Raw genomic sequence first — 50,338 nt, 5'->3', positions numbered from 1 at the left:
GTGAAGGCATCTTCTCCGACCAGTTCACCCGCTGTCAGCGTGTAGGTCAAGGCTGGATCGGTCTGGCCGTACACCTTGCTCTGGTCTGCGTCAACATTGAGGGTCAATCCCTTTTTAGCCACTGTCAGAGTTCGCTCTACATTTTCTGCTGGGAATCGGGTATCATCACCATCCTGAGATGCGGTGATTGTAGTCGAACCGGGTTTCAAAATAGTCGCCTGATTACCTGTGATGCTCACTACAGTCGGATCAGCGGCAGTATAGGTTACTGATAAGCCTTGATCAGTTTCTGCATTACCTAAAGTAAAGCTGGCATCACCGTATGTCTTTTGTTCTATTTCACCAAACGTGATCGTTTGCTCAACCTTGTTGATTGTAGTAAATGACCAACTGTAGGTATTAGCTGTAAATCCAGCAAATGAATTATCCAATGAATCCAGTACAAAACCTGCAGGGACCGCCATAACCACCCGAGTGTTTACAGGAAGGTTTTCTGTGATGGTCAAGGAAACGGTGAGTTTATCTTCGGATAGTGTTAAGGCTGATTTATCAGTCGGGTCACTCAGATCAAATTCCAAAAATGGAGTGATTGTACAGCCATCCTCAGCGACTTTACCCAAACTAAAAACTCCAGTATTTCCCAAAACCACTTCCTCGTCAAAGGTCATAGAAAGAGTGGGTTGTAAGGCTACATCGGTGGCATTGTTTTCAGGATTCAATGCTGATATTATAGGGCCTGTCTCATCAGTTATTGTGATTGTAAATTCCTGCTCTGTAAACCCAGCTTCATTCTCTGCTCTGAGTACTACAGAATGGTCTCCAAGATCTGACTTAGCAGCTGTTCCTTTCAACATTGCACCCGTTTGAATACGGTACACTTCATTTGTGCCCATCTTCGCATAAACCAAGGCTCCACTTGAGGTAAAGGAAATACTCCAAACATTATCAGTTGGCAGTAGAGAAACCACATGAGAAGAGCTAAAATCTGAAGTATATTTTCTTACTCCTCCACCTGCAAAAGAAATATAAAAATTAGTGTTTTTATCTAGTTTTACTGATGTTGTAGCACTAGGCAAGCCTGATAGAACCGTGCTGACCGTAGTTCCATCATATTTCAAGAGTGTAGTTGATAAAGTTGATATATATAGGTTCTCATCTTCGTCAAAAGTCAATCCAAACGGCCTGTTAGAAGAAAGTCCATTTGTGGAATTCAACAACACCTCAACGGTCTTATTGGCTTCATTTATTTTCAAAACCTCTATACCAGCATAGTTTGACGCGTAAATAAAACCATCTTTATCAGTCAAAGACATTATCCCACCTGAACGGGAAAGAAAAGTTTCTTCAGGTGCAGAAGGATCATTTACAGGAACACGGGTAATGGATTGGGTTGAATTTCCATACCTCGGTATATAAATATATCCATTGGCAATATGTAAGGAATAAACACTTCCTGAATGCATCCCGGACTTCCAGGAAGTCGTTGTGCCATCAGGTTGGATTTTAAATATTTCTGCTCCATCAGAGCGAATTGCATAAATGTTACCTTCATCATCACTAGCCACTCCTGATAATGCTATCCCAGCTGGTACATTTCCAAATAGTGTAGCGTCACTTTGTCCGTCTAAACTGAAAGTTAGCCAAGCAGGTAAGGTAGGAGCCGTAAGGGTAGTTTCCAGGTCATTTTCAATAGAAGCTTCAATGCTGTATTGATAAGACTGCCCATATGGGGTAGTTAGGATAGGAGTGCTCGTGATACTTGGAGGGCCAGAAACAGTCAGTGTCCTTTCTACTGGCTGAGCAGCAAAATTCAGATCATCCCCTTCTTGTGTAGCAGTAATCAAGGTGCTTCCAGCCTTGAGAATAGTTGCTTGATTTCCAGTAATACTTACCACAGTTGGATCTGCAGCAGTATAAGTTACCGTTAATCCCTGATCTGTTTCTGCCTCGCCCAAGGTGAAGGCGGGATCAGCTGTTGTCTTGTTGCCAATCTCTGGGAAGGTAATGGCCTGCTCATTCTTATTAAGAGTAGTAAATGACCAAGTGTAGGTATTAGCGGTAAATCCAGCAAATGAATTATCCAATGAATCCAAGACAAAACCTGCAGGGACCGCCATAACCACCCGCGTATTTACAGTAAGGTTCTCTGTGATGGTCAAGGAGACGGTGAGTTTATCTTCGGATAATGTAAAGGCTGATTTATCAGTCGGGTCACTCAGATCAAATTCCAAAAATGGAGTGATAGTACAGCCATCCTCAGCGACTTTACCCAAACTGAAAACTCCAGTATTTCCCAAAACCACTTCCTCATCAAAGGTCATAGAAAGAGTGGGTTGTAAGGCTACATCAGTGGCATTGCTTTCAGGATTCAATGCTGAAATTATAGGACCTGTCTCATCAGTTACTGTGATGGTAAATTCCTGCTCTGTAAATCCGTTAGAATTACTCGCCCTTAATACTACGGGATGTTCTCCTGTATCTGATTTAGCAGGAGTCCCAGTTAATATGGCACCAGTTTGAAGACGATACACTTCATTTGTGCCCATCTTCGAATAAACCAAGGCTCCGCTTGAGGTAAAGGAAAGACTCCAAACATTATCCGTTTCTAGTAGGGAAACCACCTGAAAAGAGCTAAAATCTGAAGTATATTTTCTCACCCCCCCACCACTCATAGAAAGGAAAAAATTACTTTTCTTATCCACTCTGATGGAAGAAACGTCATTCGGCAAGCCCGATAGGACTGTGCTGAGGGTAGTTCCATCATATTTTAAAATGCTTCTATCACCCCAAGTAGCAATATAAAGATTTCCCAGTTCATCAAAAGTTAATCCAAAAGGACCCCAATTAGGAATCCCATTTGTGGAATTTAAAAGTACTTCAACTGCTTTAGTTGATTCATTGATCTTCAATATCTCATTTCCTTCAATGTTTGCTGCATATATAAATCCGTCTTTGTCCGTCAATGATAATGCACCATCTTCGCGAGAAAGGAATACTTCTTCCGCTGCCGAGGGATCATTTAATGGAACTCGAGTAATGGAATGAGTTGAGTTATAATACCTCGGTATATAAACATATCCATTGGCAATATGTAAGGCATAAACACTTCCTGAATGCATCCCGGATTTCCAGGAAGTCGTCGTGCCATCAGGTTGGATTTTAAATATTTCTGTCGCGTTTGAACGAATAGCGTAAATATTTCCCTCATCATCCCCTGCCACTCCAGTCAATGACACTCCAGCCGGAACATTTCCAAATAGAGTGGCGCCACTTTGTCCGTCTAAACTGAAAGTCAGCCAAAAAGGTAAGGTTGGTGCCGTAAGGGTAGTTTCCAGGTCATTCTCAATAGAAGCTTCAATGCTGTATTGATAGGATTGACCGTAAGGAATAGTCGTTAAAGGTGTAGAGGTAATAGATGGAGGGTTTTGAGGTAAAAGTGTAGTAAAACTTACCTGATCTCCATAGCTCGTACCTTCATCATTGATCGCATAAGCACGGACAAAGTATTCGGTGTTGGCGCTCAGCCCTGTGATCTCCTGAGAGAATTCCCCAGTTCCATTACCAATTTGAACCTTAGTATCGGCTGTAGTTGGTGTTCCTGTCGTATTGTAAACAATCCCTCGCTCGGTAACATTTGCACCACCATCATCAGTAACGTTTCCGCCTAATGTTGCTGCTGTTGCGGTAATACCTGAGGCAGTTGTGGTGGTCACAGTGGGTACTTCAGGTAAATTAATGGTAATACTAAACGTCTGGTTGTTCAGCTCTCCTCCATTGGGATCACTTACCTTAAATACAAAGCTATCTGCGCTCTGATTCGCACTAGTATTCTTATAACTGAATCGTTCACCATCAATTTCTTCTGCAGTGAAAGTGGAATTTTCAACAAGTTCTACCTCTCCATCATCAACTAGGAAATTTTGATTAGAATCTATGAACAAAACTCCGTATGACACTGCTGAAGTAATAGTAAATGTAATATCAGATGCTACAAATGTTTCGTCATAAGAAATATTTAGGTCACCTGAACCGATAAATTGAGTTGTTCCTTGATTTAAGGTTAATCCATTGTTCGCATTTATTGTAAGAGGTATGGTGGGAGCATTCGTCTCAAAACTCACCTGATCTCCATAGCTCGTGCCTTCACTATTTGTGGCATAAGCCCGATAATAATATGTTGTAGAAGCCACCAGTCCTGATGTAGCTACCGTAAATTCGCCAGTACTTGCACTAGGAGCTGCAACCGGCGTTCCAGTACCTTCCGCAAACCCATTAGTGGTACTATATTCGATTCCGCGTGCAGTTATCTCAGCTCCACCATCATCAGTTACATTTCCGCTTAAAGTTGCTGTGGTAGCTGTGATTTCAGAGGCGACTGAGGTGGCTATGGTCGGGGTGGTGGAAGAAGCGCCACTTTCTATAACGACCTCAAAAACAAGGTCAAGATTTCCCCCGAATGGCGAGCCTAAATAGAATAGACCACCAATTGTATAGCCATTGTCATTTGTGAAAACCAAATTTGCACCAGTAGGAATATCAAACGTATAGGTTTGTCCACTCAATACATTTACATTTTCTGAAGAGAAGTCAACAACAGCATAGTTAGTCGGGTTTCCTCCATTTTCAGTAAGTGTCTGTCCGGTAACAGTTCCGAGTAAGTTACCAGGGCTTGTAGAAGAACCAGAATAGATATTTATAGTCTCATTTGTATTCGTAGAGCCAGCAGTAACAAGTAAGCCGATCGATTTTAAAGTACCTGACTCACAAGCTACGAAGGATTGCCCTAAGTGACCATCAAAGACTTCATCACTACTATCATCAAACGGGTTTGAAACAGTACATTCTGTTCCTCCTGAAGCTGCACCCGTCGTAAAACTCACCTCATTTCCATAAGCTGAGCCTGCACTGTTGGTAGCATAAGCTCTTACATAATAGGTTGTTCCGGCAGTAAGCCCGGTAATGGCTTCCTCAAAAGATCCTGTTCCGCTACCATCCTGTAATTTTATATCTGATGTCGTTGGGTTGGAGCTGGTGGCATAAACAAAGCCACGTTCATCGACGATGGCACCGCCATCGCTGGTAACTTCACTGCTAAGAGTGGCTCCAGTAGCTGTTATAGAACTAACCAAAGAAGTGCCCACTGTAGGGAGCGTATTGGCTGGCAGCTCCCAGGGTATACTAAGAGTAGTGGCATAACCGGGATCGGAGATAAATTCTTCACTGCCAGTTCCATCCAGATTACCCCTATATATGCTCCCGTTAGTCTGATCATACCAGTAAACTTTCGAACCACTTACATCTACGCTGATACCTATTGGATCCGTTGCACTGATAACATCTTCTCGTCCGGTACCATCCAGTTTGATCCGTTCAATTTTCGAACTTTCATTATTTGGCCAGTACAAATGATTATTTTTTTGATCAATGTAAAGGGTAGTAGCAAAACCGGGATTGGAGATGAATTCTTCACTGCCAGATCCATCCAAGTTACCCCTATATATGCTCCCGTTAGTCTGATCATACCAATAAACTTTCGAACCACTTACATCTACGCTGATACCTATTGGGTCCGATGCACTGATGACATCTTCTCGTCCGGTTCCATCCAGTTTGATCCGCTCAATTTTTGAACCTTCGTAATTGGGCCAATACAAGTATTCATTTACATGATCCACAAAAATGGTGGTAGCATAACCTGGGTTTGACACAAACTCTTCAATACTAGTTCCGTCAAGATTAGATCTATAAATTTTTGAATCAGTTTGATCAAACCAATAGGCTTTTTCATTGATCTGATCAATGTCAATTGCAATAATCGACCCAGAGCTTGCAATAGTTACAATATCTTGACGGCTTGAGCCGGTCAGAGAAATCCCTTCTATTTTGTCGATGTTTTCGTTTGGCCAGTACAGTGACTGGAGAGGGGCAAGCGCTGGTGCACCCGTCGTAAAACTTACCTGATCTCCATAATTTGTTCCCGCGTTGTTGGTAGCATAAGCTCTTACATAATAAGTTGTACCAGCAGTAAGGCCTGTGATGTTTTCCGTAAAAGCACCTGTTCCTGTACCGTCATCCGGCACTTTCGTGTTTGCTGTTGTTGGATTAGTAGTAGTCGCATAAACAAAACCACGCTCTGTGACTGTAGCTCCGCCATCAGCTGCGACCTCACTGGTTAAAGTGGCACCAGTCGCGGTTATGGAAGATGCGACTGTAGTGTTAACAGTAGGTTGAGCAACTGATTGAAACGCACCATCCCTGCCAAATAAAACACCACTACTTGTCCCATTTAGAGCTGTTGCATTGGTTTGGCTGTCGGAAACTGTAGTTCCACTGCTTTCATTAAGTTTCCAGTAGCCTATGAGACCTGCTTCATTTCCTGCGATTTCTTTACTACGATTATTTTGTATCTCTGATTGGGTACGAGCAGAACTCCATAGTCGGATATCGTCAATTTTCCCTGCAAAATCATTTACCGCACTATGATTTTGAAACCCAAACACAAGGTCTGTTACCCCAAGGCTCGTGTAATTCGGAACTGTGCTATGCGCCCCCTGATCAGGTAAATTTGTTCCCCTTGCAGTTCCATCGACGTAAAAATCCCATAACCCGCTATCAAACACAACTGCGATATGATACCACTCACCTATATTTACTGAAATAGCTTCACTGGTGGTTAGGCATCCAAAATCACAGGAAAGATCAACTGTCAGTTTTCCATCCATTAAAACTAGGCCTCCTGCCTCTAATCCACCAGAAAAATCCACCAGGTTTACAATACCAGATGTCGTACTAAAGTTTGCCCAAAATTCCAGACTAAAACTGCTCCTGTTTGATAATTCCAATGCAGCCCCATTTAAGGTGACCTTGCTTCCTGTCGGAAATTCATATGACGTATTTCCCTGAGCCATCAACGCAGACGAACCAAAAATTAGCATCAGAATTATTCCAATTGTAATCCTGAGTTGATTGACTTCACCATGCAAAACATGCTGAAAACGTATAAAGTGTTTCATAAAAACTGTCTGATAATTTAAAGGAAGACTGAGTTTGATTTAGGCGTGATTTAATCGCCGAGAATTCTATGGAAGCGATGATGTCTGAGGCAGCTGTGCTTTTTACATTTTTTCGGGGGGCTTTCAGCCAAAAGCACCAGAAGCACTAAAACCACTTCGTGTCACTGAATTGGAAGTTTCTTGTAGTACAGCCCTTCCGTCTTTATTCCATATTCGACAGCTTAGCAAGAATAGCAGGGTTAACATCCATAAGATTCCCAAGAACAAACTTTGTAGTGTAATAAACTTCAAGATGTAATGAGAGCCCATTTCCGCCTCTGTTTTTAGTAAAATCAAAAACCGTTTTGAAATGAATATATAGTTTGTGTACAGCATTTTTTCAGAAATAATTGCATTGAGAAACCTAAAAAGTCAGATTAGTAATCCGACTGGTTTTAGAAGCATTAACGCCGTAAATCCAAGCGCAAAAAAAAACAATTTGTCTGCAATATGATGCAATAAGCTACGTTTTGGGGGCTTTTTGGACAAAGCCAAACCCAACTGCTAATTTCAGTATTCTAAAAACTTTAAATTACGTATGTAAAAAATCAGCAAATTTGAAGAAATGCCAAATAAAATTGCTCTACCTAGTTCTAATCAGATCTTTACCAATCCTACCCATTCTAAATCCACCACAGAGTCAACAAAAGCAGAGGGACTCAAGCCTGTTTCTTTCTTGAAAGCCAGGTAAAAAGTATTTCTAGATCTGAAGCCTACTTCCTCTGCCAAAGACTCTACTGTAAGCCTTTTGAGGTAACCATTTTCAATCATATCTATCGCATGCCGGATTCGATATTGATTTATTAAACGGTTAATCCCAATCCCACACTCGTCCTTGAGCAACTTTGGAAACTCTCGTGGATTACAACCTATCTTTTTACAAATGGCAGTAATTGAAACATCCTTATTCAGGTATTCCCCCTCCTCCTCGAAATACAATTTCAATTTTAAAAAAATAGAATTTTCGGACTTTTGGTCAGACATAATATAAATAGTACTAAGGCGCTTTTTTTTTTAAAAATCAGCTTTATTGACTGCTTTTAGTTCACAGTATTTCAAAAGTGAAACTATATTTAAAAGCCATAAAAACAAACCCAAACTTCAATATAATTGATACGAAAGGCGAAAAAGATCAGATCTAATTGCTCTGAACCGATGTTTTTCCTACTTGTTGCTATGAGACTTTTCCAATAAAAAAAGCGTTCTCATTAACCATTAATTCCCACCATTCCATTCAGTATAACACTTAATAGCCAGATATAGAAAATGGACCCTCGTGCATGCTTGCTGTTTTATTACGCTAAAAGTTCAGACAAAAAAGAAGCATAAATCTAAAAAATTTGACTTTTTGACCTTTCAGCAAGGAAGCAGGAAGCGGAATAAACCAACAGAGGGAAGAGCGTTGGCTTTATGCCAACTTCTCTTGCCTAATGTGGCCGGAGCAGGCTAACTTGGGGGAAGAAGGAATGGGTAAAAAATCCATCAAAATGAATCTTAAACCCAGGGTCTTTCGCCCCTCAAACTCCCTTGAAGTCCAATTTTCAGACAATCTTCAGGGATTGAATCAGCCCGTCATTAAATTCATATTGATAGTTCAACACGATAGGACTGCCGGGAAACTGCCCTTTGACTTCAGCTTTCAGTGTTTGGTCGCTTTCCGAATATTCCAGCGGGATCATGCTTATCTTATACTCTTGATTTGCCTTTTCAATCCATTCCCTGATCTGCCTTCTTCCTGAATAGTTTTTTCCCTCATCAAAAACAATTGCTGTTTCAGTAAAACAGCTGGCATAAGAAGTACTGTCAAAGTGCTTTTGCGCTTCGATTAATTGGGCAACTACCTGCGGGATTTCATTTTTCATTTTTTCAATTGTTTAGATTTAACTAAGATTATTTTTTGTGAATTAGTAAGAGCTAGATTGTGGGGATCGTCCCCCCGTCAATGATGTATTCAGTTCCTGTGAGGTATTTTGCCCTTGGAGAGACCAAAAACCCAACAAATTCTGCTATATCCTCCGGCTGGGCCGGACGTCCGATCGGTATGCCTCCCAAGGCATCCATCACGCTTTGGGTGGCTTCTTCCAGGGAAGACCCAGAACTTTCTGAGATCCTCTCCATCATTCTGGATGAAGAGCCTGTCATGATCCATCCCGGAGAGACTGTCAACACTCTGATCCCCTTTGGGGAGACTTCTTGGGACAGACCTTTACTGTAATTGATAAGTCCTGCTTTGGCAGCAGCATAAGGCAAGGTAGAGTCATATAGCGGCAACCTTCCCTGAATCGATGCGACATGGATAATCACTCCACTTTGCCTATCTAGCATTTGGTTTAAAAAAGCCCTGTCTAATCGCACTGGTGCGAGCAGATTCATGTGTATCGTTTGCTCCCAATCCTCATCGGTCAATACAGCGAAACCGCCTGCCCTGGTTTCTGACCCTCCCAGAGAATTAATGAGAATGTCCAACCTACCAAATTTTGATAAAACTTCCTTTGCCACTTTTTCTGCCCCTTCAGGATGTGACAGATCTGCTGAAATAAAATATTGCCCACTTACCTTTGGTTCAGGCTTATTCCGGGCAGTGACAATGACAGTTGCGCCAGCCTGGGACAGCCGCTTGGCAATCGCTTTTCCAGCTCCCTTGGTACCACCTGTAACCAACGCTATTTTACCTGCCAATTCATTGTTGAAATCAAATTGCTCTTCCATGTTTTTTCTTTTGGACAAATTTCAGTCCTATGGGCGGCAAGCACAAGTACCGGAATTACGATTCGGATAGGGATAAATTTATCCCCTATAGCACCTATCGTCACATAGGCTTATTTTTGTAGCATGTATGAGAGAAAAATTTTACCGAACCTGGATTGTGGGCTTGACCTTATCGCCGAGGTGCTCTATGGCAAATGGAAAATACGCCTGTTGTGGTTTATCAATGAAGGACACAAGCGTCCTAGCCAGTTGCAACGGAAAATCCCGGATGCCAGCAGACGGGTATTAAACATCCAGCTTAAAGAATTGGAAGAGCAGGAACTGATTTCAAAAGAAATTTTCCCAGTGGTGCCTCCAAAAGTGGAATACAGTCTAACGGAATTTGGAAAAACGCTAATCCCCGTAATATCGGTTCTGGGTCAATGGGGAGACGATCATGAAGAAAGACTAAAAAGAGTCATCATGAAAAGATATGAATCCGAGCCGGAGAATGGAAACTAATCTCCCCATGGGATTCTAACAAGCTCGTATTATACAAATGTGAAAATTACTTCAAAACACTTCCTACCTTCTTCATCTACAGATCGTCCCAACTATCATAAGTAGAAGTATTTTCAGGTGTTTAAAATCCTTTTTTCTTATTCGAGCAGCTTAAAAACCTTTTGAAGCGCACTGATTTATGACAAATCATAAGCTCAAAAAGAGAATAGTTCCTAGTTAGTTAGAAAGTCTATAAAAAATTTAATAGAAGAGCCCTAAAAATCCCCTTCATCTGCAAAGGAATAGTATCCTTCGGCTGTCATGATCAAATGATCCAACACTGGAATATCCAGAATTTCACCTGCTTTTTTGATTCGCTGGGTCAAGCGCTTATCCTGTTCTGATGGCAGCAGATTCCCACTCGGATGGCAATGCGCTAAAATCACAGAACTGGAATTAGCTTTAATAGCAGCTGCATAGACCAATTTCACATCCACTACAGTTCCTGCGGTGCCTCCTGAGCTGATGTTCACAATGCCCAGCACCAGGTTTGCTCTAGACAGGAGCATTACCTTAAAGTCCTCAACAAACTCTATCCCGTCCTGATCCCAGGCTTTGGCAAACACTTCATATACTTGTCTGGAACTACTCACCTTAGGACGAAGTGAGTTTTTTACAATTGCACTGTAGCTCAGCTTAATCTCAGCTACTTCAAACAAATCAATTTTTCTTTCTGCAGTCTCCATAATCTTCTTTGGTTTTTGTGAAACAATGAATTATGAAGCATCATCAGGCCGTGGGCGACAAAGACCGAAAGGCAAAGGAATAAAAAGCGCAGCGCAGCAAGCGGCTTTATGCTGGAAGCTTTCGGTCGCCCAGAGCCCAGAGGACTAACTTGGTGAGGAATTCTAGAGGCATAAAAAACTTCTTAACGACTCCAAGCTTATAGCGATCAATGCCAATTGGAAACTGAATAAATGAAAGGACGTGGGCAGAATAGGGACGAAAAGATTGAGCGGAAGAGTTGATTTAGCTTATGAAATTGAATGCAAATACATTTTTAAACTTTTATATAAAAATTGCTTTATGTACCACTGGACGATCATATTCCGGATCTTTGAAAGTCATACACAAGTTGCTCAAAAGTGCAGTAAGGGGCAGGTTCACCGATACCAAATGTGGGGATATTGCTGTTTTCGTACCATTATGCTACGAGGATTATACCACATCCAGCGGTAAAAAACTCGAATTCACCCCGAATTATCCTCGTATTTAGGGGGTATTTGGTAAGTGACTGATAAGCATTTGGGTAAGTTTACCCAGCAAGATCAACTAACTTTGCATACTCACTGGTAGCCAAATCAATTATTGAATTGACTTTGCACTCCAAGCTGGGAAGAAGTTTTTCAGGCACTTTAAATCCGGCATGATAGCGTGAATTAGTATAACACTTGTCCAGGAGGTTAAGTAGTTTTTCCTCCTCTGGAGAAAAAATTGACCCTAATTCGGGGTTATACTTGGATGCAAAGCGAAGCAATATCCTAATTTCATGTGTTCATAATTTGATTTTCATTTGCCACATGGAATGCCCAAAACAGCCATCCCTCTGTGTGAGAAGCAATTCTCATGGGCATTTCATGGGTTTTCTTTTCCAGTTTTTCCCAAGCCATCAAAATCGCCCTAAGAGCCATCTCCGCTGATTGATGAAGCAGAAATGGTGTCATTTCTAGATTGGTTTGCTTAGCAAGTGATTGGAACTCCTTTGCTTTGTCCAACCCATCTTCAAGCCTCTCTGCAGCTTTGGTGAATATCTGTTTCCGATCTTCGGGACTTAGGGTTGGTAATTCCTCAAAATTCGGGGAGAGATATTTCGTCTGGCTTGGAAGAACTTCTTTCCAGAGGTACGGATTGCCTTCAGTCAGGCTTTTTCTCAGATAGGAAGCAGAGATACAATGAACTTGGTGGCCTTCATTTGCTGAGGCCAGAAATTCAACCACTTTTTCCAACTCATCATGTTCACTGGGACTGAGGTGTGGCAGGAGCAAATACAAATGGCGGATAGATGTGACATGATGCTCATAGATTGCCAAAGGATGGAGGAGTTCGATGAATGCGGAACAAAGTGCATCCATTTTAGCACTAGTTGGCCCGTCCTTCTCTATTTGCTTTTTTTGATATTGATGCCTCAGCAAATGGCTTAATAGCTCATAGAAATACATTCGGGTGGCAATATCCATATCATCCTTCTCCCGCTGGGTAAGGAAAATCATCCAGCCCTGAAGCATTTCCCAGAGGTATTCATGCAATTCATTTTTGGGAAACAGGTTGAAAAGATCATCGTGTGCCTGATTGGTTTCAAATTGTATCATGGTTTTTTGAATTCTGAGTGGGAGAAAAACGAACATAGATCAGGTAGCAGGCTTCGGTGAGCTTTAGAAAATATTGGAAATCTTTATGATACTCCCCTTCCATTTCTTCGACAATCGAAAATGTGTAAAAGGAAGCTTCCCTGAAATGATTCCATCGCTTTAACCATGATTTCAATTTCTTGCGTTTAAAAAACTTTCGGATAAAACCACTCGGATCTAAAACCTGCTCTGGCGATAGATACTTCGGACAGTATTCGATCAGATGATAAAATGAATCCCTCGGGGATTGGAATAAATATCTATTTTCAGTCCAATCATCAACCAAGTGTTCCCATTTCATACCGTCCTTTGACAAGGCCGGAAAATCCATGAAGCAATGACTTGCATGGATAAGTTTCAAAAACAGATGCCCATTATACATTACTGTATCGGGAAGTAATACCGAATAGTCGGGATCTGGATCGAATACTGAATTTTGAATCTTTGATACTTTTTTCAGCCAAAATGGGAGGTCTGCCATGGATCCAAAAAGCTCTTCCACCACCCGAAAGGCTTGGGCTTTAGATTGACAGCGGTATTTTTTTCGAAACGTTTTGAAAGTATTTTCCATTCTAGTAGTCAGTTAGATTAAAACATCACAGGATACCTCAAGAAAAAGGAATCATATCCGGGGGGCTTTTCAGGATTAAAATGCCGGACATAGATCAGATAAGTAGCTTCAAGCAGCTTATGAAAATCTTGGAAATCAGCCTGAAAACCCTCTAAATCTTCGGGTTCAAGAAAAGTAAGACTAGTAAATGCCTCTTCAATCAGTTGATTCCATCTCCTGGCCCAGTCGGGACATTGCCGCCGATAGTAAAAATCTTTAAGAAATAAGTAAGGATCTCGAATCTCCTTTGGGCTCAGGTAGCGGGGTAATAGGCGGATTCTGTCAACCAATGAAGGTGTTCTCTTTCGAGTATGCTTAAGGACCAGATCTTTCCAGCTTGGATTTGGACAGGGAGGAAACTGTGTCTTTTGGCAGAGGTAAAACCCGATATAAATAAGCTGCAAAAATTCTCCACCTTGGTTAATAATCGATTTGGGACTAAGAACCTTAAAACTGGGTTTATCCTGCAATACCTGCTCAAAAATTGTCGTAAGGTCACTTTTCCAAAAGCTCAACTCGCAATAATCGCAGAAAAAACGATACAATCCCCTCTGACAATCCAGCATGCTTTCACATACGCTATCTTCTTCAAAGGTATTGAGGTAATGATACATGATTTTGACTGTTTGTTGTTGAGCCAAATTCATGACTTTCAGTAGAATAGACTATTCCTAGATGGAATAAATTAGAAGAAAAATGGGGATAAAATATTCTAGGATTGGGCTAAAGCCCTTGATGTGTGAGAATCAATTTTTCAGAATGGGCTAAAGCCACATTCCTATACATAATGATGGAATCCATCTCATAAATTGGCACCTGCTTTAGCGGGAGGTAAAATAGGGATGCTCCAGTCCATCTGGGTTTCAGCCCAATTCATCAGTTTATTCTGATAAAAAATGTCGGGCAAATTTGACATTTCCTTGGATCATGTCTCCCAATGGAATAATTTAGTTTATTCCCTTTCGGGAGAAATTCTTATTTTTCCATTGTATTTATAGACTATGAACGATAAAATCCACCACGGCAGAAACATCAAGCGATTCCGGGAAATGATGGGCATCAAGCAGGAAGCCTTGGCATTTGAGCTTGGGGAGGACTGGTCCCAAAAGAAGATCAGCCTACTCGAGCAAAAGGAAGAGATAGAGGATGGATTGCTTCGCCAGGTAGCTGAGATTTTAAAAGTTCCTGCTGAGGCGATTAAGAGCTTTAATGAGGAAGCTGTTTTTAATATTATCTCAAATACTTATAATAGTGAAAGCAAAGATCACTCTACGCTCATAGCCAGTTCTGTTAACTATCAACCGACGTTTAATCCAATTGATAAGCTGATTGAGACGATGGAAGAAAACAAAAAACTTTACGAGCGCTTGTTGGAATCAGAAAATGAGAAGTTGCAATTGCTAAAGAAGATGCTTGATAAATAAAAGAAAATACTAGCTAGAATGCCTTTCTGCGACGCAGAAAGGCTTTTTGGTTTTTAGGATAAATGCGATTGGATCAAAAGGTTGTCCGACCAGATAGGACTGTAGAGGTGATGCTTTTGCATTCAATTCTGAAAAAAATGTCGTAAGCATGAGCGATCAGCTAACCAGCCAATTTATTGCCTGGATTAAAGGCAATGAAGGTTTTAACAAATCCCATAGGAATCGACGATATGCTTGGCCGGAGTTACCAATTCCGAAAAACAGAAAGATGTAGCGTCAATGGAAATTCAAAGCAGAAAGACAATAAACCACCCAGAGGTGATCCCTTTAGATGAGCTAAAAATTCCAGAATAACTTTCTAAAGACCTAAAAATCAACTATTTTTAAAATAAAACTAGGTATGGATTTTTAATTTAGTAAGTAATGAGAGCAATACGACTTCCTATTTCAATCTTTTTTCTTTTGATTTTCCTTGGTTGTGAGGACAAATCAGAGCCACCAAAAATGGATGTGGAACGTTACGTCAAACTATTGAAGGCAGGAGATTATGAGCATTGGGAACTTCCAGATTTCAACTCCAATGACATTCCTAAACTTTTATCCTATCGAAATGAAACCCAAATAATTTCTGATTATCCTATAAATGGTATTTCATCAGCTTGGTTTCCCGAATGTTCTTTGGGCATGTATATTTTATGGACAGTTGAATCCATCAGGGCAAGATCGATAGGAAGTGAATTCCTGATTGGCACATTCCCGTCCCAAAATCCATTTGTGAAAAATCGGGTTAACCTTGAATATTTGGATCAAACCACCCAGCTTCAGCAAGAAGTTGCTGATTCATACTTTGAGTGGTGGGAAAGCAATAAGAATAAGGACTTTGCAGAATTTGATGATTTAGACCCTCTAGCTGATACGGAATATCGCTGGCATTGATTTTTCCAATCGCACGGATAAATAACTATTGCATGTAATTTAGGAATTGTGTCGCCGTTGGCGACTGCCAATTAAAAAACTTACCAAGCCATTCCTACACAAAGACAGCATGGGGGAATACCGTAAGAAGATTGATGCAGATTTCTTTTATGACCAGGAAAGTGAAAATCTGAGGTGAACAGCACATGTAAGTGTTAACGAAATTGTAACCCTTACAAAATCAAATCTATTCACTTTAATTTTTTGAACTCTAACGCTTAACTTTGTGTATCTCATTGTGTACACAAATATTTGAAGCCATGGTTGTAGTAAGCACTAGAGAATTTCGCCAAAATCTCAAAAAATATCTGGATTTGATTGATAAAAATGAGCGGGTTATCATTCAAAGAGGCAATGATAAAATTTATGAGATTTCAAATAAGGTGAAAAATGATCGTTTCTTTGATGACCCTACCATTCAAGAGCGAATATCAAAAAGCCTTCAGTTTTACAATAAGGGTAAAACGGTTAAGCTATCTGACGCACAACTGAAGGAACTGCTTGGCCTATGATTTTTGAGATAGTTTTCACTTTAGAAGCATTAGAAGATATTGAAAAACTTAAAAAAACCGGCAACAAGGTCCTTGTAAAGAAGGTGTTCACATTAATTCAAGAACTTAAGGAGCACCCAGAAACAGGCACAGGCAAACCAGAAAAACTTAAATACTATCAGCAGAACACCTGGTCGAGAAGGATTGACAGAAAGCACAGGCTTGTTTAAAAATTGTAGTTACGGTTTTGGGTGCTTATGGACATTATGATGATAAATAAAGCTCATTTCCATCCATTTAGAAGGGTTTGAAAAAAAGAAACTCCTAAAATATAATCAAGTGACGACCATAAAAAAAGCCCCGAAGGGCTTTTCAATCAAGATTCTTCCGATTCCGGCTCTTTCATAGAAACGTAAACCGTGTGGGTTTTACCGTACTGATATGGTACTTTCAGTTTGGCGACGTTGAACTTGACGTAGGTTTCTCCTTCGTATTCAAAGGTGAGGTTTTGAAGCTCAGCCATTTTCAGACTCTCCGACTATGTCCCTATTTCCGACTTGCTTTCCTTTACCAATGTACTTTATGAAAACTCCATACTATTTTGGTTTTAGTAAAAATATATGCAGGTCATTTATGAGAGACTGGAAAGAATTCAAAACCTAGGAGGTAGTCCGTAAGAAACCCATGTTAATTACCCAAAACAATGGTACTATAGGCTGGTAGGTATAATCCATTATTTCTCAAATTAGAATCCTTGCTCTTAAATAATTCGTGTCTAAATTCTTTGAGAGAATCAGGGAATTTTAAATTAACTTCCTGGCTTGAAAGATTATGAACAACTAGCACTGACTCATCTTCTGTTGATCTTTTAAATACTGACAGGGCAGGATTATTTAGAGATATGGGCTCAATATCTCCATAGGTAAGTGCCTTACTTCCGTTCCTTAATTTTATAAAAGTTTTGTAGTGGTTATAGATAGAATTTTCATCTTCTAGTTGTTCCTCGACCGGAATAACAGTTTGATCTGTGCTATACTTCGGATCAATCCAGGTAGCCCTATAATTGTCACTTTCTTTAGCTTGCCAAAGGAAAGGCTCCCGAATATTCGGATCTGGCTTTTTGCCCTGCATTCCAATCTCTTCACCATAATAAACATATGGAGAACCGGGTAATGTGAGTAGAAGCGCAGCCGCCATCTTTGCTTTATCCATACTATTGTTTACCGCGCTCATAATCCGGACCTGATCATGATTGGTAAGGAAAGTAGCATCAATATACTCTGGGTTTACAGTAGTATAATAGTCAATTATTTTTTTATGATTTGTCGTAAGATCCCCTTCTCTCTCTTCATTAACTGCTGTAGTGATTGCACTTCCCATGTCAAAGTTAAATAAAGCAGGAAGTCCTTTTAAATAAGGGGCTACTATATCTGAAGATGCCCAAACCTCTCCTATTAGATACACATCCTTATTTGCCTTTTTCATTTCATCCTGAAATTGAACCCACCAATTATGATTATCTGTCGGTCTATCATCCGGGAAAATATGCCTAGCTGCATCTAGCCTAAAACCATCTACTTTGATCTCAGACAACCAAAATTTCCCGATTTTAAAAACCTCCTCCCTGAGTTTTGGATTATCATAGTTCAAATCAGGCATATTGCGGCTAAAATATGAGTAATACAGATAATCACTCCCTTCTACTTTATTCCAACGGGTACGGTTATTAGAATCTCCGGAAATGATTTTTCCAGAAACCTGGGTCTGCGGATCATCCTTATGTGCCCATACATAATAATCTCTATAGGGACTATTTTCGTTTGCTAGGGCATCCTGAAACCAAGGATGTCTGCTGCCTGAATGATTTAGCACCATATCCATGACCACCTTAATATTTCTTTTATGTGCCTCATTCACAAAGGTTTTGAAATCATCCAAGGTTCCATAGTCTGGATGGATATCATAATAATCCGAAACATCGTATTTATGATAAGAAGGAGAGGGATTCATCGGCATCAACCAAATACCTTCTACTCCAAGGTCTTCCAGGTAGTCTAGTTTTGAAGTCATCCCTATTATGTCACCAATTCCATCTCCATCAGAGTCCGCAAAGGACTGTACAAAGATTTCATAGGTAACACCCCTTGGCCATTTACTAACATTAGAAGATGTTTGCGCATATAATATTTCAATGTTGGTTCCTACAATCAAAAGAACCGTTAACACCATATACCTAACAAAATGATTTTTCATTATTTCATAATTAATTAAATACAACTTATCCTTCTTACACAAACCTCAAAGTCCCTAAATACAACTGAAACACACCCAATTAATAAAGCACTAACCCTGTAATTTATCGTATTTCAGAATTCCTAAATAAACACCTAACTCAAGTCAAAACGATTATAACTAATTAGACTCACCATAACCCATTACCTATTCCTTCTTTAGATTGCCAAGGGGGATTTCCAAGTTCTTTCCATATATCCAATCAGAATAACGCATCCCCTCTTCACCTACCAATGCGATTCTATAATACCGATCTGCAACTGGCAAATCACCATCCGACTTGGCTACGCTTATTTTAAGCGTGTTTTGCCCTATAACAGAAGCATCAAATTCCGTCATGGTAAACTTTCCGTCTTTGTATCCAAAGCCATCGCCTTCATCGCTATATAAATCCCCATTTGCCTGCATATTCTCATCCAGACTGACCAGCAAGGTCAGTGAATCAAGTTTGTATTCCACAGTCGATTGAATTACTTGCCCCATTGGCACAATAGCTCCTCCACGCAATTTGATATCCGGCTGATAGGGATCGTTTGCACTATCCTCCCCAACAATAGAGACCGACCTCCAAATCCCTTTCGGCAAGGAAGGATTCTCTGACCATTTGGGTACGATCAGCAAATCATCTCCCCATAGAAATGCCTCATCCTCTTTTCTCAAGGTGGTATCCTTCACGTCCGCAAAATACACTGGCCGCATAATCGGAAGACCAGTTTGTGCAGCTTCATAGAAAAGAGAATACAGGTAAGGCATCAAACGGTACCTCCTTTCCAAAGCAACCCGTGAGATATCTTCCACTTTTTTACCAAGTGCCCATGGCTCTTGATCGTTGGTTTTGGACTCGGTGTGATTTCTACTAAATGGATAAAATACCCCGACTGTAGTCCAATGTGCTAATAACTCTTCGTCTGGACTTCCACTGTAGCCGCCTAAATCCGGGCCACTGAAAGGCTGTCCAGAAAGCCCAAGATTCAAAACCATTGGGGTTGCCATTTTGAAATGATCCCAGGTAGAAGAATTATCTCCGGTCCAAGTAGCCGCATAGCGTTGTCCTCCCATGAAATTTGCTCTGGAAAGCACAAATGGCCGCTTGTCTGGATTGGCATCCAGAATTCCCTCGCGACTGGCTTTCACCATGAGCATGCCATACACATTATGGTATCTGCGGTGAATATCAGCTGGAAGTTCATCTCCTCCGCTATGTAGGTTATCTTCTGGCATAGTGGCTTCTGGAGTATTGAAAACGGCTGGCTCATTCATGTCATTCCATACCCCATCAATCCCTGTAGCCATAAAATCTTTATATAAGCCACTCCACCAGGCTCTCGTGGCAGGCCTGGTAAAATCAGGAAAGGCGCATATTCCCGGCCAAACCTCTCCATTGTATTCAGTTCCACTGCTGGTCTTGATCCAATGATCCCCGGCTGTTCCTTGGTCGTACACAAAGTATCCCGGTTCTTTTTTGATACCAGGATCTATCATCCAAACGGATTTGAAATCATGCGCATGTAAAAAGTCATTCACCTCGGCAGGATTTGGAAATGCAAGGGAATCAAAGGTGAATACTTTGTAATTCTGCATGTAGTTAATGTCCATCCAGATCACATCTATCGGTAATTTCCGCTTGCGAAACTCACTTGCAATTTCCTTCACTCTAGAATCAGGAGTATAAGAATACCTACTTTGCTGAAATCCTAATGCCCAAAGAGGAGGCATTTCCATGGTTCCGGTCAGGTCGGCCAATGCCATCACCAACTCCTGAGGACTATTTCGCTCAATGACGATAATTCTCGAAGCAGGCCCATCTGATTCTATGACGATTGGATTGGTAAGTGTAATCTTTTGCTTCCAGGTATTGTCTATCAAAATCCCATAAGCAGATCCGTCTTTTCTCACAGCCATGACCCAAGGGTGAGACTGGTAAAGTTGACGTCCATCCTCTCTTTTGTAGGCATAGTTATCGGTATTCCAAAGCTGGACAGTTTTGCCATTATTACTCAAACCTCCAAGTACTTCACCTGTGCCGTAAAGATCAGTTCCCTCTTCAATGGCGATCTTGGCTATGTTTTTACCGTCCTTTTCCGAAAACTCAGGAACAACCCTCCACTCAGAAGGAACTGCACCTCGTTCTTCAGGTTCTTCCAAAAGCATCATGGAAGGAAGCATTCTATCCGGTATAAAATTTTCAGGATAGAAAATCATGATCTTATCCCCTATTTGCTGACTCCGTGAAGTTGTACAGGAACTGGCCAATAAGAGAATTGCAAATGCAATCCAGGTATTTTTTAAATATATTCTATTCATTGTAATTCTTCTTTATTGCGCTAGAGGCGCAACTTCTCAACTGCCAGAGGCCTGAGTTCATTTTATATTGAATACTAAACTTGAAATTCCTTTGTGGCTAGTTTTAAAGGATCAAATACCCGTATGCAGGCAATTCTATGGTCTGCCCTACTTGATAGGGTGCATTTTCGATTGCGTTTTGCCATTCGGAGTTCACCAGTTCAGTAGGGACAGGTACTTCTTTTTGCTGGTTGCGGGTATTTACAATCACCAATACCTCTTGATCTTCGTAGCTACGTTTGAAAATCAACACATCTGGATTATCTCCATAGCTCTGGATCGATCCTCTTTTTATGGCATCGCTGGAAAGTCTAAATTTGATAAGGGATGCATATTCCGATGCCAATTCGGGATTTCGAGTCCAGTCTATGATCGTTTGATTGGAACTGAAAAAGGGAAGCTTTTCTGTATTACCTACCTCTTGGCCGCTGTAGATCAGTGGAACTCCCCCCATGTAAGATGTGATCACAAAGGCTGCCATAGATCCGCGGAGACCATCAAAAAGTGCGATTGGCGTATCATCCCAAGCTGTATCATCGTGATTGGTAGTGAATCGAAGGATATCCGTCTGATCAGGAGTGGAATTGTTATCTGCAAGATTTACGGGATATAAGCCACGTACATCCGTACCGTCTTCATAAACTTTCTTGAGAGCTCCGTAAAAATCCCATCCAAAAGTCAAGTCAAAACCAGCCGAATAAAGCTCCTTTTTGGTTGATTCAGCAAACATGATAATATCCCGATCTGGAATACTTCTCAACTCGGTGATTGCCGTTTTCCAGAAATCTGTAGGCACTCCACCTGCGTAATCACACCTGAATCCATCCACATTTGCTTCAAGTACCCAATATTTCATGGCCTTGAGCATAGCTTCCCGCATTTCCTGATTTTCGTAATTAAGATCTGCAACGTCCGTCCAATTTTCAGGACTAATGATGGTACCTGTCCCATCCTTGGTGTACCAGTCAGTATTTTTCATCCAAACATTGTCCCATGAAGTATGATTGCCCACCCAATCCAAGATGACTGCCATGTCCCGGTCGTGAGCACCTTGAACCAATTCCCGAAGGTCTTCAAGGGTGCCAAAGGAAGGGTTTACTTTCTCAAAATCACTGATCGCGTAAGGTGACCCTATTCCTCTTTCTACACCGATGGGATGTATGGGCATCAACCAGACCACATTCACTCCCAAAGCCTGGATTTCATCCAATCTCTCGGTAACTCCCTGCAAGTCCTGACTACCGCTAAAGCCAAAAATATTAACCTCATACATGGCGATATCCTTGGTCAGGGGAACATTGTCGAATGGAACTCCAAACTGAACTGGATCCTTCTCCGCAGTAGGTGGAATCGTATCAAATATTATTTCATCAGACTGGCAGGCATTCAGTGAGAATGAGATGATAAATAGCAATCCAATCACCGCACTTCTCAGCATTAGATGCGTTAGTTTATCGTGGTTTACTTTTGGAATTGTAATCATGAACTATTCATTAGGTTTAAAGGAAAATAAATAAAGAGGTCAAGAAAATTAAGCTTGACCTCTTCTTTAGGTGGGCTAGTTTTTCACCAAACTATAATTGTAAACACCAGGCTCACTGAGATCCAGTGTAATGGTATAGGTTCCTGATTCAGGAACTGTCAAATTGCTCAGGTCAGGATTATATCCAAACACCGGGTGGTTGGCATACTGAATATTTCCCTCAGCATCTACCCCAAAATCCAATGCCCAGGCATTATTTGCTCTAAACTTGAAAGAACCCGCATTGCTTAATTCGGCAGTTACTTTCCAAATATTTTCTGCAGGATCAAATGTCAACTGGGTATCAGTGTCCCATCCTCCTGGAGTAGCATCTCCAAGGATGCCCCAAGTCGTTTTGGTCATCGTGTAGGTCATCTCATTCAAGTCTGCGGTTAAATAAAAGTACCCAGCAGATGGAGCGACAAAGTTACCTCCGGCAAAATTTGCCTCAATCAAAACACCGGCTCCCCCGTCACCGTAAGCCATTGGCTCCCATGCCGGTTGAGCAGTGAATTTGAATTGATTGGTTTCTCCTCCTTCGGGAATATTGATGTAGCCTTCATAGACACCGTTGTCTTCAGGTGAGGCAATCCTAGAAGCAGTAGATGGATCCCACCCTTGGTATTCTCCAGGCACCCATAGGGATGGAAAACCAGTGAATAATTTGTAGGGTGTCAGCTGAACTACCACCGGGGCAGAGAATGCATCCCGATCTACATAAGATTTCACTCTGATGACCAATGGGCTAGCAACTTCTGCCTCAAATTCCAGTTCCTGGGAAATAGTATTCAATTCCTCTTGTGTAAATGACTTTGTGAGGACATCGTCCCCTGCCAGCACAGTTACTGCATTACCCCAATTAGTCGTATCACCTACCGCAGCAAACTGAACTGAATAAGTTACAGGAGCTTCGATATAGTAGTCAACCGGAGTCCAATTGACTGTCAGTGCTAAATCGGACATGTTATCTGCACTGAGCACAATCTGGTCAGTAGAGGAAATAGGCGGCTCGGTGAATGAGACATTTCTCAGCACCGTCAGCGTTGGGTCTTCATTACATCCTACTACCAAAGCAAGGAGCAGAATTAGACCAGTATATAAATTGATTATTCTTTGCATGATTTTACGTTTGAGATTACCAGCCTGGATTTTGAGTCAAATTTGGATTGGTGTTCAATGCCGAAGTAGGAATTGGAAACAACTTGAAGTGGTCACCCACTGCAGGCACCAGATACCTTTCCTGAGTGAAGGTGCCAAACCGGATCATATCCTGTCTTCGGTGTGCTTCCCAAGTAAGTTCAAAGCCTCGCTCATCATAAATCTGCTCTAAGGTTGGAGCAGAAGGGAGACCTGAAAGACCCGCTCTCTGTCTCACCTGATCTATGAAAGGCTTTGCTGATGCAGCATCCCCAAGTCTTACCAGACATTCTGCCTTCATAAGCAAAACATCTGCATAGCGATAGATAGGAAAGTCATTGGATGACCCTCCGCCATTTGCCGGAAGTGCAGTCCAAAACTTGGTGTTTCTGGCTCCTGCATTTCTATCTGCACCGGGATTGTCCAGATTGTCCAGTTCTAAGGCATATTCTATAAATCCTGCTGGCTGTGGGCCTGATGGATCTGGCCCATATCGAAACTGTCGTTTCCGGATATCATTGTCAGCAAACTTCTCCACGTACTCCTGAGGAACCACAGATCCATTCCAAGCTCCGGCACCCGCCAGAAGAGTTCCATCTGTACCACCCAAGCTTCTGATCATAAAGATGTTTCTACCTACCACATCCACCGTAGTGAATATTGCCAGGATAGTTTCATCATCAGGAAGCACATCACCAAACAATTCGTAGTATTTTGAGCCTAAAGGCAAACTCGAATCATTTGCGCTCGTATGCAGTGAAAACCCACCTTGTTCGATCACACTGATCGCATCAAGACATTCCTGCCACTTCGGCGTCCCCGTGTAAACTTCCGCATTTAGGTATAATTTTGCCAATAAGGTATAGCCTGCCCACTTATTAAACCTTCCATAATAATTTCCGCCCTTGGTCGTAGGCAAATCTTCCAGATTAGCTTTCAATTCTGACTCTATAAAAGCGAAAACCTCCGGTCTTGAAACCTGTTGGATCTGATCTGCCGGAAGATTGTTCTCGGTAAAGAAAGGGATGTTACCATAATCGTCCATCAAGAGATAGTAGAAGAAGGCGCGAAGTACCCTTGCTTCTGCAATTTTGGATTGCTCAGCGTTTGCAAGCTCCAACTGCTCTATTGCTAGATTGGCAAGAAAAACTGATCGGTAAAGCCAATTCCAGGCATTGCTATTGATGCCATCATTAGGCAACCATTCCCTCTGATACAATCTTGCAAAGTCCAATTGCCAGTCACCTGTATTACGGTGAGGGATTACCTGTTCATCGGAAGACATTGAGTTGAGATCATACCAGCCGTTGTCTGCCCCTGCATAGCCTACTCCTCCCCAGTTTCCTGGAAGCTGAGCATAAACAGAAGCCAATGCAGCATCAGAACCTTCTGCAGAACCATAGAAATCTTCTGCCGCATATTTATCATATACATTCTCCCCTACATCAGTACAACTCCCCAATGTCAGAAGTGCCAAAATCGATAGTGTTATTATATTCTTCATAAATTAGTCTTTTAGAGGTGGTTAAAATGAAACATGCAGTCCTACAGCTATGCTGCGGGTTCTCGGATAGATCCCTGCATCCAAGCCACTTCCATTTCCACCAGATAGATTCAGTTCAGGATCCAGTCCTGAATATTTGGTAAATAAGGCCAGATTGTTACCGACTACAGAGAGTCTCATGGAACTGATGTTCCTAATCTTGGCGGTATTGAAAGTGTATCCTATCGCCAGGTTTTCGAAACGGACATAATCACCTTTTTCCAACCAGAGATCAGAGGCATACTGGGAGGTAAAAAGTCCCAAATTCTCTGCGCTCACCAGCATATTTGATTTGCCTAGACTTTCATACAGACTAAAGTCTCTTCTGATTCTATTAAAAATCATATTCCCTCCTGAACCTCTCCAAACCATCGAGAGATCAAAGTTTTTGAATTTGACTGTTGGCGTAAATGCGTAGGTGAATGTTGGCAAAGCTGTACCTGCGATGTACCGATCCGGACTTTCATTGCCTTGATCAATCACTCCGTCACCATTTCTGTCCACCACCAACTCCTCATTGGTACCAGACTCTTTACCGTCATTTTCCAGAATATAAAATGTACCGATCGGCTGACCTTCTATCAGGTATGAATTGAATCCCCAACCCACATAATTCGTATTGACTTCCACTCCTCCGATGGTACCACTCAGTCTTTCTACTTCATTTCGCATGAAAGTGACATTTCCTGCCAGCGTGATACTCCAGTCACTGTTGTCCAAAAGATGGTAGTTCAGGGCCAATTCAAGACCATCGTTTCTCAAACTACCCACGTTTGCAGCTATAGATCCAAAAGGGTATGGAGGTTGCGGAACAGCATAATTGAATAGGAGATTATCAGTAGTGGCAGTGTAAACATCTATTGTTCCGTTTATTTTATCCTGTGCAAACCCGAAATCTATACCCACATTGGTTTGACGTCTCGTCTCCCACTGTAAGTTCTGATTGGCATTCTGAGTCACCTGAAAATTTGTGATCAAACCTCCATTAAAATACGTGCTGCCAGAAGCTCCCACTAGCTGTAGGGATTGCTGGGGAGAAAGTCCCTGCTGGTTGCCGGTAATTCCGTATCCTGCTCTAAGCTTGAGCGTGCTGACCAAATTTTGTCCCTGCATAAAGCCTTCGTCACCGATTCTCCATGCTGCGGAAACTGATGGGAAATGCCCCCACTTATGTTCTTCTCCAAAAACCGAAGACCCATCCCTTCTCATGCTGGCAGTAAGAATGTATTTGTCAGCGAAAGAATAGTTGACCCGGCCTAAAAATGAAACAAGCGTACGGTCATTTTTATAGGATGAAATATCACCTGGCAAATACCTGCTTACTGAGCCAAGTTGTAGTGCATGATACTCGGTCAGATCATTGATAAACCCTTTCGTCTGTGCAAAATGACCTTGGTAGGTTTGTCTTTGCCATTCGTACACCCCAATTGCATTGATTTTGTGTTTGCCAAAATCTTTGTCGTAGGCCAAGCTAATATCCATCAGTTTCTCATCCGTGAGGTTGGTATTGACATTGGCGATTCCCTGCTGATCAATAGCTCCAGCTAGTGTAGAAGCCGCTGGTGCATAATACCCAGAGTTTACATCCACTTTTCTCCAGCTGCCAAACCATCCTGCTTTCAACCCGTCAATTATTTCAAAATCAGTTCTGAATGTGGTAAACTGACTGCGGGACTCGCGTTCGTTGATGATCGTTTCAGCTACAGCGTAAGGATTGATGTACTGAAATACATTCGGATCAAAGAAATAATCACCGTTTTCAAACAACACCGGATCAGTAGGCTTGGACACATAGGCGTTGGAAATTAAGTTAGAAGTAAATCCAGCTCTTCCCACACCGCCCGGACTGCCGATATTCTGTCTGATGCTGTTATTCATCGTAAAAGTCATTGTCAATCGATCATCAATGGCTTTTTGGGTAGCGGATATACTGGCGATATAATTTTTGTTACTTGAGTTTATCACCACACCATCCTGAAGGATAGCTGAGACAGATGCTCTATAGTTAAAGTTTTGCGAGCCACCTCCCAGAGCGACCGTATGATTTTGGGTCATGCCTGTTTGGGTCAGGATATCGTACCAATCTGTGTCTGATCCATGATCTTCAGAGAAAGGTACATTCCAGATTCTAGCCTGTTCCCTCCAGCCTTCCGCATCGAGTACTTCGAGCTCATTAGCTATTTGATCTACTGAGACAGAACCTGTATATTCTATCGTAGCCTGTCCGGATTTCGATCTTTTGGTACTGACGATAATTACTCCCGGAGCACCTCTAGAGCCATAAATAGCAGTGGCAGAAGCATCTTTCAACACATCGATAGATTCTATTTCAGATGGTGGAACCTGATTAAGCAAATCGAGGTTGCCCTGTACTCCATCTATCACCACCAAGGGATCACTACCTCCTATGAGTGAAGTAATCCCACGTATCCTGACTGTAGGTCGAGAACCAGGCTCGCTGCCAATTTGGGTGATGTTCACCCCAGCGGCACGTCCAGAGATTTGCTGCAGGGGATTGGTGATGGCTCCTTGGTTCATGTCTTCCTTACTGATACTTGAGGTAGCACCTGTTATATCCTTTTTCTGCTGCACGCCATAGCCGACTACTACTACTTCATCGAGTCCAAGTAAGTCCTCTTCCAAAGTAATGTCAAGAACGTTTTGATTGCCTAGTACTACTTCCTGTGTGGTGTAGCCAATGTAGGAAAAGACCAAAGTGCCTATATCCCCATCAGAAGTCAAGACATATTTTCCCTCCAAATCAGTGACCGTTCCCTGCGTACTTCCCTTGATCAAGACACTCACACCGGGAAGGGTCATTCCATAATTATCCGAAACAGTTCCGGAAATTGTTTTGCTCTGTGCCAAAGCCTCAGAGAAATTGGTGCTGAAGACGATCATCAGAAAGACTGCCAAACACCTAACAGCTATGCTGGTTTTTAAAATGTAGTTTTTGTTCATACCATGTTTATTAGAATATTTTGGGAAATAGCTCCACTACAGATTTTTCACAGGTATTATGCAATCTTGCTGATGCAGAAAATCACGCAAAAGACTGTGCTCGGAATCGATTGCATACAAATAGAAAAAAGAAAGTAGGTAGCCGAATAAATTAACTAGTAAATAAGAGAAGTATCGAAAGTGCTCTTTCGATGAACTACCACAAGCAACTTAAGATGGGTAAAAATGGAGTGAGGCAGAGGAAGCCTCTGAGATGAGTGTAAAGGATTCATTTTGGGTATTGTTTTGGGTTATTACTTAATTATTCTCACCGAACACTTTCGAGACATTCGGTAGGACTAATTTTCAGTTACCCCCATAAAATCACAAAAAATCTAAGTCGTATATAGCAAATATTTAAACAATAAAAATGTAAATAACTTATTTACAGCATCTTATAAAAGATTATTTTTAAACCTATTAAAGAAAAATATAATAGGATTTTGGCCAAATCTCTGGCTAAAAAAACGAAAAGTTAGGTTTGTAAGTGTAAAAAATGCAGAGTTCAAGCATAAAGCTCAAAAAGGCACTCTAGGTAAATTGAATTTTTTTGATCTCCTTTTCGAAGTCTTCATTGGGGATTTTTGACTTATTCTTCACCCTCGTCTTATAGGTGTTAATTGTATTAACAGAATAGTTCAGAATATGTGCAATCTTATCTGTACTATGGATCCCCAACCTAACCAGTGCATAAATTCTCAACTCTGTATTCAACGTATTGGAGTCCTCCAGCTGAACCTGATGTTCGGGTTCAAAAAGTAAATTGTATTTGGAAATAAAATCCGGAAATATCTTCAAAAATGCCTGATCAAAGGTTTGATACATTTTCTCCCGATCATTTTTGACATTAAAGCTGTTCAGAATGGGGCGGATTTCATGCACCTTATTTTGGGTGATTTTATTGTCTATTTTTTGGCGGAAAAGCTCCATCTGGTCTATGTAATCGGAATTTGTATTAAAGAAGAACCCGATGTATTCTTCCTTGATTAGGTTTACCTCCCTGAGCTTAATATTTCTTTCATTGATTTGATCTTTTGCAGCCTTTAGTTTCTTATACTGGAAAAAAAGCACGGCTAATGACACCAGTACTACTAATGAAAGTACCGTTACTGCAATAGCATATTGCTGAAATAGTGATTTTTGCTTTTCCGCTATATTGAGTTTTTCTGTTTCTATGATCGGGCGAAGCTGAGAAATCTGAAATTTTCGCTGCAATGCCCCGTATTTGGTAGCATCGTCCAAGGTCACATTGAGGTATTTACTAGATAGTTTTATTTCGCCTTGTTGATAAAGAATATCCGCCAACTTTATCAATGCGAAATTTTCCTTATTTGCCAGCTTAATATCCATAATAGCTGCTCGTATAAGCCAGGCCATTGCCTCATCTGTGCGTCCCACCTGCTCCAGCGCATAGGAGTAGGTACTAGCGTCAATTGCATATTGTCTTCCCTTTAGCGTGTAGTTATCAAATAGGAGGTCGTAGTTTTTAACTGCTTCATCAAACTCTCCCAGCCTGATATTCTTTAAGCCTTTATAAGAATAATAGTGCGAAGAGTTGCGATCCACCGTAGTCACCGCAGAATCCAGATAACTGACTCCCAAATCCCTAAAAGAATCATAGTAAATGGCTTGCTGATAGTAATCTGCCATGTCTATATATAACCTGGAAAAAATAAAAAAATACTCAGATTGGGTTTTCTGGTCTAACTGCTTGCTGTCAATTGTCCTCAGCGTATCCTTAGTTTCGCTGAAAATTCCAGCAGCCAATAAGGTTGAACTGATTTTAATTCTAGCTTGAGCTATTAATTCGGGATCTTCCAAGTGCTTAGCTTGTTCCAACATGCCTAAAGAAGAGTTCATCGCCTCTTCAAAATCCAAGGTGAACAAGGCCTCGTGCAATTGTTGAAATTCGGTAAATAGTTCTAGGTGATTCTCCTCTGAAATGGCGCTAATATTATTTTTCAAATCTTGAATCTCCTGTCGTCTAATCGACTCATAATCATCCTTCTTGGCTATCGCATCGTCTAATTCTAAAAATAATGCTTGATTTGACACCTGAGAAAAGGCTAATACAGGAAGAAAAAAGAAAACTATAAAAAGATATCGCATCCTTGGCATTTCGTAAGTTATTGTGGGTTAATTCGTGCTGAATTTAAACTGCAATATAAAAGCATCAGAAGTCCTTTCTACCTGCTCAGGGGGATTTTATCAGTCATTTCTCGCTTAAAAAGTAGCTCTTTTGAAAAAACTTAGATTAAAGTTACTATCTATTTTCACATTTCCTCTCCAAATACTACTGCGATCCCCTCTCATTTTATCGACGTGACCTTCTCTTTTCCCAAAACTTCCTGAGGATAAATCTTTCATCCTGGCCAAAATTGAAATTCAGAATCTGGTTTTCTAAAAAAATGGCATTAAAAAGAATAAGGTGGTTACACAAATAAGGTGGATACAGAGCTCATTATCACATTGTTTTAGTGAATTAGTACATCCTAATTATAGTATAATCCCTCATTTTATTTTAGTGAACCAACAATCTCATATTTATGCTAAAATTTCGTAATACATTTTGTAGATTTTACACGGAATTAAGTTCATTCAATTTTCATTATCAATACAGGAATCGAAAAACGGTAGATTACAAATAACTGACAATCAATCACTTAATATTTAGTGTCTATTGTGGCGTTTTTAAAAATAAATAATTATAAATTGCTGATAAACAGTAATTTAAGAGCTAGACTCATTCCCTCCACTCTCTACATCTAAAAACCCTAACTATCTAAAATATTGATAGTTAGGGTTTATATTTTTTAGATCAGTAGCGATTTGGTAACCTTATTTGAATAATTCTAAAATTGATGTAGCTTATCATTTATAAGAATTCTAGGGGGCGTCCAGAAATTAATCGTAAACGATCCTTTGAAATCTATTCAACAAGAGCTTCAGGGGAGAATAAATCCCTCATTTCAGTATTCGAAAAATTAGTAAAGTACGAGGCTTGCAAATTTTTAAATCCCCTATTGGCTAATTTTTGATTAAGAATTTAGCCTGTGAAATGGAAACCCATCATCTCCAGATAAGGCAGGATAAGCAATAAGGGCTAATCACGCTTTATAAGATTGATCCAATTTCAAAGTCAGCTGCATGCCTAAGCACAATAGTTCTGAAAACTCACTTTTTCAAATTATATTGACAGCAATTAAACAATCAAACCTATTCATGAAGAACCATTTAAACTATTTACCCGCTTATTTTGCGCTGTTTGCTATGGCATCCTGTGGCTCACCCACAGAAACTACCGAGGTCAGCGAGGAGGTAGAGATGCAAGACACCTCTTCCAAGTATCTTTCGGAGCCATTGATCTCAGACCATTTCACAGCAGACCCCTCGGCACATGTGTTCGATGGCAAAATCTACATTTACCCTTCGCATGACGTGGAGTCAGACGTTCCTGAAGATGATTTGGGAGCACATTTCAATATGATGGATTACCATGTTTACTCCATGGATTCTCCTAGCGGAACTATTACAGATCATGGAAAAGTACTGGGAGCTGAAGATGTTCCATGGGCCAAAAGACAACTTTGGGCGCCGGATGCAGCAGAAAAAGACGGGAAGTATTACCTCTATTTCCCAGCAAAGGATGAAAAAGACATCTTCAAAATCGGTGTTGCTGTAGGAGAATCACCTATCGGTCCTTTTACCGCTCAGCCTGAGCCGATCAAGGGAAGCTACAGTATAGATCCTGCAGTTTTCGCTGATTCGGATGGATCGTATTACATGTACTTCGGAGGCATTTGGGGTGGACAATTGCAGAAATACAGAAATAATAAATTTGACGATAAAGGTGCTGCTCCAACTGACGGACTACCTGCAGATGATGAGCCAGCATTAGGACCTATCGTAGCTAAAATGAGTGCCGATATGCTTCAGTTTGCGGAGACTCCGAAGGAAATCAAGATTTTGGATGAAAATGGTAACCCGCTGCTAAACGGCGATAATGACCGAAGATTCTTTGAAGCTGCCTGGATTCATAAGTACCAAGACAAATACTATTTATCTTATTCTACGGGTGATACCCACTTCATCGCTTATGCTACCGGAGACAATCCATACGGACCATTTACCTATCAAGGGGTAGTCCTAAATCCTGTAGAAGGCTGGACCAATCACCATTCCATTGTGGAAGTAGATGGCAATTGGTTTATATACTACCATGACACCCAGCTTTCCGGAAAAACACACCTGAGAAATATCAAAGTAGCGCCACTTCAGCACTTGGAGGATGGAAGTATTCAGACGATAAATCCAATCAAGTAAAGCTTGTAAAACAAAGAACAAACCCTTCATCCTATAAAAAAGGAGTCACCAAAAATGACTCCTTTTATTTTGTGAGCTCTCCAGCTATTTTGTTCTCACAAACCAATCGCAACATTGATGAGAAAAACCACTACACTTTTAACCGCATTTCTTTTGACACTTAGTGTGGCAAGTTTTGCGCAGAAAAAGAATAAGAAAAATGCCAAAGATGAGCCAGCAGCTCAAAGCGAAGCAGCCAAACCGGCTAAAAAAAGTCCTTTCAAAAAATATAGTGAAATCGTAACCGATGAGGCAGTTTCCGATGAAGGACTATTTACAGTTCATAAAGTTGGAGATAAAAGCTACTACGAAGTCCCTTTTGATCTTTTGGAGAAAGACATGCTTTTGGTAAGCCGGATTTCTAAAATCGCCGATGGGCTAGGTGGTGGATACACCACTGCTGGTTCTAAGTCAAATGAACAAGTGATCCACTGGTCTAGAATGCAGAATAGCATTCTACTTCGCTCCATTTCTTTTGACAATGTTGCCGCGGATTCTTTGCCGATTAGACTTTCGGTGGATGCTAACAACTACAACCCAATATTAGCTTCATTCAAAATAGAAGGTTTCAACTCGGATTCCACAGCTGCTTTGATTGAGGTAAATGATCTGTTTCTTTCGGATATCCCTGCATTAAGTGGACTATCTGCTTCTATGAGAAGAGATTATCAGGTTAGAAATCTGGATAAAGACCGAAGTTTTATCACAAGAATGGCCAGCTATCCGGAGAACATTGAGGTAAGACATGATATGACTTACAATGCCACTTCGCCTCCATCAAATTCTAGATCTGGCACGATATCTATGGAAATGAGCCAGTCTATGTACTTGCTTCCTGAGAAACCCATGCAGCCAAGATTGCATGACCCACGAGTAGGCTGGTTTACTGTACGACAGATTGACTACGGCTCTGAGGCACTGAAATCAGATCAGAAGACCTACATCAGAAGATGGAGACTGGAGCCAAAAGACCCTGAAGCTTATGCCAGGGGTGAGTTGGTGGAACCAGTAAAGCCAATTGTCTATTATCTTGATCCGGCAACGCCAGCGAAGTGGAGAAAATATTTCCGACAAGGAATTGAAGATTGGCAAGTAGCTTTCGAGGCTGCAGGTTATAAAAACGCGATTATAGCAAAGGATGCTCCCACCGCTGAGGAAGATCCTGATTGGAGTGCTGAAGATGCCAGATATTCCACCGTTCGCTATGTTGCTACCACAACCCGAAATGCCATGGGTCCAAGCGTTTCTGATCCCCGTTCCGGTGAAATCATAGAAAGTGATATCGTTTGGTATCACAATCACTTGCGTTCTTATAGAAACCGCTACATGTTAGAAACTGGCGCTGCAAATCCATCTGCCAGAACCTTAGATACCCCAGAAGAAGAAATCGGTGAAATGATGAGAAGAGTTATTTCTCATGAGATAGGCCACGCGCTGGGATTGCCACATAACATGAAAGCATCCTATGCTTACCCAACTGATTCTTTGCGTTCGGCTACCTTCACCCAGAAATGGGGATTGGCAACGACTATCATGGACTATACCAGATATAACTATGTAGCTCAGCCTGGTGACGAAGGTGTGCGCTGGGTAAGAATGCTCGGGCCATATGACAACTATGCAATAAACTGGGGCTACCGATATATCCCAAATGCAAATTCTCCAGAGGCTGAAAAACCTACGTTGAACAGCTGGATTAGAGAAAAGGCAGGCGACCCTAAGTATCTTTTCAGTGGGGGTAATTCTTATGACCCAAGTTCTCAAACTGAATCAGTGGGAGATGACGCTATAAAAGCAAGTACCTATGGTTTGGCAAACTTGAAAATTGTCGCAGAAAATCTTGCAGAATGGACTGCTACTGATGGCGAAGGATATGGTGATTTGGAAGAATTGTATGGAGAATTACTCGGCGTTTGGAGTCGATATGCCAATCATGTGGTAACCAACATTGGTGGTGTATATGAGCAATTAAAAACTACAGATCAACCAGGAGTTACCTACACACCAACTGCCAAAGCTGAGCAGGTGAATGCAATGAAGTTTATGAATGAAAATGTATTCACTACGCCTGATTGGCTACTTCAATCAGAAATATTGAACAACGTTGAGCCTAGTGGTGCCATCTCAGCAATCGGAAGTATGCAATCAAGATTACTAAGCAGTGTTTTGAGAATGGACAGATTGGAGCGTATGATAGAAAATGAGGCTTTGAATGGCTCGTCTGCTTATTCTATGACTCAGATGTTATCTGATTTGAGAAAAGGAATCTGGTCAGAGCTTTCTGGTTCGAAGGATATTGATGCTTTCCGTAGAAATCTTCAAAGAGCCCATGTGGAGCGTCTCGCTGCTTTAATGACTCAAGATGAGAGAAGTCGTTCAGATGTGAGTGCTGCTGTTCGTGCAGAATTAAAAACAATCCAAACTTCTGCTAGAGCTGCAAGCGCTAGATACAGTGCTGGGATAGTTCAAAATCACCTGCGTGATATTGATGCACTTGTGGAATCTCTGCTTGAAGAAAAATAATCTAAAAAGTCATTGCCTTTCTCTTGAGAGGCAATGACTTTTATTTTGAGAAAGTAAGCTTCTCAGTGCTATCCTAAGCCTACTTTATCGATCAGAATAATTAAAGCTAAAGCCCAAAGAGAAGTAAGCTCTAAGCTTTGAATCGTTGGAATTCGAACTGATTCCTGCACTGATAGGACCCAGAATTGACTGATAGGAAATATCTGCTCCGTAGCCAAAATAATGGCCTTCCTGCATTATCGCGCTCAAAAACTCTGGATCATCCAGCGGCAAATGCTCACTGAATCCCAACACATTTGCGCCAGCTCTCAAATAAATTTTATTGAAGGGAATGAACTGAAAATCGGCTCCTATTTTGAGGAAATTACTGGTCTGGACTTCTGCATAATTTAAGCCCCAAAATCTAGTATCAGTAAACTGAATGTTCTGATATCCCCCGACAAAATTTTGGCTGAAAAGCTTCTCCTCCCCCTCGTCGGAAATGACAAATGCTCCAGCTATTTCCGGTACAAATTGCCATTTTATACCCAACGGGAAAAACTTGGTATATCTCCCAAGTATGGTCAGGTAGGGATTTGGGGTGATATCATCCAACAGATTATCTAAAAACCTATTTGACACCATTACTGGCCCCGAATCTGTATCAAGCAGCAGTGAGTCCACTCCTGGACGGAGATTTATACCTAACCAATCTTTGAAATGTAGGGTAGCCTGAAGCAGACTCTCCGCACCTTTGGTGGGGTAATTCCTATCATTTTGGGAGTTGCGGTAATACTTCACTCTCCCACCGAAATAATTCTGATAGGCATTTTTCAGATCGTCAATACTGGCTATAGAAAACTTATACTTTGATCTGTAAAGATCCATCACACCACCCACATACAATGCTTGTTTCAACGAAGAGGTAGAAATCATCTGGGCTTCTATACGGGTATTCCGTCCTATTTCCACTTGCTGCTCCTCCCCGTTTTCATAGATCGGCAGTTGCTGCCGGAGATAATTTACCCTTAGATTGAAGGCAAACTTCTTGTTTATTCCAGTGTATTTGTAATAGTCCAGCCTCAACTTTGGATTTTCAGAGACGTCGGCAAGCACTACTGTTCGGGAATTATGCCCCAATACATCCCTTGCGGTGAGGTTCAGCAGCACACCAGCGGAGAACTGGTTGTCATAGTGAATCGACGTACTCAGCAGTGTACTTGGCTTTTCTTTGATGCGGATTTTCATATTGAAATTAGCTTCTTCACCTTTTTCAAGCGTATAGTCCACCTTATAAAATCCATTCATCCCGAAAATCCTTCGAACCCCTGACTCCAAATCCTCTCTACTCACCTGATCTCCTTCTTTTACGTTGAGTTTTGATCTGATCAGGTCTTTGGAAAAAAGATTATTCCCTATGATATTGACCTCTCCAATTTGTACTGAATCTTCGATGTCTTTCAGGCCCTCCACCAAATCATTTCTACCTAGACTATCCGCCAACTGCTGAAATTGTGGATAGAATTCCTCTCCTGTTTCCATACCCCGCTCCAATATTTCCCGGTACGAACTAAAACTTCCAGTAGAAAACTCTTTTAAATCCGGTTTGATGTAAATGTCTGTCGCATCGATATGCGACTGGGTGACGCTCAGAGACGGAGCCATGGCTATCTGCATAAGTATTCCTCCAAAGCCTCCCAGTTCATCTATTTCCTGAAAATCTTCAAAACTTACATTCACCCCGATCACAATATCCGCTCCCATTTCCCTGGCTATATCCACCGGGAAATTATTTACCACACCTCCATCTACCACAGAGGTGCTATCTAGTTCAAAAGCCGTAAAAGCTGTAGGAATCGCAATGGAAGCACGGATCGCATCTTGCAAATACCCATTTTCAAACACTAGTGCCTTTCCGGTACGTATGTCAGTCGCCACACATCGGAAAGGAATAGGAAAATCATCAAAACTTTCATAACTGTTAGATGGCCAGGTGTAATAATGCAACACATCAGAAAGCACTTGTCCCTCTATGAGACCGGATGGAAAAGCAACCTTTCCATTGACCACAGGAAATTCGAGTAAGTAGCGGTTATAGTATTCCTTTTCCTCAAATGCAATGTCTTTGAAACTAACCCGGTTGCTGATTACCAAGCCCCAGTCGATATTTTGGATGATTTCCTCAAGCTCATCTGCACTATATCCCAGGGAATAAAGTCCACCTACTACAGCTCCCATACTGGTTCCAACTATATAATCCGGACGGATACCTGCCTTTTCCAAGGCCTTCAGAATCCCGACATGGGCGATCCCTTTAGCTCCCCCACCTGAAAGCACCAGACCGATTTTGGCCTTTCCCGTTTCTTGAGCTGACGGCTGAATAGCTTGGGAAAAGACATGCTGAAAAACCAAAAAAAAGAAAACAAGAGTTAGTAGTGTCGATTTTCTACGCATTGAAGGAAAAAGATGGCTTTGTATAATTGTGAAAATGTTCACCTAAAGATCTCATGTAACAAATATCAAGAACGGAAAGTCAGGAAATTTAGATTGACAACAACCCTTTTCTTTTTCATAAGAATTGAATAACACCTTCAGAGGTTTATACTTGACGAAGTTTAAAGAAAAACTCTTCTACTATACAAACCAAAGGATTTAATCCATGGAATTTAAAAACATACCAAGATTTTTTAGAACGATTCCTCTTTTTTAAAAAATTTTTTAAGGGATTTATAATCAAGCAATTAGATTAAACAGTAAATTTTCATATACCAAATCCATTTTTATTATGAAAAAGATTTTTAAAGTACTTGGTTACTTACTTGGCGCCTTTGTTATTCTGATTGTTTGTGGAGTAGCATTTGTGAATTTCACCTTTCCAAAGGTCAGTCCTGCCCAAGATCTAACCATTAGCCACAGTCCCGACCGAGTAGCTAGAGGAACTTACCTCGCCAATCATGTCACAGTCTGCATAGACTGTCATTCCGCACGGGATTTTTCTCAGCTTTCAGGCCCTATAGCACCGGGTACATTTGGTTCTGGAGGGGACAGATTTGATCAAAGCATGGGATTTCCGGGAGTTTTCTATGCAAGAAACATTACACCCTTCGGGATTTCGGATTATACGGATGGAGAGTTATACCGCCTGATTACCACAGGAGTTACCAATGAGGGTAGGGCTATGTTTCCTTTGATGCCCTATGGGTACTATGGCAAAATGGATCCCGAAGATATTTATGACATCATCGCCTACATACGGACATTGGAACCTATAGAAAATGAAATCCCGGATTCAAAAGCTGATTTCCCCGTAAGCATTATTCTAAAAACAATTCCAAAAGACGCTTCACCTCAACCTAAGCCAGCTAAGACTGACCAAGTCGCCTATGGGAAATACCTAATGAACGCTGCTGCTTGCATGGATTGTCATAGTCCTGTGGATGCTCAGGGTACTATTCTGGCAGGGAAAGAATACTCTGGTGGAAGAGAATTTGCCTTTCCCGATGGTTCGGTAGTTAGATCAGCCAATCTAACCAACGATGAGAATACCGGATTGGGAAGCTGGTCTGAAGGTATGTTTGTGGAAAGATTCAAGCAGTATTTGGATTCAGGATATCAGCTACCTAAGGTGCAGCCGGGAGAATTCAATACAATAATGCCTTGGACGATGTACGCTGGAATGGAAGAAGATGACCTAAAAGCGATCTACGCATATCTGAAAACTGTTGAACCGATTCCTAATCAAGTGGTGAAGTTTTCGCCTCCTGAAGCTTCTTCAGAATAATAACTTGTTTCAAAATTACTGAAACCTACCTCCTTACATATCGTAAAGGAGGTAGGTTTTTCTTTTTAGAATGAATTGCCGACCTTTGCCAAAGCATGAAAACAATCATCTCATCATTAATGCTCCTGTTTTTCCTGACCGGTCAGATCAATCTGACCTTGGCGGCGCATTACTGTGGCGATGAGCTAAAAAGTACAGAGGTTTCTATCGCACCTGAAAAGACCGATTGCTGTGGCGAAAATATGAACCAAGATCCTGATTGCTGCTCAGATGAATACGCATCATCAGATTCGGATGATTATTTCGGAAAAGCACATTCCCAAGTTCAGATTTCTCCAGAATTTGTTTTAGCTTATGTATTAACCATACCTGGCCTTTCAATCGAAGATACTGAGGATTCTAACCCAGAATTCCTCTATCCGGATCTACCTATTCCAGATCTAAACATACTCCATCAATCCTTCCTTATATAAGAACTGCTTGATTTTTATTCGCCTTTGGCGAACTGTAATCTCTTTACACACAAGCAATCTTTATGAACAAATTATTTCTATTTATAGGATGTCTATTTGCGCCAGCCCTTCTTTTTGCTCAATACAGCATAATAGGCAAGGTACAATCAGCATCCAAAGAGCCTCTTGTCGGGGCGAGCATCAAAGTTCTTGACAAAGATCAAGGTGCTATCACCAACTTGGATGGTCAATTCGAGTTGGAAAATGTACTTAAAACTGATCGTATCGTCGTCTCCTATTTAGGATATGAAGCAGATACTTTGTCTCCTGTTTTTGACAAAACAATGCTCATTACACTTCAGGAAAGTGGTGAAGCTCTGGAAGGTGTTACAGTACGGGCACGTTCTGAATCTGTGGTGGATGAAGCGCCTTTCCTCAATATTTTAATTACCGAAAACGAACTTCAAAAGGCTGCCTGCTGCAACCTTTCGGAGAGTTTTGAAACAAATGCCTCGGTAGATGTCTCCTATGCAGATGCTGTCACTGGCACCAAAATGATCCAAATGATGGGATTGGATGGTCGCTACGTATTGATCAGCAGAGAAGGAATCCCGAATATCCGTGGTCTAAATTCCAGACTAGGCTTAACCTACGTGCCCGGCACTTGGATTCAATCCATCGATGTGGGAAAAGGTGCCGGAACAGTAATTAATGGCTACGAATCCATGACCGGACAGATCAACGTAGATCTATTCAAACCAGAATCCATGGATAAATGGTACCTGAATGCCTACCTCAATTCCTTTGGAAGAATGGAAGTCAATGCAAACCATCAGATTCCAATCTCTGAAAAATGGAGTTCAGGCGTACTCTTTCACGCCAGCCAACTAAGTTCTGAGATAGATGGAAATGACGATGAATTTCTGGATTTGCCGAAAAGCAGGCAACTAAATTTCCTGAATCGATACAAGTATGAAGGAGATCGATTGATGGCACAAATAGGAGTAAATCTTTTTATGTCAGACAATGCCGGAGGCCAAAAAGGCTTTGACTTCAATAGTGATCTAGCCACCAGCAGTATGTATGGCTATGAAATGGACACAAGAAAAGCAGAGATTTTCGGTAAACTCGGAATGATCTATCCTGATAAACCTACCCAAAGCTGGGGTTTTCAATACTCCCTTTCTTATCAGGATTTCAATGGTGGAGCTGGAAGAAGAATTTATCAGGGCATAGAGAAAACCGCTTACGGAAATTTCATTTATCAGAACATCTTGGGTTCAAGCTTTCATCAGTACAAGACGGGAGCAAGTTTTCTTTACGATGATTTCGAAGAAACCTTTGATTCTAACTCTCCAAAGGGACTTGATACTGCCATGTACAGAACAGAAAAAGTCCCTGGGCTTTTCTTCGAGTACAACTTCATTCCTAACGATCGGGTCACTTTAGTAGCCGGAGCAAGGACAGATTTCCACAATCTCTTTGGCACCTATTTCACACCTAGAGTTCATGCCAGATGGGAAGTTATTCCAAATTGGACCGTAAGAGGTTCCGTAGGAAAAGGCTATAGAACACCAAATGCCTTGATGGAAAACAGCTCAGTTTGGATATCATCAAGAGAGTTAGTTTTCAATGCGGAGTTGAAACCCGAAGAGTCTTGGAATACCGGACTGAGTTTGGCTGGTAGCTTTACGGTAGATGAACGTCCATTAAGTGTAGTAGCTGATTACTTTCATACCAACTTCATCAATCAACTGGTTTATGACCGCGATGTAAGTTCTGAGCAACTCGTCATCAACAACCTACATAATGGATCCTATGCGAATAGCTTTCAGATAGAAGCCAGTTATCCTATCACGGATAGGTTTGAGGCAAAGGCGGCTTACAAGCATTACGAGATGCTGATGACCACTAATGGAATACTACAGCAAATGCCACTTACCAGTAGAAACCGATTCTTCATGAATCTAGCATATGCTACGGATTATGATAAGTGGAAAGCGGATATGACGCTCAACTGGAACGGACCTATGCGAATTCCAAATACGAGCGAAAGTCCGGTTGAATTTCAGCAGCCAAGTGAGTCACCGGATTTCTTTATGCTGAATGCACAAGTGAGCCGAGGTTTTCGCTGGGGAAGCATATACCTAGGCGGAGAAAACATATTAAACTTTAAACAATCAAATCCAATCATAGATCCTGAAAATCCATTTGGGCAGAACTTCGACGCTTCCATGACCTGGGGGCCAATCGCTGGACGTGTGATTTACACAGGGATCAGATATAAGATTAATTGAGTAACCCAAACTATTCTCTGATATATAAGACCGAAGACGGGAGACGGAAGTAGCCTAAATGTAAATGTTTTACACCCCCGATAGTGCTTTCATCTCCATGCTAACATAAAACAAGACATAAATAAAAAATAAACTAACGAAATAATGAAAAAGCTAATCTTAACCTTCTTTATCGCGGCTTTTGCGTTTGCAGCGCAAGCACAAGTAAAAACAATCGGCATTAAGACATCCGCAATTTGCGAGATGTGTAAGGAAACACTGGAAAAGGATCTCACCTTCGAAAAAGGCGTGAAATCTGTCAACTTAGATTTGGAAACCAAGGTGCTAAACATTGCCTACTTAGATTCCAAAACCGATCCTGACAAACTCAGAAAGAGAATTACCATGGTCGGATACAATGCAGACTCTCTGAAGCGCGACCCAAAAGCCTATGCAAAATTGGAAGAGTGCTGTAAGGACGGCGCACACGACGATGATTTCCATCCAAAGAAAAAAGATAATTAAAGAAAAGCTTCTCAGAAATGGGAAGCTTTATTTTTGGTTTTTATCCGCAAAGTTCGCGGAGATTTCACGGAGGTCGCAAATCTTATCTCTGTCGCCTTGAAATGAATTGGGTTGAAAGGGCGAAATCAAATTATGAATTATAGATATAAAGAACTCTGTTTCTCTATGTGCCTATGTGGTTAGATCTTTTTTCACCACATAGAATCATAGTTTCCATAGCATATCCAAAACAATACACAATTGCAGCCTTCAGACTACCCATTTTTCACCATAAATCAACAAAGCAATCGAAGCCAAATCAGTGAGAAAAGGGAAGTGCAATGATTAATTTTCTATGTTTCTCTATGTGTATATGCGGTTATATCTTTCTGCACCGCATAGAATCATAGATTCCATAGTTTTTTCGCCTCGAATCTCCAATGCCAATACATGCTAGAGATTGCTAAGTTGTAAACCATCAAACCAACATCAATTCAAATGGTCTAAAAGAATCCAGCAAGGGATCTGATGGATCAAGTTCTGTAACTAACGTATGAACAGCTGTCATATCGCAAGTCTTGTATTTCTGCACAGAATGAAGCTTATCAGAAACAGTCAGAATGACCGTCTTTTTCGCTGCTCTGATCATTGCCTGCTTCACTTGAATCACTTCCCAATCAAACTCCGTCAACCCAAACTCAGCATCCAAATAGCCTGTTCCAAGAATACACAGATCTACTCTTAACTGCGACAAGGCATTGACTACCGTGCCTCCCACTGCGAATTTCGCATCGTGAAGCAATTTCCCTCCCAAGAAAATCACTTCCACATTCTCATGCTCCAGCAAAGCCATCGCCACATGAAGGCTTGGAGTAAAAACCGTCAGTACCAACTTCTTCGGGATCAGCTTCGCAACTTCCATATTGGTGGTTCCTCCACTCATCAAAATCACCTGCCCGTCTGAAAGCAAGGAGACGGTTTTCTCAGCGATGGATATCTTCTTTGACTTCAGGTAGATATTTCCATCGTCCTTCGTGAAAGTCATGAAGCCAAAAGAAGTTGCCCCGCCATGCACTTTCTTGAGCTTTTTTTCCTTATCCAACTCCTTCACATCACGTCTTACCGTGTCAATTGAGACGTTTAAAGAATCTGATAAATCATTCAATAAAACCCGGTGATGCAGATGAACCTGATCTAAGATATACTTCTGTCTTTCTTCTTTTAGCATGGGGTAAAAGTGGTTGAGTTTGGGAAACTAACGAAAACAGCAAAAACTTGCAAAGTTTTTAAGAGTTTGAAAATTCTGGCAAAAAATAGCTTCCTAACATTGCCTATCCTGCAATATTCTGGGTAGTTTAGCTATGAAAATCAAATTTGAAGCTATCGCACCTGCATTTCAAATTCGCCGAAGCCCATGAAGTTCAGACTATTGAAAAGCTCTCTTTACCTAGTAGGACTCACATTTTTATCTTTTTGCCAATTTTCCTGTAGCCCTGAATCCACCTTCAGAATCATAGAAAAACCGATTACTTGGAATCAGGAGCGGGAAAACCTCTCCCTACAATACCTCAAGGATCGTCATGGATTGGAACAGGAAACTGCTTCAATTGACCCCAAAATGGTGGTAATTCACTGGACTGCAATCGCCAATATAGAGGTGACTTTTGATGTATTCAACCCAGCAACCATAGCCGGCAGAGCGGATCTGACCGGAGCGAGTAACTTAAATGTCTCCAGCCAGTTTCTGATCGATCGGGACGGCACGATTTTTAGACTATTGCCGGACACTACGTTTGCCAGACATACCATCGGGTTGAATTACTTGGCTATCGGCATCGAAAATATAGGTAGCGATGACATGCCTCTGACCAAGAAGCAGCTGAAAGCCAACGAAGAACTTATCAGATATCTGGAAAGAAAATATGAAATCGACTATGTAATTGGCCATCATGAATACCAAAACTTCCAGACCACAGACCTGTGGAAAGAAGCTGATCCTGATTACCGCACCGTCAAAACCGATCCCGGAGATGCATTTATGAAGAAACTCCGAAAAAATCTGGAAGACTTAAATTTGAAACCTGTACCAACGCTCTGATTACCCATTTATGAAATTCCTTTCTAGGCATCTATTTCTAATTTTGGCATTTAGCCTCATACTCTCTGCCTGTAAAACTCAAAAAACTGCATCGCCTGGAACTAGACCATCTGGCACTATCGGTAATTCACCGAACACACCTACTAACGGCGCTAATCTGCCTGAAAAGCCCCTAACCATGGCCCCAGTGGCTTTACAGCCTTTGACCTATCAAATGCAGGAAATGCCTCGGGAATTTCGAGGAGTTTGGATTGCTACGGTGGCAAATATCGATTGGCCTATATCTCCAGATGATGCCTATTCCAAGCAAAAGCAAGATTTTATAAATCTCTTGGATTATTATAAAAACCTGAATTTCAATGCCGTAATCGTCCAAGTCAGGACTGCTGGTGATGCTTTTTACCCAAGTAATTTGGCTCCATGGTCAAAGTATCTAACCGGAAAGCAGGGAAAAGCTCCGAACACTTCCGAAAACCCGTTGACATGGATGATTCAGGAAGCTCATGCAAGAGGGTTGGAATTTCACGCTTGGCTAAATCCATATCGGGCAACGATGAATCTCAACACTTCTGATCTTAGTCCTGATCATGATTATAATCTGCACCGTGACTGGATGCTGAAATACGACACCAAGTATTACTATAACCCAGGTTTGCCAGAAGTGAAGAACCATCTACTTGCGGTGATCAAAGAAATTGTAGATAACTATGACATTGATGCCATCCACTTTGATGACTATTTCTATCCTTACAAAGTGGCTAAGTTGGCTTTTCCTGATAAGGCCGCCTATGACAAATACAAAAAGCCAGGTCAATCACAGGACGACTGGAGGCGAGACAATGTCAATCAATTGATTTTGGCGCTAAACCAAACCATCAAGCAAAGTAAGCCTTGGGTGCAGTTTGGGATTTCACCTTTCGGAGTTTGGAGAAATCAAAACATGGATCCAAAAGGCTCCCCTACGCGCGCGGGGCAGACGAATTATGATGATCTCTATGCGGATGTCTTGCTTTGGATGAAAAATGGCTGGGTGGACTACATGATCCCGCAACTCTATTGGAGTATGGATCACAAGCTTGCTTCACATAGAATACTGAATGACTGGTGGGCAAAAAACCACTACAATACCAACATTTATATCGGTAATGGCCCCTACAAGATCCGCGATGATTCGGATGTTGCCTGGGACAATCCGCGGGAGATAAACACACAGATCTCCTACACCCGTACGCTACCGACGATTCAGGGAAACGCATTTTTCTCTGCCAAATCCATGAAAATCAAAAATCAGGATGTTGCGCAATTACTGAAAAGTGAACTCTATAACGAGCCAACTTTACCTCCATCTTTTCAACCTAAAAGCCCATCAATCATTGATACTCCAGTTGTGTTTAGTGTGGAAGCCAATTCTGAATTGACTACTATCCGCATGGCCAATCCTCTGGATCCGGCGATTCGCTATGCCTTGATTCAGGGAGCCAATGAACTGGGTCAATTAGCAGACTCAGAAATTCATCCGGTTTGGGTTGGTGGCTTAAGAGCGAGAACTTTGGAAGTGAAAAGTCTAAATACTGAATATCTTGCCATTCGATGGATCGACCATTACGGTAGAATAGTACAAACTCAAGTTTACCAAATCCCTTAAATCAGAACCTATGCAAGACATGCTTGTCCGATTGATCGGTTTGCCGGATGTTTCTCTCGAAGAAGCGCGGATTTTGAAAAAGGAGAAAGTGATCTTTAGGAGAGCTATTGCACCAGAAAAACATTTAGTGAGCAATTGGGTTTTGGCGCATTTCGGGGAATATTGGCAGTCAGAAGTGGAAGTAGCTTTCAGCAGACAGCCTATTTCATGCTGGCTGGCGCAAAGAGGAAATGAAATCCTTGGTTTTGCCTGCTACGAAAGCACGGCCAGAAACTTCTTTGGCCCCACAGGTACCTTAGAATCCGAGCGAGGAAAAGGAATCGGAAAAATCCTTCTGATAAAATCACTGGAATCCATGAGGGAAATGGGCTATGCCTATGCTATCATTGGCGGAGTGGGACCAGCAGAATTTTACGAAAAGACAGTTAACGCAAAAATAATAGAGGAATCAGAAATCAGTATCTACAAAAATCTGATCCGAAAATCATGAGCAAATCAAGCCAAAAAACTCCATGGATCTGGATTCCTTCGCTATACTTGACCGAAGGACTACCCTACATCATCATCAGTGCGGTATCTGTCATTATGTACAAGCAGCTAGGAGTTTCCAATTCTGACATCGGTCTCTATACGAGTTTGCTTTACCTTCCTTGGGTAATCAAACCGATCTGGAGCCCTATTGTAGATCTGCTTGGAACCAAGCGAAGATGGTTCTTATCTATGCAGCTTGTGCTTTCATTCTTCTTTTTAGGAGTTGGCTTGACTACTTCTGGCAATAACTTTTTCTTCTTGACTTTAGCTTTTTTCTGGATGGGTGCTTTTGCGTCAGCTACAAATGATATCGCATCAGATGGCATGTATTTGATCGCACTAAAGCCCGAGCAACAATCTTTCTTTGTAGGATTGAGAGGTACATTTTATCGAGTTGGTATGATCACAGGGAATGGACTGATCGTGATGGTTGCTGGCTATCTGGAAACTAGTCTTGGGGACAATACCAAAGCTTGGTCCTATACCATGATAATCGTAGGAGGGCTGATGCTTTTACTTACAGCAATTAATTTCCTAGCTACGCCAAAAATAGAGGAAGAAGCACCTGAAAAACCTGCACGAGAAGCAAGTTTTGGGAAGGTATTCAGCACTTTTTTCACCAAGAAAAATATCGGAATTTCGCTGGCATTTGTACTCCTTTATCGACTTGGAGAGTCGCAACTGGTGAAAATGGCCTCCCCTTTTCTGCTGGAAGAAAGACGAACCGGTGGCTTAGGGTTGAGTACTTCTGAAGTTGGTTTTATGTACGGAACGATTGGCGTTATCGCATTGCTCCTTGGTGGAATTCTCGGCGGAATCGCCATTTCCAGAGATGGATTGGGCAAGTGGATGATTCCTATGGCACTTTCTCTAAACCTTCCGAATTTACTTTATATCGCTTTAGCGCACTTCCAACCGGATAATATTGTCTATGCCGGGACTGTCGTTGTCATTGAGCAGTTTGGCTACGGATTCGGTTTTGCTGCCTACATGATCTTCCTGATTTATCTGGCTGAGGGTCTTTTCAAAACCTCACATTATGCTTTGGCCACAGGCTTTATGGCCCTGGGAATGATGTTCCCGGGAATGCTCTCCGGCTACATCCAAGAATGGCTGGGCTACACCGGCTTCTTTATCTGGGTGGGGATTGCTATGATTCCAGCCTTGGCAATCGCTGCAAGTGTGAAATATCCGAGGGAGTTTGGGAAAAAAATTGAGTGATCTCGGAAGTACTCGATCATACTTCATTATTCAAAATTCATCATTTTTCATTCATTATTTTAATTTCGAATGATGAACGTCGAATGCAGAATCATGAAGTTTCATTAAGTCTATGCTAATTGTAAAACCATGAACACCAAACAAAAAATCGCCCAATGCTTCTCCCCCGCTGCATTTATCCATGACACAGAGGAGAACTACCGAGCAATAGAAAAGCTGATTCTTGATCAGGAAATCGGCGGATTGACATTTTTTCATAGTCGGCATTCAGCTGCTGCGAATTTCGAGAAAAGAGCAGAAGTATTGGATATGAGCGGGACACTGGAGAAAATGATCGGACTGATTAACCGCTATCAAGCCCTTTCAAAAACACCTTTGCTGATCAGCATAGATGGAGAATATGGACTGGCAATGCGAATCGAGAACACTCCTCAATATCCATTTGCCATTACCCTAGGGGCGATTCAGCAAAATGCAACAGAACTGATAGAAGAAGGTGGTTTTAGAATGGGTTTGGACATGAAAGCAGCGGGAATTCATTTGAATCTTGCACCTTGTTCCGATGTAAATACCAATCCAACTAACCCCGTAATTGGCTACCGCTCTTTTGGTACAAATCCTCAAAAGGTAGCTGAGCTTTCACTCGCTATGTATCAGGGAATGAAACAGGCCGGAATTGGAGCTTGCCTAAAGCATTTCCCAGGTCATGGTGATACGCAGACAGATTCCCACCTGGGATTGCCGGTGATTCAGAAAACAAAGCAAGAGCTGGAAAAAGAAGAGCTTTACCCCTTTCAGTTTGGGATCGAAAAAGGCGTAGAAATGATCATGGTGGGTCACTTAGCGGCTCCCGCCTTGTCTGGGGGAAAGGAAATCGCCTCCAGTATTTCTCGTGAGATCATTACAGATTTACTGAAAACCGAAATGGGTTTTCAAGGTATAGTGATCTCAGATGCCCTGAATATGAAAGCTGTTGCCAATTTATTTCCAGAACCGGGGCAACTTGAATGGGAAGCCTTTCACGCTGGAAATAACATTCTCTGTTTTTCTGATCATGTAAAAGAAGGAATAGAAAAAATCGCAAAACATGCTTCCGAAGAAGAAATTGATGCTGTTTTCGAGAAGCTTTGGAAGCTTAAGGAGAAACTAGGCGTATTTGATTTCAAAGAATTGGAAGTGCCAACATTTGATTGGGAAAGTCATGCTGAGCTGCAAACCAAACTTGCAAATGAATACGTATCAGTAGTTTCAGGTAGAATAGATTCTGCAGAATTGAAGAGACTTGCAGCTGATGACAAACTTTCACAACAGTGCTTCTATGGAAATTCAAAGACAACTTTCTCAAAAAAACTTAATGAAAAGTACGGGTCAGATTTAAGTGAAGTCTCAACCGATGACGCCGAAAAAGTGATTATTTCCCTATTTGTCCCCTCCCACAAACCGCTAAATCAATTCGGTATGGATGAGGCTGCTTTGGCTGAAATCAAAAACCTAGCGCAGTTAAAACCCTGCATTCTGGTTCATTTTGGAAATCCTTTGGCACTAAAACATCTGGGAGATATGTCTGATTTTGAAGCGGTGATTTGCGGATATCAGAATTTCGAAGAAGCTCAGGAAGTGGCTGCAGATTTATTCCTAAAATAAATCCTGCTTCTGGAGAAGCAAGACAACTATAGCACTACGGCCTCTGCGTCATCCTCTGTGGACTTTGTGGTTAAAAACCAAAAAAAGCCGGTTCCCTTTCGGAAAACCGGCTCCAAAGAAATCATCACGCAGTCGCAACTGGGTTAATCAGCTGCTCCTACATTCTGACTTCCTAGATTTTTAAAATTAGATACCTTCAGCCTCTAATTCTATTTTGACAAGTCTGGCATCTTCTCTGTGATCTTTCACTTTACCTAACGTTTTGTCTGAAAATGCCTTCAAGGTATTGTTCTCCCCATTGTCATTTTGATTCTCATAAATAGACATCGCGTTATCTAAGGTTTCCAGTTGGAAATCTATGAAAGCCATATCGAAATCCTCACCGCTTAATGCAGCTAGTTCATCGTATTTTGCCTGCATCGCGTCTGAAACTTCGTCAGAAATATCAACATCAGTTCCGTTAACAATACCTTCCAGCTCAGTTTTGCTTTCGGTAGTCTCGGATACAAGCATAGTTCCATATTCCAATACAGAATCATCTTCTCCATTATCTAGCGCTAGCTGACCGAAATCCAGTTGAGCATTCAGGCTTTGTGAAGTTGCAATCGCAAAGTTTCTATCTTGCTGATTGTAGGTAGTCAAAATCGGATCATCATCCTCATCCTCACATGAAGTCATACCGACTAGGCAAAATGAAGAAAGCAGCACAGCTCCAGTAATCCTTGCTTTTCTACTGAAGGTTTTTGCTGCGGGTTGGTTTACATTACTTGTTCTCATAAGAAAATTAGTTGGTTTAGTGTTCTGTCACTATTCTTACAAGTACCATTCCCAAGCTTGGTAATCCATTTTAAAGGGGTTTTCACCTAAAACACCTGTGTAAAGCTTACTCAGTCTGTTGAAAGTTTTGCGCTTTTAGCAAATATAGATTGCTCACTTTTCTATAATCTCCCAGATCTCAAATGGATAATAATCCAATTCCTCTTCTTCATTTACCACTTTCACCAAAACTCAGGGAAATCGCTTTTAGATTTTAAGGATTTTAGCTCTATACCCGTCATCCAGTGCAGCCAGGTGTCTTTTGGAGGGCTTACTATTTTTGGTTGATTTCTCCTGATCGATCAGTGTAAGCGCCATTTTGGCGATTATATTGAAGTTGAGTGCTGAGTGGTCTTTCTTCTTTAGTGAGGCATCTTCTCTGAAGATCACGTCCAGACTCCAATGGAGGTTGTTTTCCACCGCCCAGTGACTCCTTACCGCATCATGGATCAGCTTTGCATCCGCTTTCAGGGAAGTTATATAGTACCTGGTCTCGGTAGTTCCCTTTCCAGTCTGTTTG

At 41.4% G+C, this 50,338-nt stretch carries 36 protein-coding genes; 16 read left to right on the top strand and 20 right to left on the bottom strand.

Annotation, left to right across the window (positions count from 1 at the left end; genetic code table 11):
• From BM386_RS23100 to BM386_RS23080, 4 genes are all read right to left on the bottom strand, one after another.
• On the bottom strand, positions 1–7,013 hold a 7,013-nt coding region (locus tag BM386_RS23100), incomplete at its 3' end, for a DUF5050 domain-containing protein (RefSeq protein WP_139235989.1).
• A gap of 636 nt (positions 7,014–7,649) precedes the next feature.
• Complete coding sequence (locus tag BM386_RS23090; RefSeq protein ID WP_170857167.1) at positions 7,650–7,997, bottom strand: helix-turn-helix transcriptional regulator; 348 nt, start codon at positions 7,995–7,997, stop codon at positions 7,650–7,652.
• A gap of 596 nt (positions 7,998–8,593) precedes the next feature.
• Entirely contained in the window at positions 8,594–8,914 is a 321-nt protein-coding gene (locus BM386_RS23085; protein WP_091698484.1) for a hypothetical protein, read from the bottom strand.
• 52 nt (positions 8,915–8,966) lie between these two features.
• The gene (locus BM386_RS23080) at positions 8,967–9,761 is read right to left on the bottom strand and encodes an SDR family oxidoreductase (protein WP_091698482.1); all 795 of its coding nucleotides are present in this window, start codon (positions 9,759–9,761) and stop codon (positions 8,967–8,969) included.
• Positions 9,762–9,884: 123 nt separating this feature from the next.
• On the opposite strand from BM386_RS23080, the gene BM386_RS23075 reads away from it, so the two are divergent.
• A complete protein-coding gene (locus tag BM386_RS23075) occupies positions 9,885–10,262 on the top strand; it encodes a winged helix-turn-helix transcriptional regulator (protein ID WP_091698480.1) in 378 nt (125 codons plus the stop codon).
• 254 nt (positions 10,263–10,516) lie between these two features.
• Here the strand turns inward: BM386_RS23075 and BM386_RS23070 are convergent, their stop codons facing one another.
• The 4 genes from BM386_RS23070 to BM386_RS23050 form a co-directional block, all read right to left on the bottom strand.
• Entirely contained in the window at positions 10,517–10,987 is a 471-nt protein-coding gene (locus BM386_RS23070) for a JAB domain-containing protein (RefSeq protein ID WP_091698479.1), read from the bottom strand.
• A gap of 801 nt (positions 10,988–11,788) precedes the next feature.
• On the bottom strand, positions 11,789–12,610 hold the full coding sequence (locus tag BM386_RS23060) for a hypothetical protein (RefSeq protein ID WP_091698476.1): 822 nt from the start codon (positions 12,608–12,610) through the stop codon (positions 11,789–11,791).
• A complete protein-coding gene (locus BM386_RS23055; RefSeq protein WP_091698474.1) occupies positions 12,597–13,220 on the bottom strand; it encodes a hypothetical protein in 624 nt (207 codons plus the stop codon). The genes BM386_RS23060 and BM386_RS23055 overlap by 14 nt, the downstream gene beginning before the upstream one ends.
• Positions 13,221–13,237: 17 nt before the next feature.
• Positions 13,238–13,873, bottom strand: a complete 636-nt coding sequence (locus BM386_RS23050; protein ID WP_091698472.1) for a hypothetical protein — start codon at positions 13,871–13,873, stop codon at positions 13,238–13,240.
• A 387-nt stretch (positions 13,874–14,260) separates the two neighbouring features.
• Here BM386_RS23050 and BM386_RS23045 point away from each other — a divergent pair, with 387 nt between their 5' ends.
• The 4 genes from BM386_RS23045 to BM386_RS23030 all read left to right on the top strand — a co-directional run bounded on the left by BM386_RS23045 (position 14,261) and on the right by BM386_RS23030 (position 16,379).
• Positions 14,261–14,683: a helix-turn-helix transcriptional regulator gene (locus tag BM386_RS23045; RefSeq protein ID WP_091698470.1), complete on the top strand. Its 423-nt coding sequence runs from the start codon at positions 14,261–14,263 to the stop codon at positions 14,681–14,683.
• A gap of 423 nt (positions 14,684–15,106) precedes the next feature.
• Positions 15,107–15,619, top strand: coding sequence for a DUF4943 family protein (locus tag BM386_RS23040; RefSeq protein WP_091698468.1), 513 nt, complete (start codon positions 15,107–15,109; stop codon positions 15,617–15,619).
• A 299-nt stretch (positions 15,620–15,918) separates the two neighbouring features.
• Positions 15,919–16,170 carry a type II toxin-antitoxin system Phd/YefM family antitoxin gene (locus BM386_RS23035; protein WP_091698466.1) on the top strand — a complete coding sequence of 84 codons (252 nt, stop codon included), beginning with the start codon at positions 15,919–15,921 and terminating at the stop codon, positions 16,168–16,170.
• Entirely contained in the window at positions 16,167–16,379 is a 213-nt protein-coding gene (locus BM386_RS23030; protein WP_244545605.1) for a Txe/YoeB family addiction module toxin, read from the top strand. The genes BM386_RS23035 and BM386_RS23030 overlap by 4 nt, the downstream gene beginning before the upstream one ends.
• Positions 16,380–16,525: 146 nt before the next feature.
• Here the strand turns inward: BM386_RS23030 and BM386_RS23540 are convergent, their stop codons facing one another.
• The 8 genes from BM386_RS23540 to BM386_RS22995 all read right to left on the bottom strand — a co-directional run bounded on the left by BM386_RS23540 (position 16,526) and on the right by BM386_RS22995 (position 30,041).
• Positions 16,526–16,672 (bottom strand): hypothetical protein, encoded by a 147-nt coding sequence (locus BM386_RS23540; RefSeq protein ID WP_244545604.1) that lies wholly within the window; start codon positions 16,670–16,672, stop codon positions 16,526–16,528.
• A gap of 164 nt (positions 16,673–16,836) precedes the next feature.
• Positions 16,837–18,402, bottom strand: a complete 1,566-nt coding sequence (locus BM386_RS23025; protein WP_091698465.1) for an alpha-amylase family glycosyl hydrolase — start codon at positions 18,400–18,402, stop codon at positions 16,837–16,839.
• A 186-nt stretch (positions 18,403–18,588) separates the two neighbouring features.
• Positions 18,589–20,745 (bottom strand): TIM-barrel domain-containing protein, encoded by a 2,157-nt coding sequence (locus tag BM386_RS23020; RefSeq protein ID WP_091698463.1) that lies wholly within the window; start codon positions 20,743–20,745, stop codon positions 18,589–18,591.
• A gap of 103 nt (positions 20,746–20,848) precedes the next feature.
• Positions 20,849–22,267: an alpha-amylase family glycosyl hydrolase gene (locus BM386_RS23015; protein WP_091698462.1), complete on the bottom strand. Its 1,419-nt coding sequence runs from the start codon at positions 22,265–22,267 to the stop codon at positions 20,849–20,851.
• A gap of 75 nt (positions 22,268–22,342) precedes the next feature.
• A complete protein-coding gene (locus BM386_RS23010) occupies positions 22,343–23,425 on the bottom strand; it encodes a SusE domain-containing protein (RefSeq protein WP_091698460.1) in 1,083 nt (360 codons plus the stop codon).
• A gap of 16 nt (positions 23,426–23,441) precedes the next feature.
• The gene (locus tag BM386_RS23005; RefSeq protein ID WP_091698458.1) at positions 23,442–24,947 is read right to left on the bottom strand and encodes a RagB/SusD family nutrient uptake outer membrane protein; all 1,506 of its coding nucleotides are present in this window, start codon (positions 24,945–24,947) and stop codon (positions 23,442–23,444) included.
• 21 nt (positions 24,948–24,968) lie between these two features.
• On the bottom strand, positions 24,969–27,947 hold the full coding sequence (locus tag BM386_RS23000; RefSeq protein ID WP_091698457.1) for a SusC/RagA family TonB-linked outer membrane protein: 2,979 nt from the start codon (positions 27,945–27,947) through the stop codon (positions 24,969–24,971).
• Positions 27,948–28,517: 570 nt separating this feature from the next.
• On the bottom strand, positions 28,518–30,041 hold the full coding sequence (locus BM386_RS22995) for a DUF6377 domain-containing protein (protein WP_139235987.1): 1,524 nt from the start codon (positions 30,039–30,041) through the stop codon (positions 28,518–28,520).
• Positions 30,042–31,208: 1,167 nt separating this feature from the next.
• Here BM386_RS22995 and BM386_RS22990 point away from each other — a divergent pair.
• Positions 31,209–32,309 carry a glycoside hydrolase family 43 protein gene (locus BM386_RS22990; protein ID WP_170857166.1) on the top strand — a complete coding sequence of 367 codons (1,101 nt, stop codon included), beginning with the start codon at positions 31,209–31,211 and terminating at the stop codon, positions 32,307–32,309.
• A gap of 117 nt (positions 32,310–32,426) precedes the next feature.
• Positions 32,427–34,871, top strand: a complete 2,445-nt coding sequence (locus BM386_RS22985) for a zinc-dependent metalloprotease (RefSeq protein ID WP_091698454.1) — start codon at positions 32,427–32,429, stop codon at positions 34,869–34,871.
• A gap of 84 nt (positions 34,872–34,955) precedes the next feature.
• Here the strand turns inward: BM386_RS22985 and BM386_RS22980 are convergent, their stop codons facing one another.
• Complete coding sequence (locus BM386_RS22980) at positions 34,956–37,304, bottom strand: patatin-like phospholipase family protein (RefSeq protein WP_091698452.1); 2,349 nt, start codon at positions 37,302–37,304, stop codon at positions 34,956–34,958.
• Positions 37,305–37,635: 331 nt separating this feature from the next.
• On the opposite strand from BM386_RS22980, the gene BM386_RS22975 reads away from it, so the two are divergent.
• From BM386_RS22975 to BM386_RS22960, 4 genes are all read left to right on the top strand, one after another.
• Positions 37,636–38,631, top strand: coding sequence for a c-type cytochrome (locus BM386_RS22975; RefSeq protein WP_091698450.1), 996 nt, complete (start codon positions 37,636–37,638; stop codon positions 38,629–38,631).
• A 95-nt stretch (positions 38,632–38,726) separates the two neighbouring features.
• The gene (locus BM386_RS22970) at positions 38,727–39,104 is read left to right on the top strand and encodes an HYC_CC_PP family protein (protein WP_139235986.1); all 378 of its coding nucleotides are present in this window, start codon (positions 38,727–38,729) and stop codon (positions 39,102–39,104) included.
• Between the two features lie 62 nt (positions 39,105–39,166).
• Positions 39,167–41,380, top strand: coding sequence for a TonB-dependent receptor plug domain-containing protein (locus BM386_RS22965; RefSeq protein ID WP_091698447.1), 2,214 nt, complete (start codon positions 39,167–39,169; stop codon positions 41,378–41,380).
• A gap of 144 nt (positions 41,381–41,524) precedes the next feature.
• Positions 41,525–41,884, top strand: a complete 360-nt coding sequence (locus BM386_RS22960; RefSeq protein ID WP_091698445.1) for a heavy-metal-associated domain-containing protein — start codon at positions 41,525–41,527, stop codon at positions 41,882–41,884.
• A gap of 457 nt (positions 41,885–42,341) precedes the next feature.
• Here BM386_RS22960 and BM386_RS22955 read toward each other — a convergent pair whose 3' ends face one another.
• Entirely contained in the window at positions 42,342–43,091 is a 750-nt protein-coding gene (locus tag BM386_RS22955; protein WP_091698443.1) for a DeoR/GlpR family DNA-binding transcription regulator, read from the bottom strand.
• A 186-nt stretch (positions 43,092–43,277) separates the two neighbouring features.
• On the opposite strand from BM386_RS22955, the gene BM386_RS22950 reads away from it, so the two are divergent.
• The 5 genes from BM386_RS22950 to BM386_RS22930 all read left to right on the top strand — a co-directional run bounded on the left by BM386_RS22950 (position 43,278) and on the right by BM386_RS22930 (position 49,002).
• Positions 43,278–43,961, top strand: coding sequence for a peptidoglycan recognition protein family protein (locus BM386_RS22950; RefSeq protein WP_091698442.1), 684 nt, complete (start codon positions 43,278–43,280; stop codon positions 43,959–43,961).
• Positions 43,962–43,971: 10 nt separating this feature from the next.
• On the top strand, positions 43,972–45,606 hold the full coding sequence (locus tag BM386_RS22945) for a glycoside hydrolase family 10-like protein (RefSeq protein ID WP_244545603.1): 1,635 nt from the start codon (positions 43,972–43,974) through the stop codon (positions 45,604–45,606).
• Positions 45,607–45,616: 10 nt separating this feature from the next.
• The gene (locus BM386_RS22940) at positions 45,617–46,096 is read left to right on the top strand and encodes a GNAT family N-acetyltransferase (protein WP_091698440.1); all 480 of its coding nucleotides are present in this window, start codon (positions 45,617–45,619) and stop codon (positions 46,094–46,096) included.
• On the top strand, positions 46,093–47,358 hold the full coding sequence (locus BM386_RS22935) for an MFS transporter (protein WP_091698438.1): 1,266 nt from the start codon (positions 46,093–46,095) through the stop codon (positions 47,356–47,358). The genes BM386_RS22940 and BM386_RS22935 overlap by 4 nt, the downstream gene beginning before the upstream one ends.
• A 129-nt stretch (positions 47,359–47,487) precedes the next feature.
• The gene (locus BM386_RS22930) at positions 47,488–49,002 is read left to right on the top strand and encodes a glycoside hydrolase family 3 protein (protein ID WP_091698436.1); all 1,515 of its coding nucleotides are present in this window, start codon (positions 47,488–47,490) and stop codon (positions 49,000–49,002) included.
• 186 nt (positions 49,003–49,188) lie between these two features.
• Here the strand turns inward: BM386_RS22930 and BM386_RS22925 are convergent, their stop codons facing one another.
• Positions 49,189–49,779, bottom strand: coding sequence for a DUF4142 domain-containing protein (locus tag BM386_RS22925; protein WP_091698435.1), 591 nt, complete (start codon positions 49,777–49,779; stop codon positions 49,189–49,191).
• Positions 49,780–50,025: 246 nt separating this feature from the next.
• Positions 50,026–50,338: ISAs1 family transposase (locus BM386_RS22920; RefSeq protein WP_139235985.1), on the bottom strand; the 313-nt coding region annotated here is incomplete at its 5' end.

Origin of the sequence: Algoriphagus locisalis, assembly GCF_900116615.1 — a bacterium.
Classification (GTDB): Bacteria; Bacteroidota; Bacteroidia; order Cytophagales; family Cyclobacteriaceae; genus Algoriphagus; species Algoriphagus locisalis.
The sequence above is the reverse complement of the archived record's forward strand: the minus strand, read 5'-3'. Positions and strand labels throughout refer to the sequence as shown.

Excerpts from the sequence above, each read along its gene's own strand:
- BM386_RS22935 (WP_091698438.1), top strand. The coding sequence starts at position 46,093 with ATGAGCAAATCAAGCCAAAAAACTCCATGGATCTGGATTCCTTCGCTA.
- BM386_RS23005 (WP_091698458.1), bottom strand. The coding sequence starts at position 24,947 with ATGAAGAATATAATAACACTATCGATTTTGGCACTTCTGACATTGGGG.
- BM386_RS22975 (WP_091698450.1), top strand. The coding sequence starts at position 37,636 with ATGAAAAAGATTTTTAAAGTACTTGGTTACTTACTTGGCGCCTTTGTT.
- BM386_RS23060 (WP_091698476.1), bottom strand. The coding sequence starts at position 12,610 with ATGATACAATTTGAAACCAATCAGGCACACGATGATCTTTTCAACCTG.
- BM386_RS23045 (WP_091698470.1), top strand. The coding sequence starts at position 14,261 with ATGAACGATAAAATCCACCACGGCAGAAACATCAAGCGATTCCGGGAA.
- BM386_RS22960 (WP_091698445.1), top strand. The coding sequence starts at position 41,525 with ATGAAAAAGCTAATCTTAACCTTCTTTATCGCGGCTTTTGCGTTTGCA.
- BM386_RS23055 (WP_091698474.1), bottom strand. The coding sequence starts at position 13,220 with ATGGAAAATACTTTCAAAACGTTTCGAAAAAAATACCGCTGTCAATCT.
- BM386_RS22925 (WP_091698435.1), bottom strand. The coding sequence starts at position 49,779 with ATGAGAACAAGTAATGTAAACCAACCCGCAGCAAAAACCTTCAGTAGA.
- BM386_RS23070 (WP_091698479.1), bottom strand. The coding sequence starts at position 10,987 with ATGGAGACTGCAGAAAGAAAAATTGATTTGTTTGAAGTAGCTGAGATT.
- BM386_RS23075 (WP_091698480.1), top strand. The coding sequence starts at position 9,885 with ATGTATGAGAGAAAAATTTTACCGAACCTGGATTGTGGGCTTGACCTT.
- BM386_RS23010 (WP_091698460.1), bottom strand. The coding sequence starts at position 23,425 with ATGCAAAGAATAATCAATTTATATACTGGTCTAATTCTGCTCCTTGCT.
- BM386_RS22990 (WP_170857166.1), top strand. The coding sequence starts at position 31,209 with ATGAAGAACCATTTAAACTATTTACCCGCTTATTTTGCGCTGTTTGCT.
- BM386_RS23000 (WP_091698457.1), bottom strand. The coding sequence starts at position 27,947 with ATGAACAAAAACTACATTTTAAAAACCAGCATAGCTGTTAGGTGTTTG.
- BM386_RS23085 (WP_091698484.1), bottom strand. The coding sequence starts at position 8,914 with ATGAAAAATGAAATCCCGCAGGTAGTTGCCCAATTAATCGAAGCGCAA.
- BM386_RS22980 (WP_091698452.1), bottom strand. The coding sequence starts at position 37,304 with ATGCGTAGAAAATCGACACTACTAACTCTTGTTTTCTTTTTTTTGGTT.
- BM386_RS22985 (WP_091698454.1), top strand. The coding sequence starts at position 32,427 with ATGAGAAAAACCACTACACTTTTAACCGCATTTCTTTTGACACTTAGT.
- BM386_RS23035 (WP_091698466.1), top strand. The coding sequence starts at position 15,919 with ATGGTTGTAGTAAGCACTAGAGAATTTCGCCAAAATCTCAAAAAATAT.
- BM386_RS22945 (WP_244545603.1), top strand. The coding sequence starts at position 43,972 with ATGAAATTCCTTTCTAGGCATCTATTTCTAATTTTGGCATTTAGCCTC.
- BM386_RS22930 (WP_091698436.1), top strand. The coding sequence starts at position 47,488 with ATGAACACCAAACAAAAAATCGCCCAATGCTTCTCCCCCGCTGCATTT.
- BM386_RS23540 (WP_244545604.1), bottom strand. The coding sequence starts at position 16,672 with ATGGCTGAGCTTCAAAACCTCACCTTTGAATACGAAGGAGAAACCTAC.
- BM386_RS22965 (WP_091698447.1), top strand. The coding sequence starts at position 39,167 with ATGAACAAATTATTTCTATTTATAGGATGTCTATTTGCGCCAGCCCTT.
- BM386_RS23030 (WP_244545605.1), top strand. The coding sequence starts at position 16,167 with ATGATTTTTGAGATAGTTTTCACTTTAGAAGCATTAGAAGATATTGAA.
- BM386_RS23080 (WP_091698482.1), bottom strand. The coding sequence starts at position 9,761 with ATGGAAGAGCAATTTGATTTCAACAATGAATTGGCAGGTAAAATAGCG.
- BM386_RS23020 (WP_091698463.1), bottom strand. The coding sequence starts at position 20,745 with ATGAATAGAATATATTTAAAAAATACCTGGATTGCATTTGCAATTCTC.
- BM386_RS22955 (WP_091698443.1), bottom strand. The coding sequence starts at position 43,091 with ATGCTAAAAGAAGAAAGACAGAAGTATATCTTAGATCAGGTTCATCTG.
- BM386_RS23050 (WP_091698472.1), bottom strand. The coding sequence starts at position 13,873 with ATGTATCATTACCTCAATACCTTTGAAGAAGATAGCGTATGTGAAAGC.
- BM386_RS22970 (WP_139235986.1), top strand. The coding sequence starts at position 38,727 with ATGAAAACAATCATCTCATCATTAATGCTCCTGTTTTTCCTGACCGGT.
- BM386_RS23040 (WP_091698468.1), top strand. The coding sequence starts at position 15,107 with ATGAGAGCAATACGACTTCCTATTTCAATCTTTTTTCTTTTGATTTTC.
- BM386_RS22950 (WP_091698442.1), top strand. The coding sequence starts at position 43,278 with ATGAAGTTCAGACTATTGAAAAGCTCTCTTTACCTAGTAGGACTCACA.
- BM386_RS23025 (WP_091698465.1), bottom strand. The coding sequence starts at position 18,402 with ATGAAAAATCATTTTGTTAGGTATATGGTGTTAACGGTTCTTTTGATT.
- BM386_RS23015 (WP_091698462.1), bottom strand. The coding sequence starts at position 22,267 with ATGATTACAATTCCAAAAGTAAACCACGATAAACTAACGCATCTAATG.
- BM386_RS22940 (WP_091698440.1), top strand. The coding sequence starts at position 45,617 with ATGCAAGACATGCTTGTCCGATTGATCGGTTTGCCGGATGTTTCTCTC.